Raw genomic sequence first — 57,096 nt, 5'->3', positions numbered from 1 at the left:
CAGCGGAGCCCACCAAGACTTGGCTGAAAACGGTGGGTTTGCAATCACGCGGTCGAATGTCTTGAGGTAATCGCCATCCAGATGCTTGGGTTCGACCAGCGTATCGCCACGCTCGATTTCGGCGCGCATATTGTGCAGGTAGAGATTCAGCTTGGCGATGGCCCAGGTGCCGAGGTTTTTCTCCTGGCCGAACAGCAGAACATTCGGCTTGCCCATGATGGTGCCGTCGGGCAGACTGGCAACATGATGGGCACTTTCCACGAGCATGCCGCCACTGCCGCAGGTCGGGTCATATACGGAATGACCTGGTTGCGGGTCGATGAGTTCGACAACCAGTTGCACCACAGCCTTCGGGGTGTAAAACTCGCCGCCCTTCTTGCCGGCATCGTCAGCAAACTGCTTGATGAGGTATTCGTAGGCGTCCCCCAGCATGTCTGCCTTATACAGGTCGGCGTTACCGAGTTTGTACTGGTTGAAGTGGCGCAGCAACCGCTGCAGGGTGGAGTCGGATAGCACGCGCTTGTCGCCGTACTGGGTGGCGGTCAGCACGTATTGCAGTTCGGGGTTGTTGGCCTCGATGGTGGCGAAGGCTTTGTCCAGCGCCTCGCCGATGTTCTCAGTACGGGCAATCAGCTCGTGCCAGCGAGCGCTGATGGGGAAGCGGCCCCATTTGTCCTGAACTTCTTCCTCGGCTTCACTGCCGGTCAACCCCTCGTCCTTCACCAACTGGGCGATGCGTTCTTCGAACACGTCGTTGAAACGCTTCAGGAACAGCAGGCCGAAGATGTAGTTCTTAAAGTCAGATGAGTCAATCGAACCGCGGAGGATGTTAGCGGATTCCCAAAGCCATGATTCAAGGGCTTCGAGAGTAAGTTTATTTGACATTATTGCAATGATATGTGTTCTCGGATGCCACTATATTGCTCGTGACATTGTGTGGAAAAGGCGGGAGACCCGTCTCAAAAGTTTGTCCGATTGTACCGTAGCAACGATGGGGAAAACGGAAAACAGCGCGGGACACGATGTCTTGAGAGTAACCAACCAGCGGCCGAAGTAGACGGATGCCCACCAGGGATGGCACGTCGGCGTCGGCGCCACTGGACATGCGGAGGAACTCGGCACGCTCAAAGCAAGAGAATATTCTCAACGTTGATGACTGAGCTGCGTGCAAAGCTCATCTCAAGCTTTACGCACATCGGTACGGCCGAATCTCGAGTTCAGAGGTGCCGGCCAGATGACTCGGCACCCGACCACTCCAGTACGAGTGAATGCCAACAAAGACCCGGGCGGTTCCGCCGCCCGGGTCTTGCTAGCGGCAGCGCCGCGCGGTTTGCAGTCCTCTTATGAGTTGGCTTCCAGTGGATGTGTCACGTATGCGCAAGTTGCACTCTTGCGCACGACGATTTCATCACAGGCGAGCCTACGGTCGCGCGACCACAGGGGTAGAGTGCCTAGGAAGCCACTATATGGCCCGATGTAAGGGTATAGCGAACCTGAGCACCCATGTTACAGGGCGCGGGATAGCTACATGTCTGCAGCACGGCCGTATGGGCTAGCTCGGCGTGTTGTATATCAGTCAGGGGTAAGCACGTAAGTCGGCTGCGCGTCTCGTGTGCGGTAGGCATACCTTCGAGATGCTCAGGAAGGTAATGGAACGAAGCGTTCGGCGTCGCTCGTAGGCCTTTGGCCTGGCTGCCCGCTCCGAGGTTCAGTGGGCCCGAAGAGTATCGAGAGCGGAGTGATGGTTCGGGTCGGGAGTACGGATTTCGAACTGGAGTAGGTCAGCTTAAGACATTGGACCAAGCTTGAAGGACATGCGCTGAGACGACGTCAGCGTTCATGAATAGGTATGACCTGCCTTCGCGCGGCCTGCCGTGATACACTGCCGCAAGTTCTACACAGCAATACTCCACATCGGTGTGTAGAACAGTAAAAATGCCCAGTAAGGTAAGGGAATTTTGAGGGAGCAATTTGAATCCCCCTCTCTCCGCCAGGAATACCAATAAAAATGGCCACCCTTGGGTGGCCATTTTTGTTTCCCAGAGGCGAGAAGCAGAGCCCTGCGGGCTCCTGGTTAACTTCATCCAGCGCGGTCCTGTACACCTAACTAACCGGGCCTCCCCGCTTACGGGCATATATCCCGACCGCTTTGCCGTATAGCTCGGTTTCCGCTTCATAAGTCAGGCCAAGGCGTTTGGCAACGCGCAGCGATGATTCATTGGACGAACCGATGAGAGCCCGAACTGTGGGTTCGCGTCGGATCTCGAGCGCATGGTTCATAGCCGCCGCCGCCGCTTCGTTCGCGAATCCCCGGCCCCAAGAGGCACGATAGGTATTCCAGCCAAGCTCCATCACTGTGGATTCCTCGCGAAAGAACGCGCCAACACTCCCGACGAGTCGACCAGTCTCCTTTTCCTCGACAGCCCACCATCCGGCGCCATGCAGGAGCCATAGTCCTGCTTGTGAACAGAAGATTCGCCATGCAGCAGGGCGGTCAGCCGGGACCAGGTGGGCCGCGCTGACAGGGTCGGCGAGATGCGCTGCAAACAGGTCAAAGTCCTCCCGTCGATATTCACGAAGCGTGAGTCGTTCCGTGTGAAGGTAGGGAACAGAAGTGATGAACTCGGTATTCATGCGCTGGATTCCGTGTATTGGTGCCAGCCGATTACAGGCGCTCGGCAATGTCCGAGTGTACGTCGTAAGTTGTCCTATGGGCAAGCCAGTGGTCTGGTCGAATGTAGTGGCGAGGTCGTCTTCCGCTTGCGGCCTCGGGCAAACACAGCCGGCGTCCACCACATCCTTCACCTTGTCATTTTGCTGTCATCGAACGGTAGCATTTGTTTGCTGTAATGGGCTCATCCGCGCTGCATCGGCGCGGCGGGGCCGGCAGCAGGCAGTCGCTGGTCGTCCAACTCGTTGCCGGGTCGCCCCGGTTCGACTGACCTTTCGGAGAATGCTCAGCATGACAGACAAGACCATCTCGCCGGCGCGGCGCAACCTGCTCAAAGGTGTGGCCGGCGCTTCCGCCTTGCCCTTCGTCGGCGCCTTCGTGGCGATGCAGTCGCGGCAGACCCGGGCTGCCAACGGGGAGACGACGCTCATCGACAGCCCGTACGGGCCGATCCGTCCGGTGAAGGACCTCACGACCGGCCTGCCGCTGCTGCAATTGCCGCCCGGTTTTACCTATAAAAGCTTCGGCTGGCGCGGCGATACGATGAGCAACGGGAAGCCGTGCCCCGGCGGGCATGACGGCATGGGCGTCATCGTGGCGCGCAAGGCCGGCGGCCGCAGCGAGCTGGTGCTGGTGCGGAACCACGAGATCGGCGCCACCGCAGCGGCCAATTTCATCGATGCGCCGGGCGTCTACGATGCTGGCGCGAATGCCGTGGGTGCGGACAACCGCTTCGGCGGCGGCACCACCAACCTGCTTTTCCGCGACGGTCACTGGGTCGGCATGACCCCGAGCCTGGGCGGCACCTCGGTCAACTGTGCCGGGGGCATCACGCCCTGGGGTACCTGGCTGAGCTGCGAGGAGGTCGGCTCCGATGCGGTCAGCGCTTCCGGCCGCAAGCACGGCTATGTATTCGAAGTGATGGCCGACCCGAGCCGCACGACGGGCCAGCCGATCGTCGGCATGGGCCGCTTCGCGCACGAGGCGGCGGCCGTCGATCCGGCCACCGGCAACGTCTACGAGACCGAGGATGCGTCCGGCAGGTCGGGCTTTTATCGCTATGTGCCCGATGTGAAGAAGGGGGCGCCGGGTTCGCTGGCGCTGGGCGGCGTGCTGCAGATGGCCAGGGTCAAGGGCATGGCCAACGTCAACCTCGGCACCGCGCCGATCAATGCGCGCTACCAGCTGGAGTGGGTCGACATCGCCGATCCGGACCAGGACCGCGGCACGGCCATCGGTCCGAGCGGCGTCACGATCGCGAATGCGGCCGGGCCCTTCGTGCAGGGCTGGAGGCAGGGCGCGCTGCGCATGAACCGGGGCGAGGGGATCTGGTATGCGCAGGGCAAGATCTACGTGATGGATACCGCCGGCGGCGCCGTCGCACGCGGCGCGATCTGGGAACTCGACCTGGCCACCCAGCTCCTCACCTGCATCTATTCGAGTCCGAGCGCGCTGGTGGGCAACATGGGCGACAACCTGACCGTCAGTCCCCGCAATGCGCTCCTCATCTGCGAAGACGCCTCCACCGCCGCGACCGACCAGTTCGGCTTCGGCCAGCGCCTGATGGGGATCACGGACGATGGCGACGCCTATATCTTTGCGAAAAACAATATTGTGCTGAGCGAGACACAACTCGTGCGCGCCGGCAAGCTTGCCAGCCTGGCGGGCGACCATCGGCGTAACGAACTGGCCGGCGCCTGCTTCGATCCGACCGGGCGCTACCTGTTCGTCAACATCCAGACCCCGGGCGTCACCTTCGCCATCGCCGGTCCCTGGGCCAGAGGCCCGCTGTAAACCGGCGCGCCGGCGCAGGAAGGGCTGAGCGGTCCGCTTGCCGGTTCCGGCCTCATGCTGGACGGGGAAGTTATGTCTTTTCGTTAAGCACCGCACGGGCGCGGGGCGATGGGTAGGCTAGCCTGACAGCTAGTTTGCCCATCCGAAAGACCTGCATGCTGGACCCGTCTCTCTACCAACCGATTTTTACGAACTGCCCGATCGGCGCCTGCATCCTGTCGCCGAGCGCGGATCCGCTCATCCTCGACGTGAACCAGGCCTTCCTGGAAAACGTCACGTACACCCGCGAGCAGATCGTGGGCATGCGCCTGTTCGCGGCCTTTCCCGCCGACCCCAAGGACCAGGACGATAGCGGCGTCACGGCGCTCGGCAGCTCGCTGGCACGCGTCATCGACACCGGCCAGCCCGATGCGATGCAGACCCAGCGCTACCCGGTGCGCTCGATCGGCGCCGATGGCGTCGAAGTGTTTGTCGAACGTTTCTGGAACGCCGTCAACACCCCGATTTTCGACGCCGACGGCCAGTTGCGCTGCATTCATCACCTCACCATCGAGGTCACCGAGCAAAAGCGGGCCGAGGAGGCGCTGCGCCTGAGCCAGCGCGCAGCGCTCGATGCGGCTGCGCAGGCCGAGGCCGGCCGCGCGCGCCTGAGCGCCGTGCTCGAAGCGGCGCCGGTCGGCATCATGATGGTCGACGGCAGCGGCAGGGTGCTCGAGTCGAACGCCGCCCACGACAGCCTGTGGTGCCGCAGCGCGCCGCCCCGGCATGCATCCATCGGTTTCCCGGACTGGAAGGGCTGGTGGGCGGACGGTTCCGAGCGCCACGGGCAGCCGGTGGCGCCGGACGACTGGCCGCTGGCGCAGGCATTGCTGGGCAATACCCAGGCGCACCAGCTGATCGAAATCGAGACCTTCGACGAGCCGCGCCTGCGCCGCGTCGTCGTCTGTTCGGCCGCGCCGATCCGCGACCCCGGCGGCGCCGTGATTGCCGCCGTGGTGGTCCTGCTCGACATGAGCGAGCGCCTGAAGGCCGAGGAGGCGCTGCGCGAGGCCGACCGCCGCAAGGACGAGTTCCTGGCGATGCTCGCGCACGAGCTGCGCAACCCGCTGGCGCCAATCATGGTCGCGGCCGAGCTGCTGGGCCACGCGAGCGTCGACGTGGAGCGCGTAAAACGCACCGGAGCCGTGATCCTGCGCCAGGTCAGGCACCTGACCAGCCTGGTCGACGACCTGCTCGACGTCTCGCGCGTCACGCGCGGCCTGGTGGTGATCGACCGCCAGCGGGTCGACCTGCGCACGATCCTGGCGCAGGCCGTGGAGCAGGTGACGCCGCTGCTGCAGGCGCGCCGCCACGCGCTCGCGGTGCGCCCGCAGGCGCAGCCGCTGGTCGTGGCGGGCGACGCCAAGCGCCTGATCCAGGTGCTCGCCAACCTCCTCAACAATGCGGTGAAATACACGCCCCCAGGCGGGCGGATCGAGGTCGAGACCCGCATCGACGGCGACTGCGCGCTGGTCCACGTGAGCGACAACGGCATCGGCATGAGCGAGGAACTGATTGCGCGCGCCTTCGAGCTGTTCGCCCAGGCCGAGCGCGGCGCCGACCGCACCCAGGGCGGGCTCGGCATCGGCCTGGCGGTGGTCAAGCGGCTGGTCGAGCTGCATGGCGGATCGATCCGCGTGCAGAGCGACGGCCCGGGGCAGGGCAGCCGTTTCACGATGTCGCTGCCGCTGGCCGACAGCAGCGAGGCGCTGCCGCCCACCGCTTCGATGCGCCAGTTGCCGGCGGCGGCCGGCGCGTCCCTCAAGGTCACGGTGGTCGACGACAACGTCGACGCCGCCCTGATGCTGGCGCTGACGATCCGGGCCTGCGGCTACCAGGTGCGCACCGAACACGCCTCGCAGGCGGCACTGATCGCTGCCGCGAGCGACCCGGCCGACGTCTACCTGCTCGATGTCGGCTTGCCGGAGATCGACGGCCTGGCGCTGGCGCAATGCCTGCGCGCCAATGCGGCGACCGCCGACGCGGTCCTGATCGCCGTCAGCGGACAGGGGCGCGCCGAGGACCGGGCGGCCTCGAGCCAGGCCGGCTTCGACTTCCATTTCGCGAAACCGGTCGACAACGAAGACCTGGCGGGCCTGCTGCGCGACATTGCCACGCGCCGCCAGTGCGCCAGTCCGGAGCGGCGCCAGGGAAGCTCGCGCGCCTGGCCGTCGACGCTCGCGCCCTGATCAAACCTTGCTCAAGAGAAATTTCAGGGAACAGACGTTTCCTTCAAAGTGGCGGTCTCTACTGACGTCCCGATAGGGCGCAGTCCTACGGGGGCACGGCATGCGTGCGGTGGTCAGGGGCGCCAGTGCTGACTACGATGTACCTGTCTCAGCCAATAACAGGCGAGCACTTTTACTTGATAACAGGAGGTAATCATGGCAAGTAATAACCAAGGCGGCAACAAGGGCGGTAACCAGGGCGGCAACCAGGGCAACCAGGGCAACCAGGGTAACCAGGGCAGCAAGCAGAGCGGTGACACCAGCAACCGCGGCTTCGCCTCCATGGATCCGCAACGCCAGCGCGAGATCGCCAGCGAAGGCGGCCGTGCAGCCCACGCTTCGGGCAATGCCCACGAGTTCACCTCGGAAGAAGCACGTCGTGCCGGCTCGATGAGCCACAAGAACGACGGCAACAACCAGAGCAGCGGTGGCGGCAGCCAGCAAAGCGGTGGTGGACAAGGCGGCAACCAGGGTGGCGGCAACCAGAGCACCCGCGGCGGCACGCCGGAGCAGCACGCAAAAGCCGGCTCGCAGAGCCACAAAAACGACAAGTGATCAGCCCTTGTCGTACTGACCCGACGAGCTGCATGACAGCTGTGGGTATGTAGGAAGCGGAGAGGTCGCTCCTCTACCGTGAAAATGGCGCCGCCGCGCCGGTCCCATCGACCGGTAGCCCCGGCGCCTCCGTCGTTTACATGGGGCGAAACGCAGACCCTGGAGTCCAGGCAGGCGCTGCCGCGGCCGCGTTTGCGTCCGCACGGCAAGCTTCTGGCACAATGCCTGTTTTGCGGCAGCCGGACGGCGCCGCGACGGATCGTTCGCCAAGGATTGCGTTGTGTTGACTGGAGTGTTGTGTGGCGTGCTGGCCGGCGCATTGTGGGGCATGGTGTTCATCGTGCCCGAATTGCTGCCCGGCTTTTCCCCTGTCGAACTGGCGGTGGGGCGCTACATGGCGTATGGCGCGATTGCCTTCGGCCTGATGCTGCCCAGGCTGCGCCGCGTGTTGCGGCGCCTGGTGCCGCGCGACTATCTTGCCCTCGTACGCCAGGCCCTGAGCGGCAACCTGGTCTACTACATGCTGCTGGCGCTGGGCGTGAAACTGGCCGGCGTGGCGCCGACCTCGCTCATCATCGGCCTGGTGCCGGTCGCGGTCACGCTGATGGGCCGGCGCGACCAGGGCGCGGTGCCGCTGCGCCGCCTGGCCATGCCGCTGCTGGTCGTCGCCGTGGCGATTGCCTGCATCAATGCCGATGCGCTGGCGCATGCCGAGGCGCGCGGCGCCGGCTGGTCCTCGTTCCTGCTGGGCGTGGCCTGCGCAACGGGCGCCTTGCTGTGTTGGACCTGGTATGCGCTCGACAACGCGCGTTACCTGAAGGCCAACCCGCAGTTCAGCGGCGGCGAATGGTCGTCGCTGTATGGCCTGGCCAGCGGCCTGATCTCCTTGCCGATCGGCCTGGCCTCGATGCTCTACACCGCCGGGACCAACGATGCGCTTCTGGCAGGGGAACGCAACTGGATGTTGTTCTGGTTCTACAATGGGCTGCTGGCGCTGGGCGCCTCGGTCATCGGCAACGGCTTGTGGAATATCGCCAGCCGCCGCCTGCCGGTCACGCTGACCGGCCAGCTGATCCTGTTCGAGACGGTGGCCGCGATGCTCTACGGCTTCGCCTACCGCGGCGCGCCGCCGCGGCTGCTGGAAATCCTGGCCATCGGCCTGCTGGTAGCCGGCGTCAGCTGGTCGGTGCGGCTGCATGCGCAGCCGCAGGAGCGACCCGTGGCCGCCTGAGGCCAAACGCGCCGGGCGGCCGGGAAAGCGGTCGGCAAGCAGATGTGCAGATGCGTGCGTAGAATGGTTACTTTCATTTAGGCAATAGTGCAAGCCATGGACCGATTCCCGAATACCGCAACGGCAACCCAGCCGGCCGAACTGAAACTGTCCGAGCTGATCGGCTCGCTCAGCTACGCGCTCGACCTGACCGAAGGCCAGCCCGCGGGGCACTGCGTGCGCGTCTGCTGGATCGGCATGCACATCGGGCGCGACGCCGGCATGGATCCGACCCAGCTCTGGGAACTGTATTACACCCTGCTGCTCAAGGATCTTGGCTGCAGCAGCAATGCCGCGCGCATCTGCGAGCTGTACCTGACGGACGACCTCGAGTTCAAGCGCGATTTCAAGACCGTCGGCGACAGCCTGCCGCAGGTGCTCGGCTTTGTCCTCAAGCATACCGGCCTGAAGGCGGGCCTGGCCGAGCGCTTCCGCAGCGTGATGACGATCCTGCGCGACGGTCCGGCGATCGCACAGGAGCTGATCGCGACCCGCTGCCAGCGCGGCGCCGAGATCGCGCGCCTGCTGCGCTTTCCCGAGGCGGTGGCGCGCGGCATCTACAGCCTGGACGAGCATTTCAACGGCAAGGGCAAGCCGGCGCGGCTGGCCGGCGAGGCGATTCCCGTCTACTCGCGCATCGCGCTGCTGGCCCAGGTCGTGGATGTCATCCATGCCGCCGGCGGGCGCGCCGCGGCGCTCGGCGAGGCGCGCCGCCGCGCCGGCAGTTGGTTCGACCCGCGCCTGGTCGCGGCGCTCGAGCGGGTCGCGGCAAAGGAGGAATTCTGGCAGATGCTGGCCGCGCCCGAACTCGACAAGACCGTATTCGCGATGGAGCCGGCCGCGCACACGATCCCGCTCGACGACGACTACCTGGACGACATCGCCGCCGCGTTCGGCCAGGTGGTCGACTCGAAAAGCCCGTTCACCAGCGGCCATAGCAGCCGGGTGGCGCTCTACACCGACATGATCGCCGAAGCGCTGGGCCTGTCCGCCGACCGGCGCCGCTGGCTCAAGCGCGCCGCGCTGCTGCACGACGTCGGCAAGCTCGGGGTCAGCAACAGCGTGCTCGACAAGGCGGGTGTGCTCGATCGCGACGAATGGGCCGCCGTGCGCCGCCATGCCGAATACACCGAGACCATCCTGAGCCGGATCGGCGCCTTCGCCGAACTGGGCCGCATCGCCGGCGCCCACCACGAGCGGCTCGACGGCGGCGGCTATCCGCGCGGCCTGAAGGCCGGGCAGATCGACATCGAGACGCGCATCATCACCACCGCCGACATTTTTGATGCCATCACCGCCGAGCGCCCCTACCGCGGCGCGATTCCCGTGCCGCAGGCGCTGGCGATGATGGAAAAGACGGTCGGCACCGTGCTCGACGCCGACTGCTTCGCCGCGCTCGTACGCGCGGTCGAGCAGGCGGGCCTGCTCGATCCTGCCGTCAGCTCGACTTGAACACGAGCGCGGCCACGCGCTGCAGCTTGGGGTAGACCATGGGCACGGTCAGCATGGTGCTGCCGATGGCCATCAGGAGCAGGGCGGTGAAGGTTTCGCTGGTGACGATGCCCTTGTCGAGCAGGATGTTGGCGAAAATAATCATGATCAGGGCCTTGGTCTGCAGCAGCCAGCCGATGATCGCCGCTTCTCCCTTGCCCCAGCCGAGGATGCGCCCGGCGAGATGGGTGCCGGCCAGCTTGCCTCCCACCGATGCCGCCAGCAGCAGCGCCGCCGCCACGAACACCGCCGTGCCGCCGACCGCCCAGTTGGTGCGCAGCCCGGTGCTGAGGAAGAACACCGGCATCAGCGCCAGCAGCACGTTCTGGCGCAGCGCCTCGAGTTTTTTCTGGTCGAACCAGTGCGCGTCCATCACGGCGCCTGCCAGGAAGGCGCCGACCATGTAGTGCAGCCCGGCCCAGTCGGCGGCCAGCGCGCAGGCCGCCAGCCAGATGGGCGCGGCGAACCAGCGGTCGCGTTCTTCCAGCCACACCATCAGGCGGCGGTAGCCGACCGTGACCGCGCCGAACACCAGGATGAAGCCGAGCTGGCGCCCGACCCGTTCCCAGTCGAGCAGGATCAGCGCCAGCACGCCCCAGATCGCGATATCGTCCAGGCTGGCATAGCGCAGCACGCGCTGGCCGATCGGCTGGCGCAGGATCTCGAGCTTTTCCATCAGCAGGATCAGGATCGGCAGCGCGGTCACGGCGCAGGCCATGCCCACCCCCAGCACGAACTGCCAGCTGTGCGCCCCGGCGCCTTTCCAGCCGGCGTAGCCGAGCATGCCGACGGCCGCCACGCAGCCGAACACCAGCGGCACGCCCAGGGCCAGGGTGGCCGTGATCGTGCTCTCGCGGCGGTGTTCCCAGGCTTTCTTGAGGTCGAGTTCGATCCCGGCGATCATCACGAACAGCATCACCGCCCACCAGGCGATGCCGTTGAGGGCGCCCATCACCTGCGGGTTGAAGACGAACGCGTAGTACTCCGGATAGGCGCGTCCCAGGATGCCGGGACCGAGCAGCACGCCGGTGATGATCTGGACCACCACCAGCGGTGCCCAGTAGTCGGTCCTGCCGACCCGCCAGATCAGGTAGGGGAGCGTAAAAATAACCAGCATGGCGATCAGGAAGATCTCGGTCGTGCCCATGGCGGAATGCATACGTTTTTCTCTTTATGTAGTGGTGTTACTATTTTGGACGCGAATATGAGGGTATCATGCCCCGTCCCTGAAACAAAACAACAGTATTGACGGGCGACCCGCGCTGTCTATCCTGCGCGCCGTCCCGGCCGACCATTACCTAGGAATGTCATGGAAAACACCGCAAGCCGCGCCACCCTGGCAGCGCCCGGCGCAGCCGGGTCGAACACCGGCCCGCTCGTCATCGTCACGATCCTGTTCTTCATGTGGGGCTTGCTGACCTCGCTGAACGACATCCTGATCCCGCACCTCAAATCCATCTACACGCTCACCTATGTGCAGGCGATGCTGGTCCAGTTCTGCTTCTTCGGCGCCTACTTCATCGTGTCGCTGCCGGCCGGCGCGCTGATTCGCCGCATCGGCTACCAGAAGGGCGTAGTGACGGGCCTGGTGATCGCGGCCGCCGGCTGCGCACTGTTCTATCCGGCCTCGCAGGGCAGCTATGCGCTGTTCCTGTTTGCCTTTTTCGTGCTCGCCAGCGGCATCACGATCCTGCAGGTCGCGGCCAATCCGTATGTGACCGTGCTGGGACCGGCCAGCACCGCCTCGAGCCGGCTGACGCTGACCCAGGCCTTCAATGCGCTCGGCACCACGGTCGGTCCGGCGCTGGGTGGCGTACTGATTCTCTCGGCGGCGGCGGTCGGCGCCGACCAGCTCGCGGCGATGTCCGCCGCCGGGCAGGCGGCGCACCGCGCGCAGGAAGCGGCCACCGTGCAGGGGCCCTACCTGGCGCTGGCGGCCACGCTCGCGCTGCTGGCCATCCTGTTCGCGCTGGCGCGCCTGCCGCAGGTCGTGCACGGGGACGACGCGGCCGGCGAGGCAGCGGCGGGCGCCCCGGGCTCGGCCTGGCGCCACCGCCACCTGGTGCTGGGCGCCGTGGCGATCTTCCTGTATGTCGGCGCCGAGGTCAGCATCGGCAGCTTCCTGGTCAGCTTCCTGGGCGAGCCGCACATCGCGGGCCTGTCCCACGCGGCGGCCGCGCAATACGTCAGCCTGTACTGGGGCGGCGCGCTGGTCGGGCGCTTCATCGGCTTTGCCGTGATGCGCTACGTCAGCCCGGGCAAGACCCTGGCCTTCAACGGGCTGGGCGCGATCGCCCTGCTGCTGGTGGCGATCTTCGGCGAGGGCAGCGTGGCGATGGTGGCGATCCTGGCGGTCGGCCTGTGCAATTCGATCATGTTCCCGACCATCTTCAGCATGGCGCTGCACGGCCTGGGACGCTTCACCGGCCAGGGCTCGGGCATCCTGTGCATGGCCATCGTCGGCGGCGCGATCGTCCCCTTCGCCCAGGGCGCGGTGGCCGACGGCGCCGGCCTGCAGCCGTCGTTCCTGGTGCCGGCCGCGTGCTACCTGTTCATCCTGTTCTATGGCGTGAAGTATGCGGCCCTGCACCGGCAAGGGAGCGCGGCCTGACCCGGCCCACCCTGGGGTAACATGTGGTCAACATTGACTTTCATGGAGCCCCGATGCGCCTTCGTCCCCGCTTTCGTCCTATTCTTGCGGCGGCCTGTGCCGCCTTCAGCCTGAGCTGCACCGCGTCCGCCCAGGAGGCCCCGGCGATCTCGGAGTCCGCGCTGCGCGCCCACCTGTCCTTCCTTGCCGACGACCTGCTCGAGGGCCGCGGCACCGGGCAGCGCGGCGGCACGCTGACGGTGCGCTACCTCGAAACCCAGGCCGCGGCGATCGGCCTGCAGCCGATCCCGGGCGGCGGCTACCGCCAGCCGGTGCGCATCCAGGGCACCAAACAGCTGCCCGGCAGCGTCGCCACCTTCGAGGCCGGCGGCAAGCGCATCGCACCCAAGCTCGGCCAGGGCATCGTGTTCGGCACCGCGACCGGCAAGCCCGAGCTGACGGTCGACGCGCCGCTGCTGTTCGTCGGCTACGGCGTCTCGGCGCCGGAAGAGAACTGGGACGACTACAAGGGCCAGGACGTGAAGGGCAAGATCCTCGTCATGATGGTCAACGATCCGCAGCCGACCAGCGCGGAACCGAACCGCTTCGCGGGCAAGGCCTATACCTGGTACGGGCGCTGGCTGTATAAATTCGAGGAAGCGGTGCGCCGCGGCGCGGCCGGGGCGCTGCTGATCCACACCACGCCCTCAAGCTCGTATGCGTGGGACGTGCCGGCCAACGGTTTTTCGCACGAGCGCTTCCGCCTGGCCGGCGCCGGCAACCAGGTCGAGGGCTGGCTGCACGAAGACACGGCGCGCGAACTGTTCGCCGCCGCCGGCTTCGACCTCGACCGCCTGCGTGCCGAGGCCGAACAACGCGCGTTCCGCCCGGTCGACCTCAAAACCAGCGCCCGGATCGTGATGAAATCGAGCGTGCGCCAGGTCGACGATGTGAATGTGATCGGCATCGTGCCGGGCACCGATCCCAAGCTGAAGCACCAGGCGGTCGTGTATTCGGCCCACTGGGACCATTTCGGGATCGACCCGAACCTGGTCGGCGCCGACGGGCGCGACCACATCTTCAATGGCGCCATCGACAATGCCACCGGTACCGCCGCGCTGCTGGCGATGGCCGCCGAAGCGGTCAACAAGCCCGCGCGCCGCACCCAGGTGTTCCTGTGGCCGGCCGCGGAAGAGCAGGGACTGCTGGGCAGCGCGGCCTATGTCGCCAACCCGGTGGTGCCGCTGGCACAGACGGCGGCCGACCTCAACCTCGACAGCCTGAATTTCGTCGGCCGCACGCGCGATATCGGCGTGCCGGGCGCCGAGCGCAGCAGCCTGTACGACACCGCCGCCGTGGTGGCGAAAAAGATGGGCCTGAAACTGGCGCCGACCATCCCCGACCTGTCGGGCGCCTACTTCCGCGCCGACCACTTCAATTTCGCCAAGGCCGGCGTGCCCGCCTTTAACGTCGGCTCGGCCGTGTTCTCGGGCGACGGCCACTTCGAGTTCGAGCACGGCCAGCAGCAGGGCAGCGCGAAGATGGTCGGCTACAAGAAGGACTATCACCAGGTGACCGACGAATACCGCCCCGACTGGGACCTGTCGGGCATGGTGCAGCAGGCCCAGTTCACGCTCAACCTGGGCTATGCGGTGGCGAACGCACCGGCGATGCCGACTTGGAAGAAGGGCGACGCCTTCGCGCACGTAAAGCGTTAGGCTTCTCTTCGGCGCGGGTAGACCTGGCCCTTGCCGGCGCGCTTGGCGTCGTACATGTGGCCGTCGGCCTCGCGCAGCAGGTCGTCGACGCTGGCGTGGCTGCCCGGTGCGAACATGGCGATGCCGACGCTGGCGCCGACCCGCGCCACGGCCCCGGCCACCGCGAACGGCCGTCCGAGCGCCTCGATCGCCTTGTCCGCGATGGCGTGGGCGTCCTCCTCGCAATCGGCCAGGCCTTCGACCAGCACCGTGAACTCGTCTCCCGCGAGGCGGAACACGCTGTCGGTCTTGCGCACCGCGTCGCGCAGGCGCGCGGCCACCTCGCACAGCAGGCGGTCCCCGGCCTCGTGTCCCCAGGTGTCGTTCACCAGCTTGAAGCCGTCGAGGTCGATGAACAGCAGGGCCATGCTGCGTCCGGTGCGCGACGCGCGCCCCTGGGCGACCGGCAGCGTTTCGAGCAGCGCACGCCGGTTCAGCAGGCCCGTGAGCATGTCGTGCCGGCTTTCGTATTCGCGCAGGGCCTCGGCCTGCTTGCGCTCTGAGATGTCGTGCAGGAAGGCGCTGAACACCTTCTTCCCGCGCATTTCCAGCGCATTGATGCGCACTTCGACCATCAGGGTCGAGCCGTCCTTGCGCACGGCCGGCAGTTCGAGGCGCTTGCCGAGCACCGTCGACGGCTCGCCGGCCGCGCTGCGCGCCAGGCCCGCGCGGTGGCGCCCGGCGAGGTGGGCCGGAATGATCAGGTCGCCGAGCGCGCGCCCGATGGCCTCCGGCGCGGTGTAGCCGAAGGTGTCCTCGGCGGCGCGGTTCCAGACCGCGACCAGGCCCTGGTGGTCGAGGCCGATGTAGGCGTCGTTGGCGTTTTCGATCACGCTGCGCAGCTCGGCCTCGCGTTCGCGCAGCTCGCGGGTGCGCACCGCCACGCGCTCTTCGAGTTCGGCGTACAGCGCGGCCAGCTTGGCCTGGTCGTCCTTCTGGTCCTGGATGTCGGTCGCCACCGCAATGTAATACTCGGTCGCGCCGGCCTCGTTGCGCTTGCGGCTGACGTGCACGTCGACCCAGACCGGCCGGCCGTCCTTGCGGATATAGCGCTTCTCCACCTGGTACTGGTCGACTTCGCCACGGCACAGGCGCTCGAGGGACTGGAGGTTGCCGGCCAGGTCGTCCGGATGGGTGATGTCCTGGAATCTCAGGCGCTGCAGTTCTTCGCGGGTATAGCCGAGGATCGAGCACAGCGCGCCGTTCACGCTGGTCCAGGCGCCGTCGGGGGAGAGCAGCGCGATGCCGATGCTCGCCAGGTCGAAAATCGAGCGAAAGCGCGCCTCGCTGGCGTCGAGCACGGCTGCCGAATGGCGCTTCTGGCGTCCGGCCTGCGCAAGCCGCTCGCGGGTTTGCACTTCGTGCTGGACGATGTCGGCCAGGTCGATCAGGGCGCACAGCTCGTCGGCAGTCAGCACGCGCGGCTCCACGCCCATCGCGCACAGCGTGCCGATCGCCAGCCCGCCGGCGCTGCGGATCGGCACCCCGGCATAGAAACGGATGCCGGGCGAACCCGTGACAAAAGGATTGTCGGCAAAGCGCGGGTCGCTGGCGGCGTCGGTGACGACCAGCGGCTGCTCGCACACGATGGCATGGCCGCAGAAGGCGTGTTCGCGCGGCAGCGCGCGTTCCGCCGTGCCGACGCGCGACTTGAAATACTGGCGCTCGCTGTCGACCAGCGAGAACAGGGCGTACGGCACTTTCAGGAGCCGGCTGACGAGGCGGGTGATGCGGTCGAATACCTCTTCGGCGTCGGTATCGAGCAGGTCGAGCGATTCAAGCAATCTCAGCCGTTCGGCTTCATCGGGGGGCGTGCGCGGTGCTGGCATGAGGTCGATCCGGCGTATGCATGTTGACTATCGTTGCCACTGTAGCAGATCGCCCCGCCAGCACGGCGCGTGGGGCGTCTGCAACAGTACGCCCGGAAAATAACTTTTTTCCCGGAAATTGTTACTTCAGCATCGAGTTCTTGCTGGGGCTCCCGTAACATATTTTCCATGCGGCAATTGCCCGCCGATAGGGCGATCGCACTGTCGTCCTGGCTGCGTCAATCTCCTCTATTTTTCAACGTCCCATATGAAACTCGCAAACCTCAATATCGCGCAGCGCCTCGCAGTCGGCTTCGGTGCCCTGTGCTTCCTGCTGATCGCCCTCCAGGTCTTTGGCCTGAACATGATTTCCCGTGTCAACGACGGTACGGACGAACTGGCCAATCGGCGCATGCCGAACATCACCACCACCGGCGCGTTGCTGACCGAGGTGAACGACGTCGCCATCGCCTTGCGCAACATGATGCTGACCTCCGATGCTGCCGACCGCCAGAAGCAGATCGAAGAGATCAACAGCTCGCGCAGCGCCGCCGTCGAACTGCTGGCCAAGCTGCGCGCCGGTCTGACGCCCGGCAAGGCGCTGGACCTGCACGCGAAGATGGCCGATGCCCATGAGCGCTACGCCAAACACCAGGTGGAGCTGATCAAGCGCATCGAGGCGGGCGACGATGCGGAAATGCGCCGCTACCTGAAGGACGAGATCCGTCCGGTGCTGGCCGAACTGAAGAAGGACGCCGCCGAGCAGCTCGCGTTGCAGGTCGCGCTCGGCAACGAGACCGCCGCCACCGCGCATGCCACCTACGAATCGAGCCGCCTGATCATGATCGTGCTGGGAACCGTCTCGCTGGCGCTGGCCGCGCTGATCGCATGGTGGAACACCCGTTCGATCACGCGTCCGATGGCCCGCGCCCTGGACGTGGCAAACACGGTCGCCGCAGGCGACCTGACCAGCCGCATCGAGGTCACCGGCACCGACGAAACCGGCAGGCTGCTGCAGGCGCTCAAGACCATGAACGAAAACCTCGTGCGCACGGTCGGCACGGTGCGCACCAGCACCGAGACCATCGGCACGGCTGCCTCGGAGGTCGCCGCCGGCAACCTCGACCTGTCGAGCCGTACCGAACAGCAGGCCAGCGCCCTTGAGGAGACGGCGTCGTCGATGGAAGAGCTGACCGCGACCGTCAAGCAGAACGCGGACAATGCGCGCCAGGCGAATACGCTGGCCGAGGCCGCCTCACAGGTGGCCGGGCGCGGCGGGCGCGTGATCGGCGAGGTGGTCGGGACCATGGAGCAGATCAACGCATCGGCCGGCAAGATCGCCGACATCATCGGCGTCATCGACGGCATTGCCTTCCAGACCAATATCCTGGCATTGAACGCGGCGGTCGAAGCGGCGCGCGCGGGCGAACAGGGCCGCGGCTTCGCGGTCGTGGCCAGCGAAGTGCGCAACCTGGCCCAGCGTTCGGCCGCGGCGGCCAAGGAGATCAAGACCCTGATCGGGGACTCGACCCAGTCGGTGGCCGCAGGCAGCAAACTGGTCGGCGAAGCCGGCGCCACGATGGCCGAGATCGTCGAGAGCGTGCGCCGCGTGACCGACATCATGGGCGAGATCACCTCGGCCAGCCTGGAGCAGACGGCCGGCATCGAGCAGATCAACGGCGCCATCTCGCAAATGGACCAGGTGACCCAGCAGAATGCAGCGCTGGTCGAGGAGGCCGCGGCCGCCTCGGCGTCGATGCAGGAACAGGCCGCCAGCCTGGCGGAAGCGGTCAGCGTGTTCCGCGTCGACGGCGCGCCCCAGGCAGCGCCGGCGCCGGCCCGCAAGGTGACGCCGCCGGCGCCGCGCAAGGCCCTGCCGCGTGCCCCTGCACCCGCCGCCAGGCCGGCCGCGAAGGCCGCGTCCAGGGAAGCGGCCGAGTCGGAATGGGAAACCTTCTGACGGCCGGATCGATATAAAGAAGTAGGGAGGGGCTGCAGCGCAGCCCCTTTTTTTTTGCCCTCAGCAACGTCGCGCTGCCCCGTGCCGGGCCCGTGCTAGGATCGCTCCATCCACAACGGAGGAATCGACAACGTGCAACCCGGTATACTGCAGGCGCCGTTCGGCACGCTTCCCGACGGCCGCGCCGTCAGCGTGTTCACCCTCGTCAACAAGGCCGGCATGACCGTCCGCATCCTGGATTTCGGCGGCATCATCACCGAAATCCATGTGCCCGACCGCCATGGCGAGTTCGCCGACGTGGCGCTCGGCTTCGACACACTCGAACCCTACCGCGGCGACAGCCCGTATTTCGGCGCCCTGATCGGCCGTTACGGCAACCGCATCGCGCGCGGGCGTTTCACCCTCGACGGACACAGCTACGAACTGCCGGTCAACAACGGCAAGAACCACCTGCACGGCGGCGTACCGGGTTTCGACCGCGTGCCCTGGGACGCCCGCATCGAAGGCAGCGAGCTGGTGCTGTCCTACCGCAGCGCGGACGGCGAGCAGGGTTATCCGGGCACGCTCGATGCGACCGTGCGCTACAGCCTGTCCGAAGACAACGAGATCGTGGTGCGCTTTTCGGCCGTGACCGACCGCGCCACGCCGGTCAACCTGACCCAGCACAGCTATTTCAACCTGGCCGGGCTTGGCGCTACCTTCGGGGACATCCTCGGCCATGAACTGGCGCTCGACGCCGACGCCTTCGTCGCGATCGACGCCGACCTGATCCCGACCGGCAGGCTGGCGCCGGTCGCCGGCACGCCTTTCGATTTCCGCCGTCCGCGCCCGATCGGCGCGGCCATCGAGGCGGCGGACGAGCAGTTGCAGTATGGCGGCGGCTACGACCATTGCTTCGTGCTGAACAAGGCCGCGCCGAAGACCATGACACGCGCGGCGCGCGTGCGCGAACCCGTCTCGGGGCGGGTGCTCGAGCTGTTCACGCAGGAGCCGGGCGTGCAGTTCTACAGCGGGAATTTCCTCGACGGCTCGCTGCAGGGCAAGGGCCGGACCTATGCCCGGCGCAGCGGCTTCTGCCTCGAGCCCCAGCATTTTCCCGATTCGCCGAACCAGCCAGGCTTTCCCAATACCATCCTGCGCCCGGGCGAGACCTACGCCACCGAGTCGCGCTTGCGTTTCTCGGTCGAGGCCTGAGCCTGGACGCGGGTCAGGCCTCGCTCAGCGCCGCCATCTGCGCCAGCAGGGTGGCGCGCGCCGCGTCGATCTGGCGCGCGTTGGTGCGCGAGGACAGCGCGGCCCGGTCCTTGCGGCCCAGGAAATAGGCCACCCGTTCGGCATTCGCGCCGGACGGATGCGGCAGGCCGTGCAAAATGCGGTCGCGCCGGATGACGCCTTCGCGTGCCAGCCAGTCGAGCCCTTCGGCCACGCTGCCGCCCATCGGGATGTAGAGGGCGTCCGGCAGTTGGGCCGCCTCATGCGCGAAATAGCGCAGCACCGCCTCGCGCAGGAAGGGCAGCCTGGCCATGCCGGGCGTGCCGCTGTAGTTCTTGCCGTCGACGAAGACCGGGTGGCGCAGGATCGCGCTGATCTGCACCAAGTGCGCATCCTGGCCGAAGAGCGTGGCGCAACTGGCGATGCCGAGCCAGCGCTGGATGCCGATGGCGTCGAGCAGGGCGACGAAGTTCGGGCGGATGGCGCCGCTGAAGGCGCCGCTCAGGCGCGCTGCGCGCAACACCTGCGCTTGCGGCGCGTTCATGGCCATCTGGCGCTGCGCTTCCTGCATCGCGCTCTTCCATTGGACGAAGCCGGGCGCGATGCCGACGATGACGATGCGCGCCTCCGGATTGACATGCTCGAACGGAATGTAGTGCATCGTAAAACGCCCGTCGCGCGCCAGCAGGAAGCGCTCGGGAATGGCCGCGGGTGCGGCGATCGAGTCCAGGTCGAGTGCGCGGATGGCGTCGGCGTAGTCGGGAAACAGCAGGGGCGTCAAATTGTCGGTTCCTCAGCTTGGCTGTCGAAGCCGGTGTGCGACGGTGTAAACATACTTGACTGACAAGATAGTTAAATCTAGGAAAATTATAGTTCCTATAACAAATGGCGTAAAGCGTAACATTCTTGCATGGTGGCCCGGGTCCTGCTGCGCCGTCGTGCGAGGCCGCGTAGTGGTAAGCTGGAGTTAGGAATCCGCTTCATTGATGAAGCCGTTTCTGACCCGCTTACGAAGGAGGCCGCCATGTCCCAGGTCGCACTGATCACCGTTCACGGAATGGGCGAAACGCCGCGCGACTATGCGGCCGGTGTATTCGGGCAGATGCGCACGCGGCTCGGCCCCGCCTTGCGCGAACGGGCCGCCTTGTATTCCGTCTACTACCAGCACATCCTCCAGCGCAATGAACAGACCGTATGGGAGCGCGTCGCCGCCGGCGGCGAGGTCCATTACGCCAGCCTGCGCAAGTTCATGCTGTTCGGCTTTGCCGACGCGGCCGGACTGGAGAACCGCAAGGAAGACCCCGGTTCCGTGTACGAGCTGGCGCAGGGCGAAATCGCGCGCAGCCTGCTGGCCGCCTGCACCGCCAATCCCGGCATGCCGGTCGTGTTCCTCGCCCATTCGCTCGGCTGCCAGGTGCTTTCCAGTTATATCTACGATGCGCAAAAAACGCTCGGCGGCGGCCAGGCCTCGGCCGGCATCTGGCGCGACATCGACGCCTGGTCGCGTCCCGCAATCGGACGGCTGCTGACCGACCGCGAAAAACACTTCCTGGCCGGGGGCAGCTGCAGCGCCCTCGTCACGACCGGCTGCAATATCCCGATCTTCGTCGCCGCCCACAAGGAGATGCAGATCAAGCCGATCGCGCCGCCGACGCCGCGCTTCCACTGGCTCAACCTGTACGATCCGGACGACGTGCTCGGCTGGCCGCTGCAGCCGCTGTCGAACGGCTACCGCGCCCTGGTCGAGGACCGCCCGATCAACGCCGGGCAGGGCGCGGTCGGCTGGATGCTGAAAAGCTGGAATCCGCTGTCGCACAATTCGTACTGGCAGGATAACGAGGTGCTCGAACCGCTGGCGAGCATGTTGCGGAGGCTGGTTTCGTAGGGTGGGCTGCGCCCACCGCGGTGGGCGCAGCCTGCGCGGCCCGGCCACACCCTACGCAAGCGTGGCGTATTCACGCCCACTGCAAGCTGAACAGCGACCGGATATCCCCCGCCACGCTCCCGCGCGCGTTGCGGATTTCCGGCCGGCGGAAGCGTTCGAGCACGGTCCGCTTCGCGTCGTCGAGCAGGCCCAACTGGTCGAGCACGTTGTAGGTGACCGTGTGCAGCCCGCGGTTGTTGCCGTCGGCAATCTTGATGGCGATGCCGATGCCTTGCGAGCGGATGCCGATCGCCTGCACCGCGTCGGCGCCGATCTTCGCGACCCAGTCGCCGGCGCCGGCCGTCATCAGGACCAGGTCGCTGCGCTCGGTGCCGGAGACCATGTCGGGACGTGCGGTCATGGCCTCTGCCAGGGGACCGAAGGCGCTCCCGAAGCGCGCGTCGGCGGCGCCCTGGCCGAGGCGCGCGAACAGCCGGGCGAGGTTCGAGAGCGGCAGCGCATAGTTCGGCGCCGAGCAGCCGTCCAGCCCCATCGGCAACCCGGCCTCGGGGAGGCCGACGGCGTCGGCCAGCGTGGAGCGGATCGCGCGCTGCAGCGGATGGCCGGGATCGACATAGCCGGCGGTGGGCGCATCGTGCAGGCGGCACCAGGCCAGGAAGCCGCTGTGCTTGCCCGAACAGTTGTGGTGCAGCGGCGTCCACTGGCGGTCCTGCGGCACCGGCAGATTGTTTGCATCGTAGTGCAGCGGGACGCCGCAGCCGCATTCGAGGTGGCCGGCGTCGAGACCGATCTTGCCGAGGATGGAACGCACACCGGCCAGGTGCTTTTCCTCGCCCGAATGGCTGGCGCACAGCAGGGCCAGTTCCTCCTGCGCCAGCCCGAACTTCGCCGCGCCGTCCGACAGCAGCAGGGGCAGGGCCTGGAAGGGTTTCAGGGCCGAGCGGGTGAAGGTGGGATAGTGCGGGTCGCCGGCCCACGCCAGCAGGCGGCCTGCGGTATCGACGACGGCGATCGAACCGGCGTGGACATTCTCGGTGACGTAGCCGGAGGACGGGTAGCCACGGGTGGTGGCGACGAGGGGAACGGCGTGCATGCGGGTCTCGCGGAAAGTGATCTGTCGGGCTACTGTAAACCAGCCTGGTCTAGATCGGCGCGCCGAAGCGGCCCTGCTGGTAGTCGCGGATCGCCTGCTCGATTTCTTCCCGCGAATTCATCACGAATGGTCCGTAGGACACCACCGGCGCGCCGATCGGCTCGGCATGCCCGAGCAAGACCAGCGCGCCTTCCGGCGCCACCACGTCGAGCTCGTCGCCCTCCATCGCCATCTCGGCCAGGTGGCAGGCGGCAACGCGGTCTTCGCCGACGCCGGCCAACACCGCGCCGCGCACGACATACAGGAAGACGTTGCGCCGCGCCAGGATCGGCATGCGCAGGCGCCCGCCGGCGCCGAAGCTCACGGTGCTCATGAACACGCCGGTCAGCGAGCGCACCGGCCCGGTCGTGCCCTCGCATTCCCCGGAAACGAGGTGCATCGCGACCCGGCCGCCATCGAGGCTGATGACCGGGATCTCGTCACGCTGCAGCCCCGTGTAGCGCGGGGCAGTCATCTTCAGGTGCGGCGGCAGGTTGACCCACAACTGCAGGATCTCGAGCGGGCCGCCGCGTTCGAGGAATTCGCGCGGCGAGATTTCGGCGTGCACCAGGCCGCTTCCGGCGGTCATCCACTGCACGCCGCCGGCGCGGATGATGCTCTCGTGGCCGGCGCTGTCCTGGTGGGTCAGCATGCCGTCGAGGATGAAGGTGACGGTCTCGAAGCCGCGGTGCGGGTGCGGCCCGAAGGGCAGGCCGCGGTTGTGCGGCGGATAGGTTTGCGGGCCGTGATGGTTCAGGAACAGGAAGGGGTCGATCTGGTCCAGGTGGCTGCTCGGCAGCGGACGCTGGGTGACCAGGTCGCCGATGTCGTCCCGCAAGGCCGGGTGGATCCGGCGCACGCTCTTGCTGCTCATGATGGTCCTTTGTATGGCCTGTCTCGATGGCGTCACGATACAAGAAGGCGCGCGCGTTTGCTCACCCTCTTGCGCTTCATCCTGTGCGCGGTGTGGCGTGCCGGGGCGGGCCAAAACCCTATGCTAGACTTGTTGCGCCCTTGCAATGGAGACCACGCACAAGATGAAAAAAACGATCCTCGCCAGCCTGCTGCTGGCCTGCGCGGCGCATGCCGCCGCCCAGGCGCCCGCGGCGTCCACCGTCCCGCCGGCGGCGCCATCGAGCGCCGCGATACCGAGCCCCGCCGCCGTCAAGGCGGCCAAATACGCGGTCACGGCGTACCGCACCAAGGTGGTCGACACGCTGGCCAAACTGGTCAGCTTCAATACGGTGGCCCGGCCGGATCTGCCGTCCGACCAGGACCCGGAGCACATCGCCTTCAAGAACTACCTGAAGGCCGAGGCCGGACGCCTCGGCTTCGATTTCGCCGACCATGGATGGGTGGTGATCGTCGGGATGGGGCAGGGCACTGACCGGGTCGGCATCGTCACCCATGGCGACGTGCAGCCGGTAGACCCGAGCAAGTGGAAGAAGTCGCCGTTCGTGCTCGACCAGACCAGTGAGCCCGGCAAGCTGATGGCGCGCGGCGCCGAGGACGACAAGGGCCCGATCGCGACCGCGCTGTATGCGATGAAGGCGCTGAAGGACCAGCAGCTGCCCCTGTCCAAACGCATCGAGCTGTACGTGTACATGGGCGAGGAATCGAACTGGCAGCCGCTGGTGGACTTCCTCAAAAGCCACGAACCGCCGCAGATGAACATCACGCTCGACGCCGAGTATCCGGCCGTGGTCGCGGAAAAAGCCTCGGGCACGATCGCGGTGACGATCCCGGAAGCCGGCGCCGCTGCCGTGCCCGCGGGCGAGCCGCACCTGGCCGCCTTTGCCGGCGGCTTCTTCGGCTCCCAGATTCCGGAAGACGCCAGCGCGACCGTCGCCAACGCCACGCCCGAGCTGGAGAAACAGATCCGCGCGCGCGGCGCGAAGCAGGACGGCATGCGCTACACGTTCGAGTGGAAGGGAAGCGACCTGCTGGTGGGCGCGCGCGGCGTGTCGGCCCACTCGTCGAAACCGGAAGACGGCGTCAACGCGGTCGCCATGCTGGCCGACGCCCTGGCCGTGCGTCCCTGGCCGAACACGACGGCCGGCGGCGTCGTGAACTACCTGAACGAGCTGGTCGGCACCGGGCTGTATGGCGAAAAATTCGGCAACATCGCCTACCGCGACAGCTTCATGGGGCCGATGACGGTGGCGCCGACGGTGATCCGCCAGAAGGACGAGGGCATCGAGGTGTCGATCAACCTGCGCCGCCCGCAAGGCAAGAGCATCGAGCAGATCACCAACGAGGTCAATGCCGCGCTGGCGCAATGGCAGGGCCGCAACCTGCCGCTGGCGAACATCACGGTGCGCACCGGCGAGCCCTGGGTGCGGAAGGACGTGCCGCAACTGCCGGTCCTGATGAACGTCTTTTCCTACTTCACCGGCGTGAAGGACCCGAAGCCGATCGCCATCGGCGGCGGCACCAACTCGCGCCTGTTCCCGAATGCGGTCAGCTTCGGGCCGGCGATGCCGGGCAAGGTCTACACGGGCCACTCCGAGCACGAGTTCATCACGCTCAAGCAGCTGCTGCTGAACCTCCAGATGTACACCGCGGTGCTGGCCGAACTGGCGAAGTAAGCCGTGTTGCCGGGCGGACGCGCCCGGGATGCTGCGATGCTGTGTCCGGTTAGCGTGGGCACTCGTGCCCACGCGGACTCGCCGGTCGATCCCTGTTGGCTGAGCTCAATCCAGCCCGCACGGCCGGGCCGGCAACTCAGCTTGCACCCTGAAACTCTCCAAATCTTCACTGCTGGGCAGGTCGGCCATTTGCTTGCCCACTTGTGTCAATACTTCCATTCGTTTTGTAGGTTTAGTCCTACTCAGGCCTTGTTTCCAAGCCGCCGAGCCCCGGCTTTCGGCCCGTTTTCATAGGAGAGAGGCGTGTGATCTACAGGAGCGTCGTCCTGGCGCTCAGCTGAGTCATTAACTGTTGGAAAAAACATACATTCTGCTGGGAAAACACGGTCAAAACGTCATGTTAGGATCGTTTCCTAGCCGCGATTCGCCAGGCATGCCTGCCTGCGAGCGTATGTGACCTGCCCGACATTTAAAGACGACATGCATAGCAAAGACCTGACAAAGCCGGACGGACGACACCTTACTCTCTACAGCAACCGGCCGATTCCGGACGGGATCGAGGCGCCCAGCCCTTTCCCCGATCCGCTGCAGGCCAACCCGCACCTGCGCTGGCATCCGCTGCGCGGCGAGTGGGTCACCTACGCCGGGTTCCGGCAAAACCGCACCTTCCTGCCGCCGCCGGAGTACAACCCGCTGGCGGTAACGAAAGATCCCACCTTTCCGACCGAGATGCCGCAAGGCGACTATGAGATCGCCGTGTTCGACAACCGCTTCCCATCGCTTGCGCTGACCTCGCACGATCCGCCGCACCTGACGGTGCCGACCGCGCCCGCCAACGGCCACTGCGAAGTGGTGGTGTTCACGCAAGACCCGACAGCGGCGCTGGTGCACCTGCCGCTGTCGCGCATCGAGCTCTTGTTCCAGGTGTGGGGCGACCGCACCCGGCGCATTGGCGGCACCCACCACATCCAGTACGTGCTGCCTTTCGAAAACCGCGGCAGCGAGGTCGGCGTCACGCTGCACCATCCGCACGGCCAGATCTATGCCTACCCCTTCGTGCCCCAGGTGCCCGAGCGCATGCTGGCCCAGGAGCGCGAGTACTACCTGCAGCACGGCACCAGCCTGCTGTGCGACATGGCCAAGACCGAAGCGGCCGACGGCAGCCGCGTGCTGTACCACGACGAACACGCGATCGCCTTCGTGCCGGCCTGCGCGCGCTATCCCTACGAGGTGTGGGTGATGCCGACCGCGCCCTGCAAGGACTTTGCCAGCCTGACGCCGGAGGCGCGCGCCGGCCTGGCGCGCGCGCTGAAAACGGTGCTGCTCAAGTACGAGAACATGTGGGACCGTCCTTTCCCTTACCTGATGGCCTGGTACCAGGCGCCGACCGACGGCGCCGAGCATCCGGAAACCCAGCTGCACGCGCAGTTCTACCCGCCATACCGCTCGCGCGACCGCCTGAAATACCTGGCCGGCACCGAGCTGGGCGCAGGCATGTTCGCGATGGACGTGCTGCCCGAGAACACGGCGGCCGAGCTGCAGGCCGTCGCGGTCTCGATCGAGGAGGACGCATGAGCGCGGCCGGCGAGCGCGCGCAGGAGGCCGCGTCCAAACTGGCGCTGCTGCGCGACTGCCTGGCCACGACCGGCGCGGGGGCGATCCGGCTGCGCGGGGTCGACTGGTTTGCCTGGGTCACCGCCGGCGGCTCGAGCGCGGTGCTGCAGTCGGCCGATGCGGGCGTGGCCGAAGTGCTGGTCACCCAGGAAGAGGCGGTCGTGCTGACCGACGAGATCGAACTGGCGCGTCTGCGCGAGGAGGAAATTCCGGCCGGCTTCACCTTCCATGCGGCGCCCTGGGCCCAGATCGAGCTGCACGAACGCTACGTGCTGGGCCTGGCGGGCGAGCGCACGGTGCTGTCGGACCGCCCGCACGGCGCCGAGCAGGCGCTGCCTGCGGCGCTGCGCCAGCGGCGCATGGTCTTGACCGCGTCCGAACAGCAGCGCTACCGCGAGCTCGGGCGCGAGGCAGCCGAGGCGATGACGGCCACCTTGCGCCGCGCGCGGCCGGAGTGGACCGAATACGAACTGGCGGCCAGCGGCGCCGCCGAGCTCTGGCGGCGCGGCATCCAGCCGGCGCTGATCCTGGCCGCCGGCGAACGGCGCCTGCCCTTGTACCGCCACCCGACGCCCACACATGAAAGGATCGGGGCGCGCGCCATGCTCGTGTTCTGCGCGCGCCGTCACGGGCTGTACGCCAACCTGACGCGCTGCGTGAGCTTCGCCGGACCGGGCTCCGCGCCCCAGGACCAGAACGTCCTGATGGAGGTCGAGGCGACCGGCCTGGCCGCGGTGGTGCCGGGCAAATCGCTGTCGGCGGTGTTCCACGCCTTTGCCGCCGCCTACAACCACGCCGACCGCCAAAGCGCGATGGACGAGCATCACCAGGGCGGCATTACCGGCTACCAGGCGCGCGAACTGGTGGCCACGCCCAGCACCGCAACCGAACTGGAGACCGGCATGGCATTTGCATTCAACCCCAGCTTTGCGGGACTGAAAATCGAGGATACCTTCCTTCTCGGCCCGCAAGGACTGGACAACCTGACCCTGGATCCGCAGTGGCCTGCCGTGACCGTGCAGGGCCGCCAGCGGCCGCTCTGGCTGGAGGTGAGCTGATGGTGACAACCGATTCCTTCTTCGGCGGCGCGCCCGAAGTCCACGCTTCGGCTCCGGGGCGCGTGAATCTGCTGGGCGAGCATACCGACTATAACGACGGCTTCATGCTGCCGGTGGCCACGCCCCAGCGCACGACCGTGGCCCTGTCGCGCAGCGGCGACGGCAACTTCATTTTTTACTCGAGCACGCTCGACGCCAACGTGAGCTTCGCGCCCGATTCCAGCGCCCCATCCGGTTTCGGCAGCTATATCGAAGGCTGCATCCGCCTGCTCGAGGCCGAAGGCGTGGCGGTGCCGCCGCTGCGCGTCTGGGTCTCGACCGACGTGCCGGTGGGCTCGGGCCTGTCCTCGAGCGCGGCGCTGGAAGTGGCGACCCTGCGCGCGCTGCGCCAGCTGCTCGGCATCGAACTCGACGACGTCAAGCTGGCGCGCCTGGCGCAGCGCGCCGAGATCGAATATGCGCGCGTCAACTGCGGCATCATGGACCAGATGGCGTCCAGCCTGGCCGACGAATCGAACATGCTGTTCATCGATGCGCGCTCGCTCGAGCACCGCCTCGCGCCGCTGCCGGAAGGCAGCGAGATCATCGTCATCGACTCGGGCATCGCGCGCAAGCTGGCCGGCAGCAAGTACAACGAGCGCCGCGCCGAATGCGAGGAAGCCTCGCGCAAGCTGGGCGTCAAAGCCCTGCGCGACGTAAAGGACCCCGAAGCGGTCGAAACCCTGCCCGAGCCGCTGCGCCGGCGCGCGCGCCACGTGGTGCAGGAAAACCTGCGGGTGCTGGAAGCGGCCGCGGGGGTGTCGGCCGAGCGCTTCGGCGAACTGATGAACGCCTCGCACTTCAGCCTGCGCGACGACTATGAAGTATCGATTCCCGAGCTCGACGAGTTGTGCGCGCTGCTGCGCGCGCAGGAAGGCGTGGTCGGCGCGCGCCTGACCGGCGCCGGATTCGGCGGCGCCTGCGTGGCGCTGTGCAAGACCGGCCATGCCGGCACCGCTGCCGCCGCGGCGCTCGCCGACTACAACCGGAAGGGCCGCGAAGGCCGCATCCTGATTCCGGTACCGACTGAACGAAAGGAAAATAATGAGTCAGTTTGAATATCCCCGTCCCCAACTGGTGCGCGACAACTGGATCAGCCTGAACGGCAAGTGGCGCTTCTGTTTCGACGATGCGATGCGCTTCAAGCTGCCGGGCGACGTGACCGAATGGACCCACGAGATCGAGGTGCCGTTCGCGCCCGAGACGGCCATGTCGGGCATCGGCGACACCGGTTTCCACCGCGTGTGCTGGTATGAGCGCGAATTCACGGTCATGCCCACCGAAGGGCGCACCATCCTGCACTTCGGCGCCGTCGACTATTCGGCCAGCGTCTGGGTCAACGGCCAGCTGGTGGCCGAGCACGAGGGCGGCCATACGCCATTCGCGGCCGACATCACCTCGGCGATGAAGGCCGACGGCCAGCAGGTCGTGACGGTGTATGCCGAGGACGACCCGTTCGACCTGGCCAAGCCGCGCGGCAAGCAGGACTGGCTGCTCGAGCCGCACTCGATCTGGTATCCGCGCACCACCGGCATCTGGCAGACCGTCTGGGTCGAGCAGGTCGAGCAGACCTTCATCGCCAAGCTGAAGTGGACCCCGATCTTCGAGACCTTCGAGATCGGCTGCGAGGTGTTCGCGGGCGGTCATATTCGCGACGACATGTTCGTCGAGGTCAAGATCTGGCACGGCGAACACCTGCTGGCCGACGACCATTACAAGCTGCTGGGCGGCGAAGCGAACCGCAAGATCGCGCTGTCCGACCCCGGCATCGACGACTCGCGCAACGAATTGCTGTGGAGCCCGGAGCGTCCGACCCTGCTCGACGCCGAGGTGACGCTGCGCTGCGGCGACAAGGTCGTCGACCGGGTCCGCTCCTACACGGCGCTGCGCTCGTTCGCGATCAACCGCGACCGCCTGATGTTGAATGGAAGGCCCTACCAGCTGCGCCTGGTGCTCGACCAGGGCTACTGGCCCGAGTCCTTCCTTACCGCGCCGTCCGACGAGCACCTCAGGCGCGACGTCGAGCTGGCCAAGCTGATGGGCTTCAACGGGGTGCGCAAGCACCAGAAGATCGAAGACCCGCGCTACCTGTACTGGGCCGACAAGCTGGGCCTGCTGGTGTGGGAAGAGATGCCCTCGGCCTACCGCTTCAGCCCGAAGGCGATCACGCGCATGGTGCGCGAGTGGACCGAAGCGATCGAACGCGACTACAGCCACCCCTGCATCATCGTCTGGGTGGCCTTCAACGAGTCCTGGGGCGTGCCGAACCTGACCCTGACCCAGGCGCATCGCAATGCCGTCGAGGCCCTGTACCACCTGACCCGCACGCTCGACGCGACGCGCCCGGTCATCGGCAACGACGGCTGGGAAGCCTCGGCCACCGACATCCTCGGCATCCACGATTACGATTGCGATCCGGAGAAGGTCAAGGCCCGCTATGAAGTGAGCGACCCGGTGAGGACACTCTTCGATCAACGGCGTCCGGGCGGGCGTATCTTGACGCTGGACGGCTTCCCGCACCGCGGCCAGCCGATCGTGCTGACGGAATTCGGCGGCATCGCCTTCGACACCCGGGGCACGCCGGAAGAGGGGACCTGGGGCTATTCGCGCTCGAACACGGCGGAAAGCTTCCACTGCCTCTACAGCGGCTTGCTGAAGGTGGTCAACGAAACCTTCATGTTCGCGGGCTTCTGCTATACCCAGTTCGCCGACACCTTCCAGGAGGCGAACGGCCTGTTGAACGCCGACCGCACGCCGAAGCTGCCGTTCGAGGTGATCTCGGCGGCAACGCGCAACGGGGCCCCGGCCGGGCCGACCCCGGGCGGCGAAGCCATCGCTCCCTGATGCGCCGCGCACGCCCGGATGCAAGGGCGGGTAGCGTGAGGTAAGCAGCCCTTGCGTCCGCGGGCGGCAGGAGGGAAGGATGGACAGCACCGCCGTTTTCAGCCGCCTGCGCCCGGAGGCCGTGCCGCGTCCGCACCACCGCCTGCCGCGCTGCCTGGCGCGATCCATCGAGGCCAGTCACGCCATGGCCACTGCGGGCCTGCCGCCGGCCTGCGCGACGGTGTGCAGTCCGAGGCTGTCCGTGTTGTCCGCACTGGTGCTGGCGCTCGGCATGCTGGCGCCGGCCGGCCCCGCGGCAGGCGCTCCGCTGGCCGCGGCCGACGAGACGGCGCAGTACGCGGTCTCCCAGCACGGCGCTGTCGGCCCGGAACCGGTGGCGGCGCGCCACCACGGCGGCCTGTACCGGATCAGCGGGCGCGGCGGTGTCGCCTACCTGTTCGGCACGATCCATGTCGGCGACCGCTCCTTCTATCCGCTCGCGCCCGAGGCCGAGCGGGCGCTGGCCGAGGCCGACCATGTGGTGGTCGAACTCGACCCGCGGGGCGAGCGTGCCTTCCGGCATGCGCTTGCCCGGCATGGCCGGTATCCGGACGGCGACGATATCGGACGGCATGTGTCCGCCGACACCCTGGTGCGCCTGCGTGCGGCCCTGCACGCCGAGGGCGTGAGCCTGGCCAGCATGGCGCAATCGAAGCCCTGGCTGATCGCCAACCTGCTCCTGAGCATACAACTGGACCGCGAGGGCTTCCGCCGCAGCGAGGGCGTGGAACAGCGCCTGCTGGCGCAGGCCGAACGGCATGGCGCACGGATCGTGCCGCTGGAAAGCGCCGAGCTGCAGCTCGGCCTGTTCGACAGCATGAGCGAGGTCGAGGCCGAGCGCTACCTGCGCGATACGCTGGCGGGCCTGGCCGACGGCAGCACCCTGCAACGCGCGCGCCGCACCATCGAGGCATGGCGCACGGGAGACACGGCCGCGCTCGCATCGCTGTTGGCCGATGCCACAGCCGGCAATTCGGAAACGGCCGAGTTCACCCGGCGCAAGCTGCTGGGACGGCGCAATGCCGAGATGGCGGCGCAGATCGACACGCTGCTGGAACAGGGCGGTGTGTTCTTCGTCGGCGTCGGCTTGCTGCACCTGCTGGGCGACGACGGCTTGCCGCAACTGCTCGCGCAACGCGGCTACCTGATCGAACGCGTGTACTGAGCGGCGCACGCTGCCAGCGGGCGGGGTCGCACAGCCCGGGTACAAGCGAAGCCGGCGTCAGGCACTGTCGGCGTGCCAGCGCAGCCCATGTATAAGCGCAGCCGGCGTTAAGCACAGCCGGCATACTCCAACAGCCGGCGCAGCCGTCCAGCCGGCGAACGCGGCGCCGGCCCGGGCTCCGCGCTGCGGCCCTCAGCGCCGGATTGCCCCGCCGCTCAGGTTGACGCGGTCGCCGCTGCGAAAGTCGGGCGTGGTTTCCTGGGTGACGATCTGGGTGCTGCCGTCGTCCATGCGCAGCGTGATGCGATACACGCGGTCCGAGGTCATCGAGCTGCCGGACGTGCCGGTCGAGCTGCCGCCGACGGCCGCGCCCGAGAGGGTGCCGCCGCCGCTCACGCCGCTGCTGGGCCGCGCGACCAGTTCGACCGATACCACGGTGCTGTTCGGACTGGAGCTGGCCGCGGTGGCGCTGCCCGCGGACGCGCCGCCTTCCTGGGCGCTGCCGCTGGCCGTGTCGGCCATGCTGCCGGTGGCGCCGCCTTCGCCCATGTTGCTCGAGGTACCGGACGAGCCGGAAGTGCCCGACGTGCCGGAGCTGCCCGACGTGCCGGAGCTGCCGCTCGAGCCCGACTGGTCATAGCCGCTGGTGCCGGAAGTTCCTGAAGTGCCAGAGCTGCCTGAAGTGCCGGAGGTGCCGGAGGTGCCTGACGTGCCAGAGCTGCCCGAGGTACCCGTCTCGCCCGAGCTGCCGCCGCCCCAGCCGCCCGAGCCACTGGTGCCGGTACCGCTGCCGGTGCCCGACATGCCGCCGCTACCGCTGCCAGTGCCGCCGCTCGTCGAGCTCCCGCTGGTGCCTGCTCCGCCATCGCTACCGCCGCCGCGCATGGCGGAGCAGCCCGACAGGCCGAGCGCCATGGCCAGCAAGCCGGCCAGGATTGCGCTCTGGTGTGGTTGTTTCATGATCGACTCCTTGTTTGATTTTGTCAGTGGGTATGCGTGACGATGTCGTCTGCCACTGAGGTAAGAGGCGCGAACGGGCGCGTCGTTCCAGCTGACTCGGGTATGACATGAGCCAGATCAAGCAAGGAAGGATTGGGAAAAACTGGTCAGTTATCGGGCGCGGCCGGGCAGGGCCGGCCGAGCGGGCTCATCTGCGCGCACGCTGGAGGGCGGCCTTGGCGCCGGATTGCTTGCGTGCGAACGCCGCCTTCGGCAGCAGCAGCCACAGGATGGCACAGGTGACGACGGCGGCACTCACGTCCACCATCCAGTCATGCACATCGGCGCCGCGATAGGGAAACAGGCTCTGCACCGACTCGTCGATGGCACCCATCACGGCCACCGCCAGCACGGCAGCCAGGCTGCGGCTGGCGGCGCTGCCGCGGCTGGCGGTAAACCAGAGCAGGGCCAGCATTGCGTAGGCGAGCGAGTGCAGCACCACGCCGGGAGCGTAATGGCCGACGCCGGCACGCGCGCCGGGAATCGAGCCGGTGACGACAATCGACAAAAACATGATGATCGCGGCGGCGTAGCGCAGCTTGTTTAGGCGGGGGTCGAGCAGGGCAAGGTGGAGCAGTGGCGGCATGGTTGACGAACGGCGAAAAACGACAACCATACCATGCCGGGTGACCGTACGCGTGCACGGTCGCACTTGCAACGGGAACTCAGATCGTCAGCGCCGGCGCGCCGTCGGGGTAGCGTGCGTCGAAGCAGCTTTCGCAATCGGCGCAGAACAGGTGCGCCATCCGCACCGAGGTCTGGCGCAGCACGAGCTTGAGATGGGTGTGCTGGCACTTCGGGCACACTTCGCGCACGCTGCCGAAGGTCAGGAGGGTCAGCGGGACTTCTTCGCCATCGAGATGGTCGACGACGACCAGCGGATTGAGTTCGCAGAGAACCAGGCCGTCGATTTCCTCGTGCTGGCGGCGGCTGGGCTGGGTTTGTGAAGGGTGGTTTTCAGAAGCTTGAACATTCATCGGTCCGACTCCCTGTCATGGTTGGCATGGCTGCGTCCGCTGGCGGTGTTTCTCCGTCGTGTTATCGGTCCTGCCTGGGGTCCGCTTGCGGCGCACGAACTTCATCATAGTCAAAACCCGTCAGCCTGCAAGGCCGGCAAGCGCATTTATGCGCAGCACGTAAGTTATGGAAAAAAAATGCCCACCAAGAAAAAGGTGGGCACAACCCAAGACCGGGCCAAGAGACGCTATTCGGTGGGTGTGCGGCGCAGGGCGCTGCACACCTGTCTGCCGTCACGCATATCGATTGCGTGTACCGCAGATGAATCTCAGTATAGGCAGCGACTGTCACTCAGGTATGACGTAGCGCAAATTTGTACAGCGTTCGGTGAACGATGTGCGCTATACGAGGTCTAGCGATGGGAAGGAGTGCGCCGCGTGCGGGCAAAAAAAAGCCCACTTCAAGAGCGGGCTTAAAACTATTTTCTTGGAGGAGAATAGTGGAGACAGGATCGATTATGTTGCACTGCCATATATTTGTCTAATTGTTAAATCAGATATCAGACATGCGTTTCGTGAATGGTCGGCCGATTCCTGCCCGGTGCCGAGCGAGGCGGGGAGGGCGCCCGGCGCAACGACGAGATTGCGCTGCGACGAGGCATGACCCGCGGGGCCGGGCCCATGCTTTCTTATTCGCGCACCGGGACCGTGTAGTTCAAGGGCATGCGGCCGCCGTCGGCGTACAAGGTCTGGCCGGTGATGTAGGAGGCGTCGTCGCTGGCAAGGAAGGCGGCGATGGCGGCCACTTCTTCCGGCTCTCCGCAACGGCCGAGTGGGGTGCGCGACAGGATAGTATGCCGCGCCTCCGGGCTCGACAGCACTGCCTGCTTGGCCAGCTCCGTCAGGATCGTTCCCGGCCCGATGGCGTTGACGCGGATACCGTGCTGGGCGAGGCTGACCGCCGCGACCCGGGTCAACTGGTTGACGCCGCCTTTGGAGACCACGTACGGTATCTGGTTCGGGATCACCAGTTCGGCGTTCACGCTCGACATGTTGATGATGCAGCCGCTTTGGCGCTTGACCATGTCGCGCGCTGCCGCCTGGCTGCACAGGAACATCGATTTCAGGTTAATGCGCAGCACGCGGTCGAAGTCTTCCTCGGTCAGGTCGAGGAAGTCGGCGGCGTGTGTCACGCCCGCGTTATTGACGAGGACGTCGATCCGGCCAAAGGCTTCCAGCGTGGCCTTGAAGAGGGCGTCGACATCGGACTTCTGGCTGACGTCGGCACAAAAGAAGCGTGCGGCATCACCCAGCGCTGCAGCCACGGCGGCGCCTTCCGGGCGCACGTCGGCCAGCATCACGCGCGCGCCTTCGCGCACCAGGCGCTGGGCGCAGGCCAGGCCGATGCCCTGGCTGGCGCCCGTGACGAGGGCAATCTTGTTGGCGAGTTTCATGGCGGGGCTTTCACGGGTTCAGGAAAGCGCATTGTAGCGGGAGCGGCGGCGGCAAGGACCAGGGCAAGCGCGGGAGCACAACGCAGGTGCTTGCGGCCGCCCTTCGCGCGGCCGCAAGGACGGCGGCTTACAGCATGAGCGGGCGGTCCGGCAGCTCGTTCGGGCGTGCGCCGTTGGCAGGGAAATGCTCGCGCAGCAGGGCATTGACGTGCTCGATCGCGGCCAGCGAGGCGTCGTGATAGTTGTCCTGCCTGAAGCCTTCGGTCATGGTGCGGCAGACCGCCTGCCAGGTGGCGCGGTCGATCTTGCGGTCGATGCCGCGGTCGGCCACGATGTCGACCTTGTGCTCGGCCAGGTTCACGTAGATGAGCACGCCGCAATTGTCCTCGGTATCCCACACGCCATAGTCGGCGAACAGGGCGATGGCGCGCTGGCGGTTGGTGATGCCGTCCCAGGCCTCGTCGGTGGGCAGGGCCGCTTCGACGATGAAGCGCACTTCGCCCCGATGGGTTTGTTCGCCGGTGGCGATGGCCTGCGCGATCGCGGCCAGGGTGGCCTCGGGGAAGGCGCGTTGGGCCGCGCCCTTGGTGCTGCGCCAGTGGCGGATCACGCGGCTCAGGCGTTGTCCAAACGATGCGTGTTCCATTACCAGTCTCCCGAGGCGCCGCCGCCGTCGAAGGTGCCGCCGCCGCCGCCGAAGCCGCCACCGCCGCCAAACCCGCCGCCGCCCGAAAAGCCGCCGAAGCCGCCGCCGCGTCCCGCATTGCTCAGGATGCTGCCGAGGATGAACCCGGTCGCGCCACTGCCCCAGCCGCCGCGCGACAGGCGCGAACGGCGCGGCCTGAACATCGAGCGCACCAGCATGAAACCAAAGATCAACATCAAGATGCCAAACATACCGATCCCGCTTCCTTGTCCGTCCTGCCCGGGCGGCGCTACCTGCTGCGCGACTTCGGGAAATCGTTCCTGGTTCAGCAGTGCGGAGATGGCTCCCACACCTGCGACCAGGCCCTCGTAATAATGGTTTTGGCGAAAATGCGGGGCGATGACGTCTTGCAGGATGCGCTTCGACTGCGCATCCGTCAGCACGCCCTGGACCCCGCGGCCGGCCTCGATGCGCAGCCGGCGCAGCGAACTCGGGTTGTCGCGCGCGACCAGCAGCAGCACGCCGTCGTCGACCCCCTTGCGGCCGAGCTTCCAGGCATCGGCCACCCGAATGCCGTATTGCTCGATCGCTTCCGGCTCGGTCGACTTGACCAGCAATACCGCGATCTGGTTGCCGGACTTGGCCTCGTGTTCGGCCAGCACGGCTTCCAGGCGCGCACGCTGGCTGGCGTCGAGCATGCCGGCGGTGTCGGTGACGCGCGCCGTCAGCGGCGGCACCTCCTTCAGCTGGGCCTGTGCCGGGCCGGCCAGCAGGCCCGCCAGCAGCAGGATCCAAACGGTACGCAGCAAGCTCATCGTCTACTGGTCCGCTTATTTGCCGAAATCGACTTTTGGCGCGGTCGAGATCGCTTTTTCGTTCTCGACCGTGAACGACGGCCGTGCTTCATAGCCGAACATCATCGCGGTCAGGTTGGTCGGGAACTTGCGCACCGTGACGTTGTAGTCCTGGACCGCCGCGATATAGCGCTGGCGCGCCACCGTGATGCGGTTCTCGGTGCCCTCGAGCTGCGATTGCAGGTCGCGGAAGCTGGTGTCGGCCTTGAGGTTCGGATAGGCCTCGGACACCGCCATCAGGCGCGACAGCGCGCTCGACAGTTCACCCTGCACCTGCTGGAACTTCTGGAAGGCTTCCGGGTTGTTCAGCACCTCCGGCGTGATCTGGAAGCTCGTCGCAGCCGCGCGCGCCCGGGTGACGGCCTCGAGCGTCTCGCGTTCGTGCGAGGCATAGCCCTTGACCACGTTGACCAGGTTCGGGATCAGGTCGGCACGGCGCTGGTACTGGTTGACCACTTCGCCCCAGGCCGCCTTGGTGGCTTCGTCCTTGGTCTGGAATTCGTTATAGCCGCAGCCCGAGAGCAGCGAGCTTGCCAGCATTGCCGCCGCCAGCAGGCGGAACCAGCGCGAGAAGAGGGAAGACGTCATGATGTCCTTGTCCATGCGAGTTGTCGAATAGTCAAAATATACATCAGGATCACATCGCTGGTCGCACACTCGTGCCCGCAATAGCCGACGCCGCCGCTCGCAGGCCGGGCGACGGGTACAATATTGGGTTTGCAATGACACTGTTACAAGGGGCGCGACGTGAACTTCATGACTAAACTCTCCGCGGCCTGGGCCCGCAACGATTCGCTGCTGTGCGTCGGGCTCGACCCGGACCTGGCGCGTTTCCCTGCGCACCTGAAGGACGAAGCGGACGGCATTGTCCAGTTTTGCAAGGCGATCATCGACGCCACTGCGGACCTGGCCTGCGCCTTCAAGCCGCAAATCGCCTATTTCGCCGCGCTCGGCGCCGAAGCCCAGCTCGAGGACATCTGCCGCTACCTGCGCGAGCGCTATCCGCACATCCCGCTGATCCTCGACGCCAAGCGCGGCGACATCGGCGCCACCGCCCACCAGTACGCGCGCGAAGCCTTCGAGCGCTACGGGGCGGACGCGGTAACGGTCAGCCCCTACATGGGCTCCGATTCGGTCGAGCCGTATTTCGAATGGCCCGATCGCGGCGTGATCGTGCTGTGCCGCACCTCGAACCCGGGCGGCTCCGACCTGCAATTCCTGGACGTCGGCGGGCAGCCGCTGTACCAGCACGTGGCGCGGCTGGTCGCCGACAAGTGGAACCGCAACGGGCAGTGCGCGCTGGTGGTGGGCGCGACCTTCCCCGAGGAACTGGCGCAGGTGCGCGCCATCATCGGCGACATGCCGCTGCTGGTGCCGGGCGTCGGCGCCCAGGGCGGCGACGTCGAGGCGACCGTGCGCGCCGGGCGTACCGCGGGCGGGACCGGGATGATGATCAATTCGTCGCGCGCGATTTTGTATGCCGTGCCGCAGGAGGGCGAGGATTTCGCGGCGGCGGCGCGGCGGGTGGCGCGCGCGACGCGCGACGAGATCAACCGGTATCGCGCGGTATAAGGCGCTAGGGCAAGCCCTTGCGGATGGACATGGGGCTGTTGCCCGCACTGTTATCGGTGTGTTCGATCCGCGTGGGCACGGAGCGCCCACCCTACACGAGGTATTCCGTAGGGTGGGCGCCCTGGGCCCACGCGGATTGCGCGGGCCAATGACGTAACCGGCGCACCCGGCGCGGTGCGCCTCAATACCTGTCCGGCGCGATCCCTTCCACGTAATCGTACAAGGCGCCGAGAATCTCCTCGGCCCGCTCGTCCGCCGTCTCCGACAGCGCATCTATTTCGCCAAACAATTGATCCACCGTGCGCGCACCGCCCGCGCCGTCGAACAGGCGCTCCGCCCGGTGTTCTTCCCACGCCGTCATTTCTTCCGCGCTCAAGGTCTGGGGGAAATTGCGCGCGCGGTAGCGGAACAGCAGTTCCGTCAGGCGCTCGTCCTCGAAGGAAGGGCGCGCGCTCGCCAGCTGGGCCGGCGTCTGCATCCGCAGCGACTCGAGCTTGCGGCGGTCATTGTTGCCGACAAAGCCGCCGTACAGGTCTTCGTCGACATCGGTCTCGCCGGCCGCCGCCGGTTTCTGGAACACCTGGGCCCAGACCGCCGCCATGTTCGGGCCGCGCGCGGCCAGTCCCGCATGCACGCGGCCCTGGTCGAGGTCGATGCCCCAGCGCTGCGCCAGCGGGGCGCTGAGCGTTTTGAGGTTCCCGACCAGCATCGGCGACTTGTTCAGGTGCACGCTCTTGATCGGCAGCCGGGTCATGCCTTCGGGCAGGTCGGCGCTGCGGGTGAACATGCGCAGGCGGATGGTCTCGACGTCCATCCCGAACAGCTCGGACGGATCGTGACGGCAATCCCAGACCAGGATTTCGTTCTTGTTGGTCGGGTGCTGGGCCAGCGGATACACCAGGCCCAGGCAACCGTGTTCCGCCGGGAACATGCCGGAGACGTGCAGGAAAGGCTGGCGCTGGCCCGGCTCGAGGTGCAGGCCCATTTCGCTGGCAACCTTGTCCTTGCGGCGCAGCTCGAGACAGAAGTCGAACAGGCGCGGCTGCTTGCTGCGGATCAGGCGTGCCAGCGCGATCGTCGCGCGCACGTCCGACAGCGCATCGTGGGCGCTGTCGTGCGCCAGGCCGTTGGCCGCCGTCAGGTCCTCGAGGCGGAAGCTCGGGCGCCCGTCCGGGTGGCGCGGCCATTCGATGCCCTCCGGACGCAGCGCATAGGTCATGCGCACCACGTCGAGCAGGTCCCAGCGGCCGCAATTGTTTTGCCACTCGCGCGCATACGGATCAAGCAGGTTGCGCCAGAACAGGAAGCGCGTCACCTCGTCGTCGAAACGGATCGTGTTGTAGCCGACGCCGATCGTGCCCGGCTCGGCAAAAACGGCCTCGACCTGGCGCGCGAACTCGTGCTCGGGCACGCCTGCCTCCAGGCATTGCTGGGGTGTGATGCCGGTGATCAGGCAGGACTGCGGATCGGGCAGGTAATCGTTGGCCGGCTGGCAGAACAGCATGAGCGGCTCGCCGATCTCGTTGAGCTCGGCATCGGTGCGGATCGCGGCGAACTGGGCCGGACGGTCGCGGCGCGGCTGCGCGCCGAAGGTTTCATAGTCGTGCCAGAGGAAGGTATGGGTGCTCATCGCTTGTTGGAGTGGTGACGTCGGCTGCGATTGTCGGGGCGCTGCCGCGATCCGTCAATCAATCCAATCATTCCATTTGCAGCCGCGGCGGCCAAAGGCCCGGCTCACATGCTGACGCAATTGCGCCCGGCTTCCTTGGCGCGGTAGAGGGCGGCGTCGGCCGCGTCGATCAGGCTCGTCTCGTCGCCGTCCGGTCCCAGCACCGCAACGCCGAAGCAGGCGGTCAGGTGCGGCATCGGCACCCGCATGTCGGGAAACAGGACTGCTTCGCGCATCTGCTGGCACAGGCGGTCGGCCACCATGCGCGCCAGTTCGACCGTGGTTTCCGGCAACACCGCCATCAATTCCTCGCCGCCGTAGCGCACCGCAAAATCCGAGGGGCGCAGGCCGTCGCGGATCACGTTGGCGGCGGCGCACAGGGCGGCATCGCCGATCAGGTGGCCGTGGGTGTCGTTGAATTTTTTAAAGTTGTCGAGGTCGATCATGAGCAGGGCCAGCGGGCTGCCCTGGGTGCGGGCGCGCGTCACCAGTTTCGGCAGCATGTCGGCCAGCCAGGCGCGGTTGTACAGGCCGGTAAGGGTATCGTTCAGCGACAGCTGGCGGTAGAACTCGCCCAGCTTCTGGCGCCGCCGCAGCAGCGCGTTCGCGGCGCGGATGCGGAAGGACATCAGGCGCAGCAGGTTGCGCGCGACCGCGTTCGACTGGTCGATCAGTTCCCAGGCCAGCTGTGACTCGATCACCAGCAGGCGCGTGTCTTCCACTGCCCGGACCGCGTCGAGGTTGGCGGCATCGTCCAGCACCGACTGCTCGCCCACGCTCTCGCCGGGCAGGATGCGGGTGACGCTGCCGTCCGAGGCCCCGGCATGGCCGTCGGTTTCGACTTCCAGCATGCCCGACAGCACGATGTAGAGCCGTGCGCGCGTGGCGTCCTCGAGCCGCTCCCCGGGCGTCAGTTGCGCCACCTCGCAATCGGCCAGCGCGAGGGCGACGGCGGCCGTATCCGCTCCGCGAAACAGCTCCAGGTGCTCGACCGGGTAGCCCGCATCACGAAAATGTCCAATCACTTTCACAACCAGTTTCCTCCGCTTGGTGACCAAGGCAGTGTAATACGAAAAAGGCGCAGCAAACCACCGGCCAAACTTAAGGAGGTGGCGTTCGCTTCGCAAGAGTGTTCCAATAGCATCCATGACTGCCTCACACCACCTCATCGACGCGCTCGGCGTCGCCCACCGTCCCGCGCCGGATGCGCGCATCGTCTCGCTGGTGCCGTCGATCACCGAACTGCTGTGCGACCTGGGCCTGGCGCCGCAGCTCATCGGCCGCACCGGTTTCTGCATCCATCCGGCAAGCACGGTGGCGGCGATCCCGAAGGTCGGCGGCACCAAGGACGTCAACATCGACAAGATCCGCAAGCTGGCGCCGACCCACCTGGTCGTCAACATCGACGAAAACGAGAAGCCGACCGTCGACGCGCTGGCCGAATTCGTGCCGAACATCGTCGTCACGCATCCGCTGGCCCCGCGCGACAACCTGGCGCTGGCGCGGCTGATGGGCGGCATCTTCGGCGCCGGCGAGGCCGCCGAAGCCTGGTGCGCCGCCTTCGAGGCCGAACATGCGCGGCTGCGGTCGGCGCCGCCGGGGCCGCCACGCACGGTGCTCTACTGTATCTGGCAGGACCCGTGGATGAGCGTGTCGGCCGACACCTATATCGCGCGCATGCTGGCCGAACTCGGCTGGCAGGTGCCCGCGCTGCCGGACGGCGCGCGCTATCCCCGTTTCGCCTGGTCCGACGCTCTCGTGGCCGGGCTCGACGCGGTGCTGCTGTCGACCGAACCCTACCGTTTCACGGAGGCGCACGCCGACGCACTGGAAAAGCAGATCGGCATTCCGGTGTTCCTGGTCGATGGCGAGATGATGTCGTGGTATGGCAGCCGGGCGCTGGCCGGCCTGCGTTACCTGGGCGCGCTGCGGGATACGGTCGAAGGAAGGGCCGCCGGGTAAGACCGGGCGGCCCTGGTGTTTCGGCCTTGCCGGCCTTGCTTAGACGCCGCTGGTCAGGTTCTTGTCCTGTTCGGCCTCGAGACCCTCGAGCGGCAGCGGGTCGCGGCGGCCCTTGTCGGCCAGGCGGCCGAGGGCGCTGTCGAGAGCGCGCTTGAGCTTGTTGCCGGCGCTGCTGATCGCCTGGTGCAGGTTGACTCCGTGTTCGGTGACGACGACCGGCGCATAGCCGGTGACGTGGGCTTCCATCATGCAGCGGTTGCCGCCGTCGAGCTGCTTCTGGCTGTTCTCGTTGCTCAGGTGTACGTCCACGCGGTGCACCTGGTCGAAGCGGCCGATGTTGTCCTTGACGACGGTTTCGACGTGATCGTCCAGACCCTGGTGTTTTTCGATGGTACGGTCGGTGTTAACAGTAATTTGCATAAGTGGCTCCCTTAGTCAGCGATCTGGTGCCGATCTTACACTTTTTGTCATTTTTGCAGCGTTCTGGAGGCTCGGGCTGCGCTCGCCGTGGCGCGTGCTTCACGCGTGGGCGAAGCCTGCGCGGCCCGGCCACACCCTACGCCAGATCCGCTTCGGTGGTGAATGCGTCCGCGAAAAACTCGTCCGGCGGCAGGCCGCACTGGGCGACGTATTCGCTGCGCGCGGCGTCGACCATCACCGGCGCGCCGCAGGCGTAGACCTGCCAGCCCGAGAGGTCGGGGATGTCCTGCATGACGGCCGCGTGCACGTAGCCGGTGCGGCCCGTCCAGGCATCTTCCGGCAGCGCGTCGGAAATCACCGGCACGTACTGGAAGTCGGGCAGGGTGGCGGCCCAGGCTTCGCACAGTTCGTGCATGTACAGGTCTTGCGGACGGCGCCCGCCCCAGTACAGGCGGACCGGACGGGGCGACTTCAGGTGCATCAGGTGCTCGACCAGGGCCTTGACCGGCGCAAAGCCGGTGCCCGACGCGAGCAGCACGATCGGCTTGTCCGACTCTTCGCGCAGGAAGAAGGTGCCCAGCGGCCCCTCGAAGCGCAGGATGTCGCGTTCCTTCATGGCGCCGAACACGTGATCCGTGAACAGGCCGCCCGGCAGGTGCCGGATGTGCAGCTCGAGCGGGCGTTCCAGCGAGGGCGCGCTGGCGATGCTGTAGGCGCGGCGCTTGCCGTCCTTGAGCAGGAATTCGACGTACTGGCCGGCGCGGTAGGCGAGCGCCTCGTTGGCCGGCAGCTGCAGCGTGACGATGGCGACGTCGGGCGCGGCGCGCGTGATCGACTGCACCCGGGTCGGCATCTTGCGGATCGGGTATTCGCTGCTGCCGGCCACCTCGCGCGCCTCGATCACGAGGTCGCCGCCGGGCACCGCACAGCAGAACAGGGACATGCCCTGCAGCTTTTCCTGCTCGCCCAGGGCGCGCGCCTGGTGCGGCTTGTGGCTCACTTCGCCATCGACGATCTTGCCCTTGCACGAACCGCAGGCGCCGTTCTTGCAGCCGTACGGCAGGCCCACGCCGGCGCGGAGCGCCGCCGACAGGACGGTTTCGTCGGCTTCGCACGCGAATTGGGTGCCGCTTGGCTGGACAGTGATCTGGAACGTCATACAATCCTCAAAATGAACTACAACAATAAAATACCTGGCCGCTTCGGGCGGCCGCGCCTGCTGCTGGTCGGTTGCGGCGATGTCGGCATGCGGCTGTTGCCGCTGCTGGTCGCGCGCTTTCGGGTCTTCGCGCTCACCCGCGACCCGGAGCGGGCGGGGCTGCTGCGCGCGGCGGGAGCGATACCGGTTCTTGCCGACCTCGACCAGCCGGCGACGCTGGCGCGCCTGCGCGGCCTGGCCGCGCACGTCGTGCACCTGGCGCCGCCGCGACCCGCGGGCGAGCGCGATGTCCGCACCCGCAACTTGACCGCCATTCTACCCGAGGGGGCGCAGCTCGTTTATGTCAGCACGAGCGGCGTTTACGGCGATTGCGGCGGGGCCTTGATCGACGAAACCCGGCCGCTTGCGCCGAAAAACGCGCGGGCCGGGCGGCGCGTCGATGCCGAGCAGGTACTGCGCGCCTGGGCGCGGCGCGCGCACGGCCGCCTGGCGATCCTGCGCGTGCCCGGCATCTATGCGGCCGACCGCCTGCCGCTGCAGCGCCTGCGCGACGGCACCCCGGCCCTGCGCGCCGAGGATGACGTCTACACCAACCATGTGCAGGCCGACGACCTGGCGCGCATCATCGCGCTCGCGCTGTTTCGCGCGCTGCCGGGACGGGTTTATCATGCGGCGGACGACACGCGCCTGAAGATGGCCGAGTATTTCGACGCGGTGGCGGACGCCTATCGGCTGCCGCGCCCGCCACGGATGGCGCGCGCGGCCCTGGCCGAGGCCGTTTCGCCGGTGCTGCTGTCCTTCATGTCGGAATCGCGCCGGCTGGACAACACGCGCATGCGGCGCGAGCTCGGCGTACGCCTGCGCTATCCCGACGTCCACCATGCGCTGGCGCAGTGGGCGCTGGTAGAATGACGCCCCCCCGAAAGCGCGCGATATCGCGCGACAAGGCCTGGACCCGGCAGGCGGACGCCACCGATGCGGGGCGTGCGCTCGACAAGGGCGCCGGCATGCACGGGCCCTCAGTTCCGGGCAACGTAATTTAATAAAGAGCCAACATGATGACCACCCTGACTTACGAAGCATTCCTCGACGAAGTAACGACCCTGCTGACCGAGCTCTATGATCTCGACGATGCCGCTGCCATCAAGCTGGTCGTGGATGCACAGGCGAACGATTTTTTCGTGGCACATGACGATCACGCCGAGATGCGGACAGTCGAGCAGGCAAAAAAAGACGCAACCGTCTTATTCGAGGCGAAGCAGAACAAGACGGTGACCCAGGGCAGGCAGCAATTGCGAGCCCGGCATAAAAAAACGTAAGCGGGATCGGATTGCCGGGTATCGGCTGCGTGCCAACGTTGCATTTCGCACGCGGCCGTCCACTTTTGTGGGTAGTTGCTTGAATCAAAATTAACTTTCCCAGTATCATTGCGACCTTGCAGATCTGTCGTATAAACGATGCCGATTTGGCTCTGCAGTCTAATTTTTCACGTTAAAAGCAACATTGTGAAAAATTAGGGACGGTTTATGACAATTGGAAAGAATTAGCGATGCCCATCAGAAGATTGCCGGAAGGCGCCATGTACGACCCCAATCGCGTGCTCGACGCGGTGATCTCGAAACTCGGGCTGAAGAACGACGCCGCCTTGTCGCGGGCGCTCGAAGTGGCGCCGCCGGTGATCAGCAAGATCCGCCATAGCGCCTTGCCGATCGGCGCGACGATCCTGCTGCGCATGCATGAAATCAGCGACTACAGCATTCGCGAATTGCGCTCGCTGATGATTGCGCGGGAAACGGGGACTGAACCGGAAATGGCCGGCGCCTGAGGCAGGGAAGGCTGGCGGCACCGGTTGGAGCTTGCACGCGTCTGTCCCACACGATCGCCGGGCAGTGGTGAGGGGCGGATGCGGCGATGCAAGCGAAACGGCGCCGCCGGATAGTTGCCCCGGCGGCCCGCGCATGCAGAGCGCAGTCACCGGGGCATATCACGTATCAGGCTGCTTGCGGGATGCCTGGGCCGAAGCACCAGGCGGTCTGGAGGTCGGCTGCCTTGGTGATGCCCGGCCCGAAGCACCAGGCGGTCTGGACGTCGGCCGCCTTGGTGATGCCCGGCCCGAAGCACCAGGCGGTCTTGACGTCGGCTGCCTTGCTGATGCCCGGCCCGAAGCACCAGGCGGTCTGGAGGTCAGCTGCCTTGGTGATGCCTGGGCCGAAGCACCAGGCGGTCTCGGCAACGGCTGCCTTGGTAATGCCCGGGCCGAAGCACCAGGCGGTCTGAACGTCCGCTGTCTTGGTAATGCCCGGGCCGAAGCACCAGGCCGAGTTCGCCGCTTGGCTGATGCCGGCATCGCACGCCGTTTGCACTTCGGCGGCTTCCAGGACGCCGTCCTCCCTTGGCCGGCGCACATACGACACGCCGAAGGTGGATTCGTACAACTCGCGCATGCGCTCGCCTGCCTGCTGCTGCATCTCCACGCCGTTTTCGCCCTCCAGGCCAAGGTAGGGATAATGGTGAACGAAGTAACCGAAGGCTTGCTCGCAATCGCGGGCGTATTTCATCGTGTCGAGGATGTGGTAGTGCCAGAAGGTGTCGACATCGACGAGCGGTGCCGTCGGCACGTGGGGGAAGGCCTTCATCAGGTACAGGAAGCGGCGGTATTCGGTCTCGACGGCATTCGCATGCTCCAAAGACCAGCCCTCGCCGGATTCCTTGTGCATCAGTTTCGTTTTGATCGGGTTCAGATCCAGAGCAGCGATAAGAGCGAAGTCGTTATTCGAAATCATGATCTATCCTTTTGTTTTGGCTACTGCATTGTTATTTTGGTATGGGTGCGGGCAATCGACGAAGTGGTGTTGGCAATGGGTAGTCCTCCTCGCGGTTTGGTGCTTGCGTCGTTATTGACGCGAAGCATTGATATGAATTCTCCATCTCAAGCATCTGAAAATTGTTGATTTCTCGCAAGTTGAAGCGCATCAACAAATTTTTTGTGGCAAATGCGCCTACGCGCCGGCGGGCAGTAGGCCTACAAAATCGAGAAGCTTGGGCCTACAGCCCATCGAAGGCGGGAGAGGGTTTGGCTGAAGCGGGCGCGGGGGCAACGGAGAGGAGATTGTCGGCCGCCGGGATCGAGACATGGACGGTCGTACCGTCATTCGGACTGCTGCTGATGATGCATTTGCCGCCCAGGATACGGACCCGTTCCTCGATGCCGACCAGGCCGAAGGAGCCCGGCTTTTGTCCGCCCGCCTTGCTCAGGCCAATGCCGTTGTCGCTGACAGTCATCGAGATCGAATCCGGATCGACGGCCAATTCGACCCGTACCCTGGTCGCGCGGGCGTGGCGCGACACGTTGGTTAACGATTCCTGGAGGATGCGGAACAAGGTCGTCGCACAGCGGTCGCTCACATGCAGGTCGTGGTTGTGCGACACCAGTTCGCAGGCAAGGCCGGTGCGCCGCTGGAACTCGGTGATCTGCCAGTCGACTGCTGCCGTCAGGCCCAGGTCGAGCACGTTCGGACGCAGGTCATTGATGATCTGGCGCACGCTCTTGATCGTCGCATCGATCTGCTCGAGCATCCAGTGGGCCCGCGTATGCAGGTGCGGGTGGCGTTTGTTGGTACGCGAGGCGAGCAGGTCGACTTCGATGCGCAGCGCCAGCAGGTTCTGGCCGAGGTCGTCGTGGATCTCGCGCGCGATGCGCTTGCGTTCGCCTTCCTTGATGTTTTCCGCATGGGCCGCCAGGCGCCGCAGGTTGTCGTTGGTTTTCTGCAGTTTCGCTTCGCTCGCCCGCAATCCCTCGGTCATCTCTTCGGCCAGCCCGATGGCGCGACGGCGTGACGAACTGAGCGTCTGGAACAGCGCATATAGCAGGGAGGTGCCGATGATCCCGGCCAGCATCGCCACCCATGGAAGAGCGCTGTCGAGCTCCGTATACAAGCTACGCTTCGTCACGGTGAAATCAATATCCCATTCGCGCCCGCTTGGTCCTACCGGCAAGCGCGCGCGGAATTCGGTCCGCTCGTCCGGAACCACGCCCGGGCGGTTGTCAAAGAACACGGTACGGCGGTAGCCATTCGGCCTGCCGGGTTCCTTGCCCAGGCCCGTTCCGGAAATCACCAGCCGCGTCGCGTTTTTCGGCATGTTGTCGAGCACGCCGTGCGCAAGGCTGCTGACGCTGAATCCGATCCCGACCGTACCCAGATAGGCAGCGCGGCGCTGGGCCACATCCTGCGGGGGCATAGCGGCGCGATAGACCGGCAAGCGCATGGCCAGGCCCATTACCAACGATCCGGAATGCACGGGGGCACCCGATGTCAATACCTCACCTGTGTCGCGAGAAAGCGCGAAGAGCCTGGCACCTTCTGGCTTCGGGTGCATGTCAACACCGATCCGACCAATCCAGGCCGTGCCCGGCTCGATGAATGTCAATACGGTGTACTCTGCACGCCGCCCCTCGGGTTTGATCCTTGCATTGCGTCCGTGTCCGTCGATGTCTTGCAACATTTCTGTTTCGAACCGATCGCGTTCGGCATCAGAGAAGTGCTTGGCGAAGTTGATCGACTCAACACCAGGAAAGTAAAGCGGCAGGTCGAGGCCGGCGACATAGCGCCGAAATTCATCGCGTGTGACCTCGTCGGCCGCGAGAAACAGGCTAGCCGTTCCGCGAAGCAAGACGGCATAGGTCTTGAGGCGCCCATCCAGGATCGACTGGACATTGCGCGCCATGTGCGTAAAGCGCTCGCGCGCGTCGTTTTCGATTGCCTGGCTGGTACTGACATACAAACCCACGCCCACGCTCAGCGACAGCAATGCGCCCAACCAGGAACCCAGCTTGATCGCTCTAATTCTCCTCATCGAGTCAGCCGCGATTCCCATGTCCGATCCCATCGATATCCAACTTGTTTGATTTGAATCAGAATCCTCCAGACGGCCCGTGCATGAAACCTATCAGGCCTGCTAGTTGTAGGGAGGAGGCGCTTCGCGCAAAAAAAATCCCGCCGCGGCGGGGCCGGGCGGGATCGGTGGCAGGCGTACCGGGAAAATTACTTGCCCGAGCTGTCCTTGAGCGTCGTCACGCGGTTGAACACCGGCTTGCCGGGTTGCGAATCGACACGATCGGCCACGAAATAACCGTGGCGCTCGAACTGGAAGCGCTGGTCGGCGACGGCGGCCGCCATGCCCGGTTCCAGGTAGGCGGTAACGGTTTCCAGCGCGTTCGGGTTCAGCACCGATTTGAAATCCTTGCCGCCGGCGTCGGGCTGCGGGTCCGTGAACAGGCGGTCGTACAGGCGCACTTCGGTTTCCAGCGCGGTCGCGGCGCTGACCCAGGTGATGTTGCCCTTGACCTTGTAGTTGTCCGCACCCGGCGTGCCCGACTTCGAATCCTCGAAGTACTTCACGTGCACGGCCGTCACCTTGCCGTTCTCGTCCTTGTCGTAACCGGTGCACTCGACCACATAGCCGTACTTCAGGCGCACGCGGCTGCCCGGCTGGTCGCCCACGGGCGGCGTGAAGCGGAAATAGCCCTTGGTCGGGGTTTCCATGAAGTCTTCCTGCTCGATCCACAGTTCGCGCGTGAACGGGAAGGTGCGCACGCCCCATTCGGGGTGGTGCGGATGGACCGGCGAGGTGCACTCGTGTGCTTCGCCTTCGGGGAAGTTGTCGACGATCAGCTTCAGCGGACGCAGGACGGCGATCGCGCGCGGCGCCTTCGGGTCGAGGTCGTCGCGCAGCGCGCCCTCCAGGGTGCTCATGTCGATCCAGCCGTCGGCTTTCGAGACGCCGATGCGGTCGCAGAACAGCTGGATCGATTCCGGGGTATAGCCGCGGCGGCGCAGGCCGACGATGGTCGGCATGCGCGGGTCGTCCCAGCCCGTGACCACGCCTTCGTCGACCAGCTGGCGCAGCTTGCGCTTGGAGGTGACGACATAGGTCAGGTTCAGGCGTGCCATTTCGTACTGGCGCGGCACCGGGCGCGGGAAGAAGCCGCCGTCGGCCAGGGTGTTGACCAGCCAGTCGTAGAACGGGCGGTGGTCCTGGAATTCCAGCGTGCAGATCGAATGGGTGATCGACTCGATCGCATCCGACAGCGGGTGGGTGAAGTCGTACATCGGGTAGATGCACCAGTCGTCGCCCGTGCGGTGGTGGTGGGCGTGGCGGATGCGGTACAGGGCAGGGTCGCGGTTGGTCATGTTCGGGGAGGCCATCGCATCCTCGCTCATCTTCGCGCGCAGGATGTGCTCGCCGTCCTTGTACTTGCCGGCCTTCATGTCGCGGAACAGTTGCAGCGATTCCTCGCGCGGGCGATTCCGGAAGGGCGAATTCGTGCCCGGCGTACCGAAGTTGCCGCGGTTCCTGGCCATGTCTTCGGCGCTCTGGCTGTCGACATAGGCGTGGCCCTGCTCGATCAGGTACTCGGCCATCGCATACAACTTGTCGAAATAGTCGCTGGCGTAGTGCAGGTACTCTTCGCCGCCTTGCTCCCACGAAAAGCCCAGCCACTTGACGCTGTCCATGATCGTGTCGACATATTCCTGGTCTTCTTTCTCAGGATTGGTATCGTCGAAACGCAGGTGGCAGCGGCCGGCGTAGTCGCGCGCCAGGCCGAAGTTCAGGCAGATCGATTTCGCGTGGCCCACGTGCAGGTAGCCGTTCGGCTCCGGCGGGAAGCGGGTGATGACTGAAGGCATGCCTTCGCGCTTGTGGGTGCCAGCCGCCAGGTCGTTGTCGATGATGGCGCGCAGGAAATTCGAGGACGGTGCCGCTGGTGCCGCATTCGCCGCCGCTTTGTTCTTCTCGTTGCTCATGAAAGTGGGAGTTTGGATAGGGAAAGTTCTTTCCATTTTACCGTAGACGGGGGCCGGCGTTTCGCCTATGTGGTGGAGCGCACGGTTCGCCCCGTATGCAAGGCTCATACTGGAACAGCGTGGAACAGTGATGCCAGCAATCCATATGCGGCCGCCAAGGACATCTTGCAAGCGGTCAAGCAGGCAGGCGGGTCAAATCCGCTGCCTGTCGCGGGCCGGGCGCCGCTGTCAAGTTGGCCTTTTCTATAGGATAATCTCGTTTTGCCGTTTCTCGGCTTCAGCCGGAGAGTTCCAAAAGTGGAAAATTTATACGCGATCCTCGGCGTCGCGCCGAATGCCAGCGACGACGAGATCAAGAAGGTCTACCGCTCGCTGGCCATGCGCTACCACCCCGACCGCAACCAGGCGCCGGGCGCGGAGGCGCGCTTCAAGGCCGTCACCAAAGCCTACGAGATCCTGTCGGACCGCGCCAAGCGCGAGGAATACAACCAGAGCGTGAACCACCGCATCGTGCTCGACGCCGAAGCCGAAGCCTTCGAGCTGTGGCGCTCGCTGTTTGCGCTCAACGGCGTCACGCTGCAGGCCTGAGCCCCGGCCGGGACAGCGCTACCAATTACAGGACATAACATGAAAAAAGTACATCCGGAATTCGCCTACCAGTCGCGCGAACTCGAAGGCCAGATCGATGGCACGCTGGGCGACCCGCCCAACCGCAAGAACTACGACATGATGGTCGGCGCGCTGGTTTCCGAATACGCGGGCGGTTCCGGCATCGACGACGTCAACCTGATGGCATTCGCCCTCGTTGACAAGATCAAATTCCTCGACCCGAAGGGCCTGATGCGCGAGGCGGCCGACTACGCCGGCGACGGCGGGGGCGACGGCGCAGCGCGCGTGTTCGCCATGGCCGAGTGCAGCGGCGAAGACGGCGCGGCCATGTACGAGGCCATGACGGAAAACTACCCGGAGCTGGCACGCCAGGCGATCATCACTGCCTTCCTGTACAAGCACCAGCAGCGCTGGGAAGACGACGACCAGTCGCTCGAGCAGCTCGGCAAGGACGACGAGGGCGACGACGACGAGATGGACGACATCGCCGCGACCGACGACTTCACCCAGATCTTCGATGGCGAAGGAGAACGCGAATGAGCGACAACGCGAACGACAACGCAGGCAACAGCGCGAACCTGCCGGCGCTGACGAAACAGGTCAGCGAACTGGTGCTGGCCGGCTCGCTGCAGCACGCCGAAGAGGCGTTCTCGCAGGCGGCCGACGAACACGGCGACTATGCCGTGGCCGAAGTGCTGGCGACGCTGCCCCCGCAAGTGACGGCCCTGCACCTGGCCGGCTTCGACGGCGGCAAGACCTCGCTGGCGACCATGCTGGTGCCGCCCAAGGCTTGGGCCGAGAGCCTGGCCTACCTGGCCGCGACCTGGCCCGACAACATGATCGAGGACGACCCCGAGCGCATCGCCGAGGGCCTGTTCAACCATGTGCACGGCGTCGTCTACGCGACCGACGACGAGGACCGCCGCCACGAGCTGCTGGCCGAGGCGTCAAGCACCGACCATGGCGCGACCGTGTTCGCGATCCTGTGGTCGCTGGCGCCGAAGGAGATCATGGAAGTGGCCGGCGAAATCAACTCGAAGGGCCGCTACGTGACCGGCCAGACCTCGTCCGACAGCGACATCGTGCCGCTGGCGATCGACCTGGCGAAAGCCAGCGAGGACGGCTGGGAGCGCTCGCTGATCGAACTCTTCCCCGAGTTCCGCCACAGCGCCGAGATGGCCGAGGCCGAATTCCCGGACGATCCGGACGAAGACCCGAACTTCCAGCAGCGCAGCACGCGCGACCTGCTGTACCGCCTGCGCAAGCAGGTGCCATCGGTCCGCACCATGCCGCGCCGCAGCACGCGCAAGAGCATCGGTACGGACATCTTCTCGTGAGCGGAGTGCCTGCCTCGATGTTGCCTGCAATCGTCATCGAAAAACTGCCGCGCCTGGTGCGGGCGATCAAGCTGCTGCCAACAGGGGCCGACGCCGACGAAGCGATCGCCCTGGCCGACGAGCTGGCCTCGGTTACCGCGATGGTGGCCGAGAAGTTCACCAACGACCGCACCGCGGAAGGCATCCAGCGCGCGCTGATGCTGACCGTGGGCGGGATGTCGCTCGGCCTGGAACACCTGGTCGACGACGACAGTGACGAGACGGCGCTGGACATCCTGATCGCCGACGGCGCCGAGTACGTGTTCCAGGCGGGCTTTCGCATGATCCGCGAACTGGCCGCGCTGCCCGAGGACAGCCTGGTCGGCGAGTACGACCTCGACCCGGTCTACGCGAACCGGCGCCTGAAGGAGCTGTTCGTCGACATCTGCACCGCCGATCCGGCCGACACCTGGACCGGCTACGAGCGCTACCTTGGCCAGGTCAAGCAGCGCGAAGGCGTGCAGGCGATCGTGCGCGCCGCCCAGTGGCTGCGCACGCACCACTACAAGGGCCCGGTCAAGGATCCCGACCTGAATGCCGAAGGGGTCATCGCGCTGGCGATCATCTTCGCCATCGATGGCGGCGGCACCATCGTCGCGCGCACCACGCAGAAGGAATTCGAGGCTTTCGTGCGTTCGGTACGCAAGAACAATCCCGACTTCGAGGCCGGCTGGGCCGCGCTGCTGGAAAAGGTGCCCGCACCGCACCGCGCGATCATCGCCGAGCGCGTCCAGGCCTACCGCGACACCTGCACCGTGTTCAAGAGCATCCAGACGAAGGCACCGATGAAGCAGCTGGTGGCCGAGCTGGAAAATTACGCGGGCTCGGAGCTGGACCAGGAATATCCCTGAGGGCCGACGCGGCGCATGCGGCTCCGTGTTAACGGTGCACCATGCGAGCGTATGTTGAACCCGTCCACCCTACATTCCTCCGGTCAACGGTAGCGTTCCGCAAGCCGGCGTAGGGTGGACGGCTTTGCCGTCCACGCGTTCAACTCAAGCCAGCCGACAGCCGCCCCCTCCGATGGCCACCGCCATTTTTCGGTATCATGAACACCTCAGTTCAGGATCCTCATGTCTTCTCCCGCCATCGCAGCCGGCAGCGCCGACTTCAAACGCATCAACCGCGCCATGGCCTTCGGTGGTTTTTCGACCTTCGCGCTGCTCTACAGCGTGCAGCCGCTGATGCCCCTGCTGGCGCGCGATTTTTCCCTTACGCCCGCCCAGAGCAGCCTGGCCCTGTCGATCTCCACCGCCACGCTGGCCGTCTCGCTGCTGGTGTCGAGCGTGCTGTCGGAACGCTTCGGCCGTAAACCCATGATGGCCGCCTCGATGCTCAGCGGCGGTCTCCTGACCCTGCTCGCCGCCTTTACCCGCGACTACGCCCAGCTGCTGGTGCTGCGCGCGCTGCTCGGCTTCATGCTGGGCGGGCTGCCGGCCGTGGCCATGGCCTATCTGAGCGAAGAGATCGAGGGGAATTCGCTCGGCCTGTCGATGGGGATGTACATCAGCGGCAGCGCCTTCGGCGGCATGACCGGCCGCGTGCTGGCCTCGGTCATCAGCGATTTTTATTCGTGGCGCATGGCCCTCGGCCTGCTGGGCGCGGCCGGCCTGTACGCCGCCTGGGAATTCTGGCGCAGCCTGCCGGCATCGAAACGGTTCCGGCCGGGGCAGGGCGGCTTCGGCGGCCTGGTCGACGGCATGCGCAAGCACGTCGGCGACGCCGGCCTGCCCTGGCTGTTCGCCTTGTCCTTCCTGCTGATGGGTTCTTTTGTGAGCCTGTACAACTACATCGGGTATCGCATGCTCGGTCCCGAGTTCGGCCTGCGCCAGAGCGCGGTCGGCGCCCTGTCCGTGCTGTACCTGCTGGGCATTTTCAGTTCGGTGTGGGCCGGCCGGCTGGCCGACCGCCTCGGCCGCCGCAACGTGCTGTGGCTGGTGATGTCGGTGATGTTCGCCGGACTGCTGCTGACCCTGCTCGGCAACCTGGCGGCTGTGGTGGCCGGCGTCGGCCTGTACACCTTCGGCTTCTTCGCCTCGCACTCGGTGGCCAGCAGCTGGGTCGGACGGCGCGCCCGGCCGCCGCAGGCGCTCGCCTCGGCACTCTACCTGTTCTTCTATTACCTCGGCTCGAGCGTGGTCGGCTGGGTATCGGGCTACGTCTGGGAGCATGGCGGCTGGCTCGGCGTGGTCGGCCTGCTCGGCGCCATCCTGGTGGTTGCGATGCTCATCGCGCTGCGCCTGCGGAATCTGGCGCCGCTCGAATCCGTGGCGCCGGCAACCCCTCCAGCCGGCTAGGCATCGCTGCATACCGCCCGCTATTGACGCTCATCAACTCCGGCTACGGTCTAGCCTAAAAGAACAGTTGCTAAACTAAAATTAGCCGTTGGTAGACTAAAGATCAGATCTTTAGGCGCAGACGGCGCTTCTTGATCCGGTCAACTTCGCCTGTTCGATGTTCCCGGAGCAAAGGAGCTTGCAGATGGCAGCGATGTCGGCCCCGGTGCGTGCATGAACGCGCCCGATTTTTCCTCCCTCGGACTGTTCGGCACTGGCCTCGGCCAGCATGCCCGCCTCATCACCCTCACCAGCGCCCAGGAAAGCGCGCTGCCCGAAGCCCTGGCGGCCGAGCGCTTCACCGGGCGCGAAGCAGTCAACGAACTGTTCTGCTTCGAGATCGACGCGCTCAGCACCTCGACCGGCCTCGACCTGTCGCTGTTTCTCGGCGAGGAACTCAGCGTCGGACTGTTGCAGCCGGACGGCAGCCGCCGCCACTGGCACGGGCTCTGCACGCAAGCGTCCTGGCTCGGCGCCGACGGCGGCGTGGCGCGCTACCGCCTGCGGCTGGAGCCGGCCCTGTCGCTGCTCGCGCTGCGGCGCGACAGCTACATCTTCCAGGACAAGAACGTGCGCGAGATCGTCACCGAACTGCTGGCCGACTACCCGCACGTGCAGTTCGATTTCGACATTACCCAGGAAGTGCCGGCGCGTCCCATCTGCACCCAGTACCGCGAGAGCGACCTCGAATTTTTCGTGCGCCTGCTGGCATCGGAAGGCCTGAGCTGGCGCTTCGAGCACGACTCCGCGCAGGAGGGGAGCCAGGCAAGGCACCGTCTCGTCGTCTTCGACAGCAGGGCGCCCCTGCCGGTCGTGGCGCCGATCCGCTTTCACGGCGTGCGCGCCACCGAACGGGACGACACCATCGACCGCTTCGGCGCGCGGCGCACGGTCGCCGCGAATGGCGTGAGCATCAGCAGCTGGGACCCGGCGCAGGTCTTCGCACCTGGCGCCGAGCAGCAATCGCACCTCGACGCCGGCGATCTGCCGTCCATGCAGCTCTTCGATGGCAGCGGCGAGCGCATCGCCGGCGACCGCAACGCAGCCAACCGGCACAGCGGCCTGATGCTGCAGGCGCTCGAGATGGCGAACCAGGTGTTCGAAGGCGGCGGCGCGGTACGGCGCCTGGCCGCCGGCCAGGTATTCCACTTGACCCAGCACGATCGCTATCCCGAGGGCGAGAACGCTTTCGCCGTGCTGTCGGTAGAGCACGAGGCCCGCAACAACTTCCGCCCCGGGATCGCAGGCCGAACCGAGGGCATCGAAAACGGCAGCTACCGCAACCGCTTTGCCTGCGTGCGCGCGGCGGTCGCGATCGTCCCGGCCCTCGCCAGCGCCCCGCGCAAGACTACCGCGCCCGGTCCCCAGTGCGCCCTGGTGGTCGGACTGGCCGATTCGGTGGCCACCACCAACCGCGACCATCAGGTGCGTGTCCAGTTTGCCTGGCAGCGCGGCCGCGCGCCCAACCCCGGCGGCATGTCGCACGACACCGACGAGCAGGGCTGCGCATCCGGCAACGACAGCTCCGGCACCTGGGTACGCGCGGCCGAAGCCCTCGCCGGCCCGAACTGGGGCACGCTGTTCACCCCGCGCGTCGGCAGCGAGGTGCTGGTCGATTTCATCGAAGGCGATATCGATCGCCCCGTGATCGTCGCCCAGCTCTACAACGGCGCGGACGCGCCGCCCTTCGCGGCCGGCGTCGATTCAAATGCCGGCCACGCCGGCGTCCTGTCCGGCATCCACACCCACAATTTCGACGGCGGCGGTTTCAACCAATGGCAACTGGACGACACGCAAGGCCAGCTGCGCACCCGCCTCGCCACCAGCACCGCAGCAACCCAACTCAATCTCGGCTACCTGATCGCGCAAAGCCCGGGCTCGAGCCAGCGCGGCAACTACCGCGGCAGCGGCTTCGAGTTGCGCACCGATGCCTGGGGCGTTGTGCGCGGTGCCGAAGGCGTCCTGCTCTCGACCAGCGTCCGCCCGCGCCAGGGCAGCGGCGTGAGCTCGACCCAGATGGACGCGAAAGAGGCGCTCTCGCTCCTGAAGGGCGCGCAGTCGCTCGGCCAGACCCTGGGCGACGCCGCCGCGCAGCAGCAGGCGCTGTTCAGCAAGGACGCGGCAAAGGCGCAAGCCGGCTTCATCGAACAGATCGATCCGCAGGCCAAGGGCAAGCATGCGGGCGCCGTCAACGCGCATGCCGCCTTGAAAGCCAAGCCTGGCTCCCGTGAGCTCGACAGCGGGCAGCCGGTCGAGCGCTTCGGCGCCGCGCTCGTGCTGATGGACTCGGCCGCGAGCATCAACTGGGCGACGCCGGGCTCGACGCTGATCCACGCCGGCCAGCAGCTGCACTGGACGACGCAGTCCGATCTGCACCTGGCCGCCGCGCACACGGTGTCCTCGGTCGCCGGGAATGCGGCGAGCCTGTTCACGCATTCGGGTGGCATCCAGGCGATTGCCGGGAATGGGCCGGTGTCGCTGCAGGCGCATACGGATCAGCTGGAGATCGTGGCGGACAAGGAAATCACGGTCATTTCCG

The 57,096-nt window shown here is 66.3% G+C and carries 48 protein-coding genes (2 of these 48 only partly in view); 27 read left to right on the top strand and 21 right to left on the bottom strand.

Going from position 1 to position 57,096, the window contains the following annotated elements; translation table 11 throughout:
- Positions 1-885: the 5' portion of a type I restriction-modification system subunit M gene (locus ACFPAH_RS15340; protein WP_379746996.1), read on the bottom strand. It extends 726 nt beyond the left edge of the window; 885 of the gene's 1,611 nt are visible here — the first part of the coding sequence; it begins with the start codon at positions 883-885; its stop codon lies off the left edge, out of view.
- A 1,218-nt stretch (positions 886-2,103) separates the two neighbouring features.
- A complete protein-coding gene (locus ACFPAH_RS15335; protein ID WP_379746994.1) occupies positions 2,104-2,634 on the bottom strand; it encodes a GNAT family N-acetyltransferase in 531 nt (176 codons plus the stop codon).
- 328 nt (positions 2,635-2,962) lie between these two features.
- Here ACFPAH_RS15335 and ACFPAH_RS15330 point away from each other — a divergent pair, with 328 nt between their 5' ends.
- The 5 genes from ACFPAH_RS15330 (at position 2,963) to ACFPAH_RS15310 (ending at position 10,009) form a co-directional block, all read left to right on the top strand.
- Positions 2,963-4,465 (top strand): PhoX family protein, encoded by a 1,503-nt coding sequence (locus tag ACFPAH_RS15330; RefSeq protein WP_379746992.1) that lies wholly within the window; start codon positions 2,963-2,965, stop codon positions 4,463-4,465.
- 155 nt (positions 4,466-4,620) lie between these two features.
- On the top strand, positions 4,621-6,693 hold the full coding sequence (locus tag ACFPAH_RS15325) for an ATP-binding protein (protein WP_379746990.1): 2,073 nt from the start codon (positions 4,621-4,623) through the stop codon (positions 6,691-6,693).
- A gap of 195 nt (positions 6,694-6,888) precedes the next feature.
- Complete coding sequence (locus tag ACFPAH_RS15320) at positions 6,889-7,287, top strand: KGG domain-containing protein (protein WP_379746988.1); 399 nt, start codon at positions 6,889-6,891, stop codon at positions 7,285-7,287.
- A gap of 280 nt (positions 7,288-7,567) precedes the next feature.
- Positions 7,568-8,518, top strand: coding sequence for a DMT family transporter (locus ACFPAH_RS15315; RefSeq protein WP_379746986.1), 951 nt, complete (start codon positions 7,568-7,570; stop codon positions 8,516-8,518).
- A gap of 96 nt (positions 8,519-8,614) precedes the next feature.
- Positions 8,615-10,009 (top strand): HD-GYP domain-containing protein, encoded by a 1,395-nt coding sequence (locus ACFPAH_RS15310; protein ID WP_379746984.1) that lies wholly within the window; start codon positions 8,615-8,617, stop codon positions 10,007-10,009.
- Here the strand turns inward: ACFPAH_RS15310 and ACFPAH_RS15305 are convergent.
- On the bottom strand, positions 9,996-11,207 hold the full coding sequence (locus ACFPAH_RS15305; protein ID WP_379746982.1) for a cation:proton antiporter: 1,212 nt from the start codon (positions 11,205-11,207) through the stop codon (positions 9,996-9,998). The genes ACFPAH_RS15310 and ACFPAH_RS15305 overlap by 14 nt on opposite strands.
- Positions 11,208-11,357: 150 nt before the next feature.
- Here ACFPAH_RS15305 and ACFPAH_RS15300 point away from each other — a divergent pair, with 150 nt between their 5' ends.
- Both ACFPAH_RS15300 and ACFPAH_RS15295 read left to right on the top strand, forming a co-directional pair.
- Entirely contained in the window at positions 11,358-12,659 is a 1,302-nt protein-coding gene (locus tag ACFPAH_RS15300; RefSeq protein ID WP_379746980.1) for a sugar MFS transporter, read from the top strand.
- A gap of 53 nt (positions 12,660-12,712) precedes the next feature.
- On the top strand, positions 12,713-14,356 hold the full coding sequence (locus ACFPAH_RS15295) for a M28 family peptidase (RefSeq protein WP_379746978.1): 1,644 nt from the start codon (positions 12,713-12,715) through the stop codon (positions 14,354-14,356).
- Here ACFPAH_RS15295 and ACFPAH_RS15290 read toward each other — a convergent pair.
- Positions 14,353-16,224 (bottom strand): PAS domain S-box protein, encoded by a 1,872-nt coding sequence (locus tag ACFPAH_RS15290; protein ID WP_379746976.1) that lies wholly within the window; start codon positions 16,222-16,224, stop codon positions 14,353-14,355. The genes ACFPAH_RS15295 and ACFPAH_RS15290 overlap by 4 nt on opposite strands.
- A 247-nt stretch (positions 16,225-16,471) precedes the next feature.
- Here ACFPAH_RS15290 and ACFPAH_RS15285 point away from each other — a divergent pair, with 247 nt between their 5' ends.
- Together ACFPAH_RS15285 and ACFPAH_RS15280 are read left to right on the top strand one after the other, a co-directional pair.
- Positions 16,472-18,163: a methyl-accepting chemotaxis protein gene (locus ACFPAH_RS15285; RefSeq protein WP_379746974.1), complete on the top strand. Its 1,692-nt coding sequence runs from the start codon at positions 16,472-16,474 to the stop codon at positions 18,161-18,163.
- A 132-nt stretch (positions 18,164-18,295) separates the two neighbouring features.
- A complete protein-coding gene (locus ACFPAH_RS15280; RefSeq protein ID WP_379746972.1) occupies positions 18,296-19,357 on the top strand; it encodes an aldose epimerase family protein in 1,062 nt (353 codons plus the stop codon).
- A 13-nt stretch (positions 19,358-19,370) separates the two neighbouring features.
- Here ACFPAH_RS15280 and ACFPAH_RS15275 read toward each other — a convergent pair whose 3' ends face one another.
- Positions 19,371-20,156, bottom strand: coding sequence for a hypothetical protein (locus tag ACFPAH_RS15275; protein WP_379746970.1), 786 nt, complete (start codon positions 20,154-20,156; stop codon positions 19,371-19,373).
- A gap of 243 nt (positions 20,157-20,399) precedes the next feature.
- Here ACFPAH_RS15275 and ACFPAH_RS15270 point away from each other — a divergent pair, with 243 nt between their 5' ends.
- On the top strand, positions 20,400-21,260 hold the full coding sequence (locus ACFPAH_RS15270) for a hypothetical protein (protein WP_379746968.1): 861 nt from the start codon (positions 20,400-20,402) through the stop codon (positions 21,258-21,260).
- A 70-nt stretch (positions 21,261-21,330) separates the two neighbouring features.
- On the opposite strand, the gene ACFPAH_RS15265 is transcribed toward ACFPAH_RS15270, so the two are convergent.
- Both ACFPAH_RS15265 and ACFPAH_RS15260 read right to left on the bottom strand, forming a co-directional pair.
- The gene (locus ACFPAH_RS15265) at positions 21,331-22,353 is read right to left on the bottom strand and encodes an asparaginase (protein ID WP_379746966.1); all 1,023 of its coding nucleotides are present in this window, start codon (positions 22,351-22,353) and stop codon (positions 21,331-21,333) included.
- Positions 22,354-22,402: 49 nt separating this feature from the next.
- Positions 22,403-23,266, bottom strand: a complete 864-nt coding sequence (locus tag ACFPAH_RS15260; RefSeq protein ID WP_379746964.1) for a pirin family protein — start codon at positions 23,264-23,266, stop codon at positions 22,403-22,405.
- Positions 23,267-23,429: 163 nt separating this feature from the next.
- Here ACFPAH_RS15260 and ACFPAH_RS15255 point away from each other — a divergent pair, with 163 nt between their 5' ends.
- The 6 genes from ACFPAH_RS15255 (at position 23,430) to ACFPAH_RS15230 (ending at position 31,739) form a co-directional block, all read left to right on the top strand.
- Positions 23,430-24,980, top strand: coding sequence for a dipeptidase (locus tag ACFPAH_RS15255; protein ID WP_379746962.1), 1,551 nt, complete (start codon positions 23,430-23,432; stop codon positions 24,978-24,980).
- Positions 24,981-25,460: 480 nt separating this feature from the next.
- The gene (galT, locus tag ACFPAH_RS15250; RefSeq protein WP_379746960.1) at positions 25,461-26,555 is read left to right on the top strand and encodes a galactose-1-phosphate uridylyltransferase; all 1,095 of its coding nucleotides are present in this window, start codon (positions 25,461-25,463) and stop codon (positions 26,553-26,555) included.
- On the top strand, positions 26,552-27,652 hold the full coding sequence (locus ACFPAH_RS15245; RefSeq protein WP_379746958.1) for a M24 family metallopeptidase: 1,101 nt from the start codon (positions 26,552-26,554) through the stop codon (positions 27,650-27,652). The genes galT and ACFPAH_RS15245 overlap by 4 nt, the downstream gene beginning before the upstream one ends.
- A complete protein-coding gene (gene galK / locus ACFPAH_RS15240) occupies positions 27,652-28,749 on the top strand; it encodes a galactokinase (protein WP_379746956.1) in 1,098 nt (365 codons plus the stop codon). Before ACFPAH_RS15245 ends, galK begins: the two co-directional genes overlap by 1 nt.
- Entirely contained in the window at positions 28,736-30,535 is a 1,800-nt protein-coding gene (locus tag ACFPAH_RS15235; RefSeq protein WP_379746954.1) for a glycoside hydrolase family 2 protein, read from the top strand. The genes galK and ACFPAH_RS15235 overlap by 14 nt, the downstream gene beginning before the upstream one ends.
- A gap of 79 nt (positions 30,536-30,614) precedes the next feature.
- A complete protein-coding gene (locus ACFPAH_RS15230) occupies positions 30,615-31,739 on the top strand; it encodes a TraB/GumN family protein (protein WP_379746952.1) in 1,125 nt (374 codons plus the stop codon).
- Between the two features lie 192 nt (positions 31,740-31,931).
- Here the strand turns inward: ACFPAH_RS15230 and ACFPAH_RS15225 are convergent, their stop codons facing one another.
- From ACFPAH_RS15225 to ACFPAH_RS15195, 7 genes are all read right to left on the bottom strand, one after another.
- Positions 31,932-32,699 carry a hypothetical protein gene (locus tag ACFPAH_RS15225; protein WP_379746950.1) on the bottom strand — a complete coding sequence of 256 codons (768 nt, stop codon included), beginning with the start codon at positions 32,697-32,699 and terminating at the stop codon, positions 31,932-31,934.
- A gap of 187 nt (positions 32,700-32,886) precedes the next feature.
- On the bottom strand, positions 32,887-33,324 hold the full coding sequence (locus ACFPAH_RS15220) for a VanZ family protein (protein WP_379746948.1): 438 nt from the start codon (positions 33,322-33,324) through the stop codon (positions 32,887-32,889).
- A gap of 79 nt (positions 33,325-33,403) precedes the next feature.
- A complete protein-coding gene (locus tag ACFPAH_RS15215) occupies positions 33,404-33,715 on the bottom strand; it encodes a hypothetical protein (protein WP_379746946.1) in 312 nt (103 codons plus the stop codon).
- 668 nt (positions 33,716-34,383) lie between these two features.
- Complete coding sequence (locus tag ACFPAH_RS15210) at positions 34,384-35,148, bottom strand: SDR family NAD(P)-dependent oxidoreductase (protein ID WP_379746944.1); 765 nt, start codon at positions 35,146-35,148, stop codon at positions 34,384-34,386.
- A 127-nt stretch (positions 35,149-35,275) separates the two neighbouring features.
- On the bottom strand, positions 35,276-35,794 hold the full coding sequence (locus ACFPAH_RS15205) for a TPM domain-containing protein (protein WP_379746942.1): 519 nt from the start codon (positions 35,792-35,794) through the stop codon (positions 35,276-35,278).
- Positions 35,794-36,609: a TPM domain-containing protein gene (locus tag ACFPAH_RS15200; RefSeq protein WP_379746940.1), complete on the bottom strand. Its 816-nt coding sequence runs from the start codon at positions 36,607-36,609 to the stop codon at positions 35,794-35,796. The genes ACFPAH_RS15205 and ACFPAH_RS15200 overlap by 1 nt, the downstream gene beginning before the upstream one ends.
- Positions 36,610-36,624: 15 nt before the next feature.
- Positions 36,625-37,236, bottom strand: coding sequence for a LemA family protein (locus ACFPAH_RS15195; protein ID WP_379746938.1), 612 nt, complete (start codon positions 37,234-37,236; stop codon positions 36,625-36,627).
- Between the two features lie 159 nt (positions 37,237-37,395).
- On the opposite strand from ACFPAH_RS15195, the gene pyrF reads away from it, so the two are divergent.
- On the top strand, positions 37,396-38,220 hold the full coding sequence (gene pyrF, locus ACFPAH_RS15190) for an orotidine-5'-phosphate decarboxylase (protein WP_379746936.1): 825 nt from the start codon (positions 37,396-37,398) through the stop codon (positions 38,218-38,220).
- Positions 38,221-38,401: 181 nt separating this feature from the next.
- Here the strand turns inward: pyrF and sbcB are convergent, their stop codons facing one another.
- Together sbcB and ACFPAH_RS15180 are read right to left on the bottom strand one after the other, a co-directional pair.
- A complete protein-coding gene (sbcB, locus tag ACFPAH_RS15185; RefSeq protein ID WP_379746934.1) occupies positions 38,402-39,850 on the bottom strand; it encodes an exodeoxyribonuclease I in 1,449 nt (482 codons plus the stop codon).
- 104 nt (positions 39,851-39,954) lie between these two features.
- Complete coding sequence (locus tag ACFPAH_RS15180; protein ID WP_379746932.1) at positions 39,955-40,920, bottom strand: GGDEF domain-containing protein; 966 nt, start codon at positions 40,918-40,920, stop codon at positions 39,955-39,957.
- A 115-nt stretch (positions 40,921-41,035) separates the two neighbouring features.
- Between ACFPAH_RS15180 and ACFPAH_RS15175 the strand changes: the two genes are divergently transcribed.
- Positions 41,036-41,851 (top strand): helical backbone metal receptor, encoded by an 816-nt coding sequence (locus tag ACFPAH_RS15175; protein ID WP_379746930.1) that lies wholly within the window; start codon positions 41,036-41,038, stop codon positions 41,849-41,851.
- A 39-nt stretch (positions 41,852-41,890) separates the two neighbouring features.
- Here the strand turns inward: ACFPAH_RS15175 and ACFPAH_RS15170 are convergent, their stop codons facing one another.
- On the bottom strand, positions 41,891-42,271 hold the full coding sequence (locus ACFPAH_RS15170) for an HPF/RaiA family ribosome-associated protein (protein WP_379746928.1): 381 nt from the start codon (positions 42,269-42,271) through the stop codon (positions 41,891-41,893).
- 136 nt (positions 42,272-42,407) lie between these two features.
- Positions 42,408-43,430 (bottom strand): CDP-6-deoxy-delta-3,4-glucoseen reductase, encoded by a 1,023-nt coding sequence (locus tag ACFPAH_RS15165; protein WP_379746926.1) that lies wholly within the window; start codon positions 43,428-43,430, stop codon positions 42,408-42,410.
- A gap of 12 nt (positions 43,431-43,442) precedes the next feature.
- On the opposite strand from ACFPAH_RS15165, the gene ACFPAH_RS15160 reads away from it, so the two are divergent.
- The 3 genes from ACFPAH_RS15160 to ACFPAH_RS15150 all read left to right on the top strand — a co-directional run bounded on the left by ACFPAH_RS15160 (position 43,443) and on the right by ACFPAH_RS15150 (position 45,255).
- Positions 43,443-44,342 carry an SDR family oxidoreductase gene (locus tag ACFPAH_RS15160; RefSeq protein WP_379746924.1) on the top strand — a complete coding sequence of 300 codons (900 nt, stop codon included), beginning with the start codon at positions 43,443-43,445 and terminating at the stop codon, positions 44,340-44,342.
- A gap of 146 nt (positions 44,343-44,488) precedes the next feature.
- Positions 44,489-44,749, top strand: coding sequence for a hypothetical protein (locus tag ACFPAH_RS15155; RefSeq protein WP_379747017.1), 261 nt, complete (start codon positions 44,489-44,491; stop codon positions 44,747-44,749).
- A gap of 260 nt (positions 44,750-45,009) precedes the next feature.
- Positions 45,010-45,255 carry a hypothetical protein gene (locus ACFPAH_RS15150; RefSeq protein WP_379746921.1) on the top strand — a complete coding sequence of 82 codons (246 nt, stop codon included), beginning with the start codon at positions 45,010-45,012 and terminating at the stop codon, positions 45,253-45,255.
- A 166-nt stretch (positions 45,256-45,421) separates the two neighbouring features.
- Here the strand turns inward: ACFPAH_RS15150 and ACFPAH_RS15145 are convergent, their stop codons facing one another.
- From ACFPAH_RS15145 to ACFPAH_RS15135, 3 genes are all read right to left on the bottom strand, one after another.
- Positions 45,422-46,213 (bottom strand): glycine-rich domain-containing protein, encoded by a 792-nt coding sequence (locus ACFPAH_RS15145; RefSeq protein ID WP_379746919.1) that lies wholly within the window; start codon positions 46,211-46,213, stop codon positions 45,422-45,424.
- A 262-nt stretch (positions 46,214-46,475) separates the two neighbouring features.
- The gene (locus tag ACFPAH_RS15140; protein ID WP_379746917.1) at positions 46,476-48,317 is read right to left on the bottom strand and encodes a CHASE domain-containing protein; all 1,842 of its coding nucleotides are present in this window, start codon (positions 48,315-48,317) and stop codon (positions 46,476-46,478) included.
- Between the two features lie 155 nt (positions 48,318-48,472).
- On the bottom strand, positions 48,473-50,236 hold the full coding sequence (locus ACFPAH_RS15135) for a glutamine--tRNA ligase/YqeY domain fusion protein (protein WP_379746915.1): 1,764 nt from the start codon (positions 50,234-50,236) through the stop codon (positions 48,473-48,475).
- Between the two features lie 297 nt (positions 50,237-50,533).
- On the opposite strand from ACFPAH_RS15135, the gene ACFPAH_RS15130 reads away from it, so the two are divergent.
- The 6 genes from ACFPAH_RS15130 to ACFPAH_RS15105 form a co-directional block, all read left to right on the top strand.
- On the top strand, positions 50,534-50,824 hold the full coding sequence (locus ACFPAH_RS15130) for a DnaJ domain-containing protein (protein WP_379746913.1): 291 nt from the start codon (positions 50,534-50,536) through the stop codon (positions 50,822-50,824).
- 39 nt (positions 50,825-50,863) lie between these two features.
- The gene (locus ACFPAH_RS15125; protein ID WP_379746911.1) at positions 50,864-51,385 is read left to right on the top strand and encodes a hypothetical protein; all 522 of its coding nucleotides are present in this window, start codon (positions 50,864-50,866) and stop codon (positions 51,383-51,385) included.
- Positions 51,382-52,182 carry a hypothetical protein gene (locus tag ACFPAH_RS15120; RefSeq protein WP_379746909.1) on the top strand — a complete coding sequence of 267 codons (801 nt, stop codon included), beginning with the start codon at positions 51,382-51,384 and terminating at the stop codon, positions 52,180-52,182. The genes ACFPAH_RS15125 and ACFPAH_RS15120 overlap by 4 nt, the downstream gene beginning before the upstream one ends.
- A gap of 17 nt (positions 52,183-52,199) precedes the next feature.
- Positions 52,200-53,072 carry a hypothetical protein gene (locus tag ACFPAH_RS15115; RefSeq protein WP_379746907.1) on the top strand — a complete coding sequence of 291 codons (873 nt, stop codon included), beginning with the start codon at positions 52,200-52,202 and terminating at the stop codon, positions 53,070-53,072.
- A gap of 222 nt (positions 53,073-53,294) precedes the next feature.
- The gene (locus tag ACFPAH_RS15110; protein WP_379746905.1) at positions 53,295-54,518 is read left to right on the top strand and encodes an MFS transporter; all 1,224 of its coding nucleotides are present in this window, start codon (positions 53,295-53,297) and stop codon (positions 54,516-54,518) included.
- A 213-nt stretch (positions 54,519-54,731) separates the two neighbouring features.
- Positions 54,732-57,096, top strand: the 5' portion of a protein-coding gene (locus tag ACFPAH_RS15105; protein WP_379746903.1) for a type VI secretion system Vgr family protein. Its footprint extends 434 nt past the window's final position; only the first 2,365 of its 2,799 coding nucleotides appear in the window; its start codon is at positions 54,732-54,734; its stop codon lies beyond the right edge, outside the window.

Source organism: Massilia sp. GCM10023247 (assembly GCF_042653325.1).
Lineage (GTDB): Bacteria > Pseudomonadota > Gammaproteobacteria > Burkholderiales > Burkholderiaceae_D > Telluria.
This window is presented reverse-complemented; position numbering and strand designations above follow the sequence as displayed.

Excerpts from the sequence above, each read along its gene's own strand:
- ACFPAH_RS15335 (WP_379746994.1), bottom strand. The coding sequence starts at position 2,634 with ATGAATACCGAGTTCATCACTTCTGTTCCCTACCTTCACACGGAACGA.
- ACFPAH_RS15330 (WP_379746992.1), top strand. The coding sequence starts at position 2,963 with ATGACAGACAAGACCATCTCGCCGGCGCGGCGCAACCTGCTCAAAGGT.
- ACFPAH_RS15325 (WP_379746990.1), top strand. The coding sequence starts at position 4,621 with ATGCTGGACCCGTCTCTCTACCAACCGATTTTTACGAACTGCCCGATC.
- ACFPAH_RS15320 (WP_379746988.1), top strand. The coding sequence starts at position 6,889 with ATGGCAAGTAATAACCAAGGCGGCAACAAGGGCGGTAACCAGGGCGGC.
- ACFPAH_RS15310 (WP_379746984.1), top strand. The coding sequence starts at position 8,615 with ATGGACCGATTCCCGAATACCGCAACGGCAACCCAGCCGGCCGAACTG.
- ACFPAH_RS15305 (WP_379746982.1), bottom strand. The coding sequence starts at position 11,207 with ATGCATTCCGCCATGGGCACGACCGAGATCTTCCTGATCGCCATGCTG.
- ACFPAH_RS15300 (WP_379746980.1), top strand. The coding sequence starts at position 11,358 with ATGGAAAACACCGCAAGCCGCGCCACCCTGGCAGCGCCCGGCGCAGCC.
- ACFPAH_RS15295 (WP_379746978.1), top strand. The coding sequence starts at position 12,713 with ATGCGCCTTCGTCCCCGCTTTCGTCCTATTCTTGCGGCGGCCTGTGCC.
- ACFPAH_RS15290 (WP_379746976.1), bottom strand. The coding sequence starts at position 16,224 with ATGCCAGCACCGCGCACGCCCCCCGATGAAGCCGAACGGCTGAGATTG.
- ACFPAH_RS15285 (WP_379746974.1), top strand. The coding sequence starts at position 16,472 with ATGAAACTCGCAAACCTCAATATCGCGCAGCGCCTCGCAGTCGGCTTC.
- ACFPAH_RS15270 (WP_379746968.1), top strand. The coding sequence starts at position 20,400 with ATGTCCCAGGTCGCACTGATCACCGTTCACGGAATGGGCGAAACGCCG.
- ACFPAH_RS15265 (WP_379746966.1), bottom strand. The coding sequence starts at position 22,353 with ATGCACGCCGTTCCCCTCGTCGCCACCACCCGTGGCTACCCGTCCTCC.
- ACFPAH_RS15260 (WP_379746964.1), bottom strand. The coding sequence starts at position 23,266 with ATGAGCAGCAAGAGCGTGCGCCGGATCCACCCGGCCTTGCGGGACGAC.
- ACFPAH_RS15255 (WP_379746962.1), top strand. The coding sequence starts at position 23,430 with ATGAAAAAAACGATCCTCGCCAGCCTGCTGCTGGCCTGCGCGGCGCAT.
- galT (WP_379746960.1), top strand. The coding sequence starts at position 25,461 with ATGCATAGCAAAGACCTGACAAAGCCGGACGGACGACACCTTACTCTC.
- ACFPAH_RS15245 (WP_379746958.1), top strand. The coding sequence starts at position 26,552 with ATGAGCGCGGCCGGCGAGCGCGCGCAGGAGGCCGCGTCCAAACTGGCG.
- galK (WP_379746956.1), top strand. The coding sequence starts at position 27,652 with ATGGTGACAACCGATTCCTTCTTCGGCGGCGCGCCCGAAGTCCACGCT.
- ACFPAH_RS15235 (WP_379746954.1), top strand. The coding sequence starts at position 28,736 with ATGAGTCAGTTTGAATATCCCCGTCCCCAACTGGTGCGCGACAACTGG.
- ACFPAH_RS15230 (WP_379746952.1), top strand. The coding sequence starts at position 30,615 with ATGGACAGCACCGCCGTTTTCAGCCGCCTGCGCCCGGAGGCCGTGCCG.
- ACFPAH_RS15225 (WP_379746950.1), bottom strand. The coding sequence starts at position 32,699 with ATGAAACAACCACACCAGAGCGCAATCCTGGCCGGCTTGCTGGCCATG.
- ACFPAH_RS15220 (WP_379746948.1), bottom strand. The coding sequence starts at position 33,324 with ATGCCGCCACTGCTCCACCTTGCCCTGCTCGACCCCCGCCTAAACAAG.
- ACFPAH_RS15215 (WP_379746946.1), bottom strand. The coding sequence starts at position 33,715 with ATGAATGTTCAAGCTTCTGAAAACCACCCTTCACAAACCCAGCCCAGC.
- ACFPAH_RS15210 (WP_379746944.1), bottom strand. The coding sequence starts at position 35,148 with ATGAAACTCGCCAACAAGATTGCCCTCGTCACGGGCGCCAGCCAGGGC.
- ACFPAH_RS15205 (WP_379746942.1), bottom strand. The coding sequence starts at position 35,794 with ATGGAACACGCATCGTTTGGACAACGCCTGAGCCGCGTGATCCGCCAC.
- ACFPAH_RS15200 (WP_379746940.1), bottom strand. The coding sequence starts at position 36,609 with ATGAGCTTGCTGCGTACCGTTTGGATCCTGCTGCTGGCGGGCCTGCTG.
- ACFPAH_RS15195 (WP_379746938.1), bottom strand. The coding sequence starts at position 37,236 with ATGACGTCTTCCCTCTTCTCGCGCTGGTTCCGCCTGCTGGCGGCGGCA.
- sbcB (WP_379746934.1), bottom strand. The coding sequence starts at position 39,850 with ATGAGCACCCATACCTTCCTCTGGCACGACTATGAAACCTTCGGCGCG.
- ACFPAH_RS15175 (WP_379746930.1), top strand. The coding sequence starts at position 41,036 with ATGACTGCCTCACACCACCTCATCGACGCGCTCGGCGTCGCCCACCGT.
- ACFPAH_RS15170 (WP_379746928.1), bottom strand. The coding sequence starts at position 42,271 with ATGCAAATTACTGTTAACACCGACCGTACCATCGAAAAACACCAGGGT.
- ACFPAH_RS15165 (WP_379746926.1), bottom strand. The coding sequence starts at position 43,430 with ATGACGTTCCAGATCACTGTCCAGCCAAGCGGCACCCAATTCGCGTGC.
- ACFPAH_RS15160 (WP_379746924.1), top strand. The coding sequence starts at position 43,443 with ATGAACTACAACAATAAAATACCTGGCCGCTTCGGGCGGCCGCGCCTG.
- ACFPAH_RS15155 (WP_379747017.1), top strand. The coding sequence starts at position 44,489 with ATGACCACCCTGACTTACGAAGCATTCCTCGACGAAGTAACGACCCTG.
- ACFPAH_RS15150 (WP_379746921.1), top strand. The coding sequence starts at position 45,010 with ATGTACGACCCCAATCGCGTGCTCGACGCGGTGATCTCGAAACTCGGG.
- ACFPAH_RS15145 (WP_379746919.1), bottom strand. The coding sequence starts at position 46,213 with ATGATTTCGAATAACGACTTCGCTCTTATCGCTGCTCTGGATCTGAAC.
- ACFPAH_RS15140 (WP_379746917.1), bottom strand. The coding sequence starts at position 48,317 with ATGGGATCGGACATGGGAATCGCGGCTGACTCGATGAGGAGAATTAGA.
- ACFPAH_RS15135 (WP_379746915.1), bottom strand. The coding sequence starts at position 50,236 with ATGAGCAACGAGAAGAACAAAGCGGCGGCGAATGCGGCACCAGCGGCA.
- ACFPAH_RS15125 (WP_379746911.1), top strand. The coding sequence starts at position 50,864 with ATGAAAAAAGTACATCCGGAATTCGCCTACCAGTCGCGCGAACTCGAA.
- ACFPAH_RS15120 (WP_379746909.1), top strand. The coding sequence starts at position 51,382 with ATGAGCGACAACGCGAACGACAACGCAGGCAACAGCGCGAACCTGCCG.
- ACFPAH_RS15115 (WP_379746907.1), top strand. The coding sequence starts at position 52,200 with ATGTTGCCTGCAATCGTCATCGAAAAACTGCCGCGCCTGGTGCGGGCG.
- ACFPAH_RS15110 (WP_379746905.1), top strand. The coding sequence starts at position 53,295 with ATGTCTTCTCCCGCCATCGCAGCCGGCAGCGCCGACTTCAAACGCATC.